General features: G+C 71.2%; 47 protein-coding genes and 1 pseudogene. 18 read left to right on the top strand and 30 right to left on the bottom strand.

Annotated elements, in window-relative coordinates; all coding sequences use genetic code 11:
- Position 1 precedes the first annotated feature (1 nt).
- From EXE41_RS14330 to EXE41_RS14320, 3 genes are all read right to left on the bottom strand, one after another.
- Positions 2–1,018: an FAD-dependent oxidoreductase gene (locus EXE41_RS14330; protein WP_137691360.1), complete on the bottom strand. Its 1,017-nt coding sequence runs from the start codon at positions 1,016–1,018 to the stop codon at positions 2–4.
- Positions 1,015–2,253 (bottom strand): ABC transporter substrate-binding protein, encoded by a 1,239-nt coding sequence (locus EXE41_RS14325; RefSeq protein ID WP_137691359.1) that lies wholly within the window; start codon positions 2,251–2,253, stop codon positions 1,015–1,017. The genes EXE41_RS14330 and EXE41_RS14325 overlap by 4 nt, the downstream gene beginning before the upstream one ends.
- Positions 2,254–2,417: 164 nt before the next feature.
- Positions 2,418–3,332 carry a serine/threonine-protein kinase RIO2 gene (locus tag EXE41_RS14320; protein ID WP_049932388.1) on the bottom strand — a complete coding sequence of 305 codons (915 nt, stop codon included), beginning with the start codon at positions 3,330–3,332 and terminating at the stop codon, positions 2,418–2,420.
- Positions 3,333–3,478: 146 nt separating this feature from the next.
- On the opposite strand from EXE41_RS14320, the gene EXE41_RS14315 reads away from it, so the two are divergent.
- The 4 genes from EXE41_RS14315 (at position 3,479) to EXE41_RS14300 (ending at position 6,780) form a co-directional block, all read left to right on the top strand.
- Entirely contained in the window at positions 3,479–4,327 is an 849-nt protein-coding gene (locus EXE41_RS14315) for a biotin/lipoate A/B protein ligase family protein (protein ID WP_137691358.1), read from the top strand.
- Between the two features lie 161 nt (positions 4,328–4,488).
- Entirely contained in the window at positions 4,489–5,325 is an 837-nt protein-coding gene (locus tag EXE41_RS14310; protein ID WP_137691357.1) for a deoxyribonuclease IV, read from the top strand.
- Positions 5,326–5,409: 84 nt separating this feature from the next.
- Entirely contained in the window at positions 5,410–5,904 is a 495-nt protein-coding gene (locus tag EXE41_RS14305; protein ID WP_089307959.1) for a hypothetical protein, read from the top strand.
- A gap of 69 nt (positions 5,905–5,973) precedes the next feature.
- Entirely contained in the window at positions 5,974–6,780 is an 807-nt protein-coding gene (locus tag EXE41_RS14300) for a class I SAM-dependent methyltransferase (RefSeq protein ID WP_086220344.1), read from the top strand.
- Between the two features lie 448 nt (positions 6,781–7,228).
- On the opposite strand, the gene EXE41_RS14295 is transcribed toward EXE41_RS14300, so the two are convergent.
- Genes EXE41_RS14295 through EXE41_RS14285 form a run of 3 tightly spaced genes read right to left on the bottom strand, consistent with a single transcriptional unit; the run spans position 7,229 to position 10,261 of the window.
- Entirely contained in the window at positions 7,229–7,873 is a 645-nt protein-coding gene (locus tag EXE41_RS14295) for a hypothetical protein (protein ID WP_049932397.1), read from the bottom strand.
- Positions 7,874–7,924: 51 nt separating this feature from the next.
- A complete protein-coding gene (locus EXE41_RS14290) occupies positions 7,925–8,452 on the bottom strand; it encodes a Mut7-C RNAse domain-containing protein (protein WP_049932398.1) in 528 nt (175 codons plus the stop codon).
- Positions 8,453–10,261, bottom strand: a complete 1,809-nt coding sequence (locus tag EXE41_RS14285; protein ID WP_137691356.1) for a helix-hairpin-helix domain-containing protein — start codon at positions 10,259–10,261, stop codon at positions 8,453–8,455.
- A gap of 115 nt (positions 10,262–10,376) precedes the next feature.
- On the opposite strand from EXE41_RS14285, the gene EXE41_RS14280 reads away from it, so the two are divergent.
- Positions 10,377–10,799 (top strand): DUF2237 family protein, encoded by a 423-nt coding sequence (locus EXE41_RS14280; protein WP_049932401.1) that lies wholly within the window; start codon positions 10,377–10,379, stop codon positions 10,797–10,799.
- A 73-nt stretch (positions 10,800–10,872) separates the two neighbouring features.
- The gene (locus EXE41_RS14275; protein ID WP_137691355.1) at positions 10,873–11,892 is read left to right on the top strand and encodes a hypothetical protein; all 1,020 of its coding nucleotides are present in this window, start codon (positions 10,873–10,875) and stop codon (positions 11,890–11,892) included.
- Between the two features lie 7 nt (positions 11,893–11,899).
- Here EXE41_RS14275 and EXE41_RS14270 read toward each other — a convergent pair whose 3' ends face one another.
- From EXE41_RS14270 to EXE41_RS14240, 6 genes and pseudogenes are all read right to left on the bottom strand, one after another.
- A complete protein-coding gene (locus EXE41_RS14270; protein ID WP_137691354.1) occupies positions 11,900–13,141 on the bottom strand; it encodes an MFS transporter in 1,242 nt (413 codons plus the stop codon).
- Between the two features lie 149 nt (positions 13,142–13,290).
- Complete coding sequence (locus tag EXE41_RS14265) at positions 13,291–13,563, bottom strand: hypothetical protein (RefSeq protein ID WP_049932405.1); 273 nt, start codon at positions 13,561–13,563, stop codon at positions 13,291–13,293.
- Positions 13,564–13,655: 92 nt separating this feature from the next.
- Positions 13,656–15,047 carry a signal recognition particle protein Srp54 gene (locus tag EXE41_RS14260; protein ID WP_049932406.1) on the bottom strand — a complete coding sequence of 464 codons (1,392 nt, stop codon included), beginning with the start codon at positions 15,045–15,047 and terminating at the stop codon, positions 13,656–13,658.
- 371 nt (positions 15,048–15,418) lie between these two features.
- Positions 15,419–15,895 (bottom strand): PIN domain-containing protein, encoded by a 477-nt coding sequence (locus EXE41_RS14250; protein ID WP_086216211.1) that lies wholly within the window; start codon positions 15,893–15,895, stop codon positions 15,419–15,421.
- Positions 15,892–16,092, bottom strand: a pseudogene (locus EXE41_RS20035) (AbrB/MazE/SpoVT family DNA-binding domain-containing protein); the annotation flags it as partial. The gene EXE41_RS14250 and the pseudogene EXE41_RS20035, both read right to left, overlap by 4 nt.
- A gap of 12 nt (positions 16,093–16,104) precedes the next feature.
- Positions 16,105–16,974, bottom strand: coding sequence for a pantoate kinase (locus tag EXE41_RS14240; RefSeq protein ID WP_086216210.1), 870 nt, complete (start codon positions 16,972–16,974; stop codon positions 16,105–16,107).
- A gap of 146 nt (positions 16,975–17,120) precedes the next feature.
- Between EXE41_RS14240 and EXE41_RS14235 the strand changes: the two genes are divergently transcribed.
- From EXE41_RS14235 to EXE41_RS14220, 4 genes are all read left to right on the top strand, one after another.
- Positions 17,121–17,630: a zinc ribbon domain-containing protein gene (locus tag EXE41_RS14235; protein ID WP_049932411.1), complete on the top strand. Its 510-nt coding sequence runs from the start codon at positions 17,121–17,123 to the stop codon at positions 17,628–17,630.
- 122 nt (positions 17,631–17,752) lie between these two features.
- Positions 17,753–18,589, top strand: coding sequence for a phosphatase PAP2 family protein (locus tag EXE41_RS14230; protein WP_086216209.1), 837 nt, complete (start codon positions 17,753–17,755; stop codon positions 18,587–18,589).
- A 153-nt stretch (positions 18,590–18,742) separates the two neighbouring features.
- Positions 18,743–19,228, top strand: a complete 486-nt coding sequence (locus EXE41_RS14225; protein ID WP_049932416.1) for a FlaD/FlaE family flagellar protein — start codon at positions 18,743–18,745, stop codon at positions 19,226–19,228.
- The gene (locus EXE41_RS14220; protein WP_049932418.1) at positions 19,225–20,277 is read left to right on the top strand and encodes a hypothetical protein; all 1,053 of its coding nucleotides are present in this window, start codon (positions 19,225–19,227) and stop codon (positions 20,275–20,277) included. The genes EXE41_RS14225 and EXE41_RS14220 overlap by 4 nt, the downstream gene beginning before the upstream one ends.
- Positions 20,278–20,306: 29 nt before the next feature.
- Here EXE41_RS14220 and EXE41_RS14215 read toward each other — a convergent pair whose 3' ends face one another.
- From EXE41_RS14215 to sppA, 3 genes are all read right to left on the bottom strand, one after another.
- Positions 20,307–21,131, bottom strand: a complete 825-nt coding sequence (locus tag EXE41_RS14215; RefSeq protein WP_137691353.1) for a shikimate dehydrogenase — start codon at positions 21,129–21,131, stop codon at positions 20,307–20,309.
- A 97-nt stretch (positions 21,132–21,228) separates the two neighbouring features.
- The gene (locus tag EXE41_RS14210) at positions 21,229–22,365 is read right to left on the bottom strand and encodes a DUF373 family protein (protein WP_086216206.1); all 1,137 of its coding nucleotides are present in this window, start codon (positions 22,363–22,365) and stop codon (positions 21,229–21,231) included.
- A gap of 42 nt (positions 22,366–22,407) precedes the next feature.
- A complete protein-coding gene (gene sppA / locus EXE41_RS14205) occupies positions 22,408–23,343 on the bottom strand; it encodes a signal peptide peptidase SppA (protein ID WP_137691352.1) in 936 nt (311 codons plus the stop codon).
- Between the two features lie 154 nt (positions 23,344–23,497).
- Here sppA and EXE41_RS14200 point away from each other — a divergent pair, with 154 nt between their 5' ends.
- Positions 23,498–25,027, top strand: a complete 1,530-nt coding sequence (locus EXE41_RS14200; RefSeq protein ID WP_094495244.1) for a uracil-xanthine permease family protein — start codon at positions 23,498–23,500, stop codon at positions 25,025–25,027.
- A 132-nt stretch (positions 25,028–25,159) separates the two neighbouring features.
- On the opposite strand, the gene EXE41_RS14195 is transcribed toward EXE41_RS14200, so the two are convergent.
- Both EXE41_RS14195 and EXE41_RS14190 read right to left on the bottom strand, forming a co-directional pair.
- Positions 25,160–26,083 (bottom strand): coiled-coil protein, encoded by a 924-nt coding sequence (locus tag EXE41_RS14195; protein ID WP_049932428.1) that lies wholly within the window; start codon positions 26,081–26,083, stop codon positions 25,160–25,162.
- 244 nt (positions 26,084–26,327) lie between these two features.
- On the bottom strand, positions 26,328–27,008 hold the full coding sequence (locus EXE41_RS14190; protein WP_137691351.1) for a 2,5-diamino-6-(ribosylamino)-4(3H)-pyrimidinone 5'-phosphate reductase: 681 nt from the start codon (positions 27,006–27,008) through the stop codon (positions 26,328–26,330).
- Between the two features lie 92 nt (positions 27,009–27,100).
- On the opposite strand from EXE41_RS14190, the gene EXE41_RS19920 reads away from it, so the two are divergent.
- Together EXE41_RS19920 and EXE41_RS14185 are read left to right on the top strand one after the other, a co-directional pair.
- A complete protein-coding gene (locus EXE41_RS19920) occupies positions 27,101–27,226 on the top strand; it encodes a hypothetical protein (RefSeq protein WP_254921775.1) in 126 nt (41 codons plus the stop codon).
- A gap of 39 nt (positions 27,227–27,265) precedes the next feature.
- Complete coding sequence (locus EXE41_RS14185) at positions 27,266–27,688, top strand: VOC family protein (protein ID WP_049932432.1); 423 nt, start codon at positions 27,266–27,268, stop codon at positions 27,686–27,688.
- Positions 27,689–27,716: 28 nt separating this feature from the next.
- Here EXE41_RS14185 and metG read toward each other — a convergent pair whose 3' ends face one another.
- The 8 genes from metG to EXE41_RS14145 form a co-directional block, all read right to left on the bottom strand.
- Entirely contained in the window at positions 27,717–29,867 is a 2,151-nt protein-coding gene (gene metG, locus EXE41_RS14180) for a methionine--tRNA ligase (protein ID WP_137691350.1), read from the bottom strand.
- Between the two features lie 320 nt (positions 29,868–30,187).
- Positions 30,188–31,102, bottom strand: coding sequence for a thiamine-phosphate synthase family protein (locus tag EXE41_RS14175; protein ID WP_086220217.1), 915 nt, complete (start codon positions 31,100–31,102; stop codon positions 30,188–30,190).
- Positions 31,099–31,719, bottom strand: a complete 621-nt coding sequence (dcd, locus tag EXE41_RS14170) for a dCTP deaminase (RefSeq protein WP_086220218.1) — start codon at positions 31,717–31,719, stop codon at positions 31,099–31,101. Before dcd ends, EXE41_RS14175 begins: the two co-directional genes overlap by 4 nt.
- Before the next feature lie 93 nt (positions 31,720–31,812).
- The gene (locus EXE41_RS14165; protein WP_137691349.1) at positions 31,813–32,556 is read right to left on the bottom strand and encodes a YIP1 family protein; all 744 of its coding nucleotides are present in this window, start codon (positions 32,554–32,556) and stop codon (positions 31,813–31,815) included.
- Positions 32,557–32,619: 63 nt separating this feature from the next.
- On the bottom strand, positions 32,620–33,246 hold the full coding sequence (locus EXE41_RS14160; RefSeq protein ID WP_086216198.1) for an NfeD family protein: 627 nt from the start codon (positions 33,244–33,246) through the stop codon (positions 32,620–32,622).
- A 151-nt stretch (positions 33,247–33,397) separates the two neighbouring features.
- Positions 33,398–33,688 (bottom strand): hypothetical protein, encoded by a 291-nt coding sequence (locus tag EXE41_RS14155; RefSeq protein ID WP_049932443.1) that lies wholly within the window; start codon positions 33,686–33,688, stop codon positions 33,398–33,400.
- Positions 33,689–33,779: 91 nt separating this feature from the next.
- Positions 33,780–35,537, bottom strand: coding sequence for a pyruvate kinase (pyk, locus tag EXE41_RS14150; RefSeq protein ID WP_137691348.1), 1,758 nt, complete (start codon positions 35,535–35,537; stop codon positions 33,780–33,782).
- A 212-nt stretch (positions 35,538–35,749) separates the two neighbouring features.
- The gene (locus tag EXE41_RS14145) at positions 35,750–36,685 is read right to left on the bottom strand and encodes a sulfide-dependent adenosine diphosphate thiazole synthase (protein ID WP_086216196.1); all 936 of its coding nucleotides are present in this window, start codon (positions 36,683–36,685) and stop codon (positions 35,750–35,752) included.
- 509 nt (positions 36,686–37,194) lie between these two features.
- On the opposite strand from EXE41_RS14145, the gene EXE41_RS14140 reads away from it, so the two are divergent.
- From EXE41_RS14140 to EXE41_RS14120, 5 genes are all read left to right on the top strand, one after another.
- Positions 37,195–37,461, top strand: coding sequence for a hypothetical protein (locus EXE41_RS14140; RefSeq protein ID WP_049932448.1), 267 nt, complete (start codon positions 37,195–37,197; stop codon positions 37,459–37,461).
- Between the two features lie 4 nt (positions 37,462–37,465).
- Positions 37,466–37,600 (top strand): DNA-directed RNA polymerase subunit P, encoded by a 135-nt coding sequence (locus EXE41_RS14135; RefSeq protein WP_004049526.1) that lies wholly within the window; start codon positions 37,466–37,468, stop codon positions 37,598–37,600.
- A gap of 28 nt (positions 37,601–37,628) precedes the next feature.
- Positions 37,629–37,880: a KEOPS complex subunit Pcc1 gene (locus EXE41_RS14130; protein ID WP_086216939.1), complete on the top strand. Its 252-nt coding sequence runs from the start codon at positions 37,629–37,631 to the stop codon at positions 37,878–37,880.
- 119 nt (positions 37,881–37,999) lie between these two features.
- Positions 38,000–38,386, top strand: coding sequence for a prefoldin subunit beta (locus EXE41_RS14125; RefSeq protein ID WP_008440520.1), 387 nt, complete (start codon positions 38,000–38,002; stop codon positions 38,384–38,386).
- 4 nt (positions 38,387–38,390) lie between these two features.
- Complete coding sequence (locus EXE41_RS14120) at positions 38,391–38,657, top strand: DUF3194 domain-containing protein (protein WP_049932451.1); 267 nt, start codon at positions 38,391–38,393, stop codon at positions 38,655–38,657.
- A gap of 66 nt (positions 38,658–38,723) precedes the next feature.
- On the opposite strand, the gene EXE41_RS14115 is transcribed toward EXE41_RS14120, so the two are convergent.
- The 5 genes from EXE41_RS14115 to EXE41_RS14095 all read right to left on the bottom strand — a co-directional run.
- On the bottom strand, positions 38,724–39,278 hold the full coding sequence (locus EXE41_RS14115; RefSeq protein WP_137691347.1) for a GMP synthase subunit A: 555 nt from the start codon (positions 39,276–39,278) through the stop codon (positions 38,724–38,726).
- A 105-nt stretch (positions 39,279–39,383) separates the two neighbouring features.
- A complete protein-coding gene (truD, locus tag EXE41_RS14110) occupies positions 39,384–40,895 on the bottom strand; it encodes a tRNA pseudouridine(13) synthase TruD (RefSeq protein ID WP_137691346.1) in 1,512 nt (503 codons plus the stop codon).
- Positions 40,896–41,234, bottom strand: a complete 339-nt coding sequence (gene pth2 / locus EXE41_RS14105; protein ID WP_089307943.1) for a peptidyl-tRNA hydrolase Pth2 — start codon at positions 41,232–41,234, stop codon at positions 40,896–40,898.
- Between the two features lie 105 nt (positions 41,235–41,339).
- Positions 41,340–42,140: a bacteriorhodopsin gene (locus tag EXE41_RS14100; RefSeq protein ID WP_086220664.1), complete on the bottom strand. Its 801-nt coding sequence runs from the start codon at positions 42,138–42,140 to the stop codon at positions 41,340–41,342.
- A 200-nt stretch (positions 42,141–42,340) separates the two neighbouring features.
- On the bottom strand, positions 42,341–43,830 hold a 1,490-nt coding region (locus tag EXE41_RS14095; protein WP_137691345.1), incomplete at its 5' end, for an NAD(P)/FAD-dependent oxidoreductase.

Below are 43,830 nucleotides of genomic sequence, written 5' to 3'. Positions count from 1 at the left end.
CTCACCGCTCATCGCGGGCCTCCGTCGGCTCGCGGCGCGTCGATCCGTCGCCGCCCGCGTACGCCGCGACCGCCCCGTCGTCCAGCGCGTCGAGCAGCGCGGCGGGCTCGTGTGCGTCGACGACCGCCTCGGGGTCGAGTCGCTCGGCGAGCGCGCGGTGACCGGCCGCGGCGCGCGCGGCCGCCTCGTCTGCGTCGACGTACGCCGACAGGGCGTCGTCGACCGCGGCCTCGCGGACGCGCGCGAACCGCTCGGAGTCGGGGTCGACCGGGCCGTCGGCGTGGGTCTCGTCGAACCACTCGACCCAGCGCTCCCGGTCGGCCCACTCGCCCTCGCGCTCGGCCTCGCGGCGGACCCAGTCGACGCCCTCGGCCGCCGCCGGCCACCAGCCGTCGTCGATCCGGGCGTCGGCGACCACCCGCTTGCCGACCCGCGCGCCCCGGCCCGCGGCCGTGACCGCCTGCCGGTCCGCGTCCGACGGAGACGCGACGTACAGCCCCTCGACCGGCGTCTTCCCGTCTCGGTCCGCGTACTCCCGGTCGAAGTCCTCGCGCGTCTCGCCGTCGCGATCGCGTGCCTCGAACATCGCGCCGTCCCCGTCGAGCCCGCGGAGGTACTCGCCGTCGTAGCGCGTCGCCGCGACCACCCGGCGGGCGGTGACCGGGTCGCCCTCCTGCGGGGTCACGACGAACCGAGGCGCGTCGCCCTCGGGGGGCTCTCCGGGCCCGCCGTCGGTCGCCCGCTCGACGGTCTCGACGAGGTCGTCGACGACCGCACAGCCCGCCCGCTCGGCCTGCTCGCGCATGAGGTCGGAGAGGGTTCCGACGTCGACGCCGGCCGGGAAGCCGGGGTAGTTCTCGAGGTGCGCGCACCGCGCGAGCGACGACCGGCCGCGGTCGAAGACGGTCACGTCGAGGCCGTCGCGCGCGGCGAACACCGCGGCGGCGCAGCCGGCCGGCCCGCAGCCGACCACGACGACGTCGCGGTCGGCGGCCTCGGGCTCGGCGGGACCGCTCATTCGCCCCCTCCGGCGACGATCGAGGCGACCTCGCCGCGGTCGAACAGCTGTTCGTCGGCGGGGATCTTCGGGTAGTCGTCGCCGTGTTCGTACGTCGGCCACTCACCGAACCGCTCCGGGAACAGCTGTTTCGCGGTCATCTCCAGCTGGAACAGGTTCATGATCGGGCCCTGAACCGGATCGCCGGAGGGGTAGAAGCGGTCGTTCGCTATCGCGGAGAGGTCGCCGGCGACCGGGTGGTCCGACAGCTCCTCGCGGACCGCGCCCACGTCGTAGTAAGAGGCGATCCCGTACTGGTGGAGGACGACGTCGGGGTCGACCTCCAGCAGTCGCTCGTGGTCGTATGCCGTCTCGTAGGTGACGTCGTCGCCGGCGAACGCGTCGGGCACATCGAACGGACGCACGTGCGCGTTCGCGAACCCCGGCTCGTCGGTCCGCGAGGGGTAGTATGTCCCGTCCATGTAGATGAGCGTCGCGACGGTCGGCCGCTCCTCGGCCGGGGGGAGGTCGCTCCGGATCGTCTCGATCAGGTCCTCGCGGACCGCGTCGAGCGCGGCGAAGCGTTCCGACTCTCGGAACGCCGCGGCGACCCGCTCGCCGATCTCGGGGAGGGTGTAGTACTCGTACCGGTCGCGGTACGCCTCGGGCGGCGCGGCGCGCCGGCGGCTGTAGCTGTTTCCGAACCACGGCCCGACGCGCTCGCGGACCTCGGCCACGTCCTCCTCGTCCCAGCCGTCGAAGGAGGCGAACAGCGCCGGGTCGGCCAGGTGGAGGTCGGAGTCGAGCTCGTAGAGGAGCTCGCGGTCGACCGAGATGCCCCCGCCCGAACCGGAGTTGAGCTGCGTGATCCCCTCGCGATCGAAGGAGACGCCGTCGAGGTTCGCGTAGTAGGCGTCGAGCGTGTTCCCGCCCGCGTCGGCGTCGAACCCGAGAGAGTTCACCGCCCCGCCGTGGCCGAGCGCCACGGCGAGGTCGGCGTACAGCAGGCTGTACACCGACACGCTCTCGGGGACCGCGTCGAACTCGACCTCGCCCACCGGGGCCATCGCGGCCGTGTACGTGTCCGGCGAGTCGCCGCCGGAGCCTCCGTCCGCGGAACCGGCCTCATTCTCGGACCCGCTCGGCGTCGTCTCCCTCCCGCTACACCCGGCGAGGAGCCCCGCGCTGGCAACGGCGCCGCAGTACCTGATCGCGTCGCGTCGCGTGCCGGTGAGTCGGTCCGCGTCTGGTTGTATACGATTTAGGCCACCCTAAAGGATTAAAGCGGTTTCGAATCTTAGGTATGCCTAAAACCTCGCCAGACGGTCGGCGAGACCCCGCGGACCGGTGCGGACGTGACGAACGGCAGCCGAGCGGGACGAACCGCGGCCAAGCCGGATTTCGTATCGCGCTATCCGCTTTATTCGGCGCCGAACGACCGCACGCTCTCGAACGAGCCGTCGGCGATAGCGGCGGCGATGCCCTCGATATCGGCCTCTCGCGGCACCTCGTGCGGGTACTTCCGACCGAAGTACCGGACGAGGTTCTCCACGTCGCGTTCGAGGAACTCCCGCGCGTTCTCGTGGTCGACGGGCACCGCCTGCGGCCAGTCGAAGATGGTGATCCCGCTCTCGGCGACCGCGACGTTGTGCTCGGAGGCGTCGGCGTGGATCCAGCCGAGTTCGTGGGCGGTCGCGAGTTCGCGGCAGATCAGATCGAGGACGCCGACCGCCTGCTCGGGGTCGAGCTTCGCGCGCGAAAGTTCGACGCCCGCGAACTTCTCCATCACGATGGCGTGTCGGTTGTGGTCGACCGGCCGGGGGACGGAGACGTCCGGATACAGCGACTCCATCGCCTCGTACTCCCGCTCGGCCGCCTTGCGCGCGGTGTACAGCCACGAGACGTGGTCCCGGTCGGCGGTGTACTCGCGCTCGCGGTTCACCTCGCGGAAGTTGGTGTACCCCTCGCGGTGGTACTTCAGGGCGAGCGGCCGGAACGACTGCGCCTCGTACACGTCGCCCTCCTTGCCGAGCCCGAGCGGCGACCCCACGCCGTCTATCGTCTCCCGCTCCGCGAACGTCCGGAGCGCCAGGGCGTCATACCCCTCGAAGGTGAGCTGGTACCCCTCGTACTGGATCGTCTTCCGCTCGATCAGCTCGCGGTCGAGGCAGCGGTCGATGCGGTAGTCGACCTCCTCGCGCGTCAGGTCGGCGTAGTCCGGGAGCTTGTCGCGACGGACCCACTCCGAGAAGCGCATCCCCTGCTCGACGCCCGAGAGGAGGTAGAAGTCCTCGGGGTCGAGGTCGGCCATGTCGCCGGCGACGTTTCGCACCATACGCGCCCCTACTCCGGCGATTCGTAAAAGGGGCGCGCGTTCGACGACATCCACTGGTATAGCGTATATCGCGATATCGAATTTCGTTCGGGCCGACCGCTGGGCCGAGCGCAACCGCTTTCGGAGCGGCGGCCGACGGTGTCGACATGACCGCGCCCGCCGTCGACTGGCGGCTGATCCGCGAGGAGACCCGCCCCGGCCCAATGCAGATGGCGTTAGACGAGGTTGCCGCCGAGACCGCCGCGGCCGGCGGCCCCGCCACGCTCCGCACCTACCGCTGGGAGCCGAGCTGTCTCACCCTCGGCCGCCACCAAGACCCGGAGACGGTCGACTGGAGATTCTGCGAGCGCGAGGGGATCGACGCAACGCGCCGGCAGACCGGCGGCGGCGGCATCTACCACGACGAAACGGGTGATATCGCCTACTCTATCGCGGTCCCCGCGGAGACGGTGCCGGGCGAACTGCTCGACTCCTACCACCTTCTTTGCGAGCCGGTCCTCGACGCCTTCGACCGGCTCGGCGTCGACGCGGACTACGTCGACGAGTCGATGCCGGGACTGTATCACCCCGCCTGCTACCTCCGCGAGCTCCACCCGGCACACGATGTGGTGGCCCCGGGACCGGAGGGCGACGAGCTCCGCAAGATCGCCGGAAACGCGCAGTACCGCAAGCGGGAGGCGGTGATCCAGCACGGGTCGTTGACCTTCTCGGTCGACGCGCCGCGGCACCTCGGCGTCTTCGCCGATCCGTCGGTGACTCCCGAGGCGTTCCGAGACCGGGTCGTCGGGATGGACGAACTGGTCGATGTCGACCGCGCGGCCGCGGTGGCGACCGTCGAGGCGGCGCTGGCCGACTGGGCGGACGCGACTCCGGGAGCGACGGTCGACGCGGACGGGTCGTGGACCGACGACGAACTGGAGCGGGCCGAGGAAATCGCCGCGGAGAAGTACCGGAACGAGGAATGGGCCCGGACGCGACCCGGGGGCGGCGCGTAAGATGCGGAAAGCGGGAAGCGGCGGTAAGACGTGGAAAGCGGGAAGCGGCGGCAAGACGTGGAAAGCGGGAAGCGGCGGCGGGTGACGGCGGGGACGACCGCGAACGACCGCGGACCGCCCGGTTCCGAAGGGGCTTTTTCGGCCGCCCCCGTGTAATCGGTATGAGTCTCAAGGTCGGCGCGCACGTCTCCATCGCCGGCGGCGTGGACAACGCCGTGGCGAACCAGGTCGAGGTCGGCGGCAACTGTGGACAGATCTTCACCCACTCGCCGCAGGTGTGGCAGGACCCGGACATCGGCGACGAGGAGGCCGAACGGTTCCGCGAGGGGACCGAACGCGACTTGGAGGGGCCGTGGGTGATCCACACCTCCTACCTCGTGAACCTCTGTACGCCGAAGGAGGGGCTCCGTGAAAAGTCGCTCGACTCGATGCAAAAAGAGGTCGACGCGGCCGACAAGCTGGGCATCCCGTACGTGAACGTCCACCTCGGCGCGCACACGGGGGCCGGCGTCGAGGGCGGCCTCGATAACGCCGCGTCGGTGATCGACGACCTCGACGTGCCCGACGGCGTGACGATCCTGATCGAGAGCGACGCGGGCGCGGGAACGAAACTCGGCGGCGAGTTCGAGCACCTCGCGGGGGTCATCGACCGCACCGAGACCGACATCGACGTCTGCGTCGACACCGCACACGCGTTCGCGGCGGGCTACGACCTCTCGACGCCCGAGGCGGTCGACCAGACCCTCGGCGAGTTCGACGACGTGGTCGGGTTAGAACACTTGGAGTACGTCCACCTCAACGACTCGAAACACGAGTGCGGCACCAACAAGGACGAACACGCCCACATCGGCGAGGGGCACATCGGCGAGGCGGGGATGGAGCGGTTCCTCAACCACCCCGACCTGGCGGACGTGCCGCTCGCGCTGGAGACGCCGACCGAGGACGGAAAGAGCTTCGCGTGGAACATCGACCGAGTGCGCGAACTCCGGCGCGACTGAGGCACCGCGACCGAGACGCCGCCGTCTCCGCGGACGCCGTCCGTCCGACGCAGTTTTAAGTTATCTCGCGGGCGATCCGCGGGCATGTCCACCACGAGAGCGCTGCTGGTCGGCCGTCGCCGCGGCCGCGCGGTCGGACTGGTGGTCGGATTCGCCGGGGTCGTGGCCCTCGTGCTCGTCGCCGCCTTCGTCGCCGAGTCGGTCGGCGCGACGACGGCGGCCGCGCTGACCGACCGGCTCCTCCCGCCGTTAGTGTTCTACGCGCCCGGGCCGCTGGCCGCCGCCGGGGCGTACGCGCGCTGCGGGGGGCCGGCCTGTCTGACCGTCGGCGTCGTGCCGGCGGTCGTCCTCGGCGGGTTCGTCCTCGTCGGGACGGTGGTCGGCGTCCCCGGCGTCAACGGCGGGAACCCGGCGCTCGGCGACGTGACGGTGAGCTTCGCCGCGATCGGGCTGAGCAGCGCGTTTGTCGGCTACTGCGCTGGGGTGACCGCCGTCCTCGCCGCCGACATGCTGGGATTCGGCGGCCACGGCAGCGGAGGGGAGACGGACGGCGGCGAGGGGGACGCCGACGAGGCGTGACGGCCCGACCGGGAATCGAGCGGCGGTCGATCTCCGGACGTTTATTTTCGCCCGCGCCGAAGCGGGGGCGTGCGACGCTTCTCCGCCGAGTACCTCGAACACACCCGCCGCGGGATGTGGGAGGACGGCCGCGACGCGCTCGCCGACTTGGAGCTATCGAGCCGCGAGCGCGTCCTCGATGTCGGCTGCGGTACCGGAGAGCTGACCCGCGTGCTGGCCGCGGAGACGGACGCGGACGTACTCGGCGTCGACGCGGACCGAGAGCTCCTCTCGGTCGCCCGCGAGGAGAGCGACGGCCGGACTGGATACCTCGCGGGCGACGCCACGCGGCTCCCGGTCGATGACGACGCGGTCGACCTGGCCGCCTGTCAGGCCCTGCTGATCAACCTCCCGGACCCGACCGCCGCGGTCCGAGAGCTCGCCCGCGTCTCCGGGGACCTCGTCGCCGCGGTCGAGCCGGACAACGCCGACGTGCGGGTGGCCTCGACGGTCGACGCCGAGGAGCGACTGGAGCGCGAGGCCCGCGAGGCGTACGTCGACGGGGTGGACACCGACGTGGCGCTCGGCGACCGGGTCCGCGAGGCGTTCGACGCGGCGGGACTCGTCGACGTGCGCACTCGGCGCTACGTCCACGAGAAGCGGACCGAGCCGCCGTACGCCGAGGCCGCGCTGCGGTCGGCGGCGCGGAAGGCCTCCGGCGCGGGGCTGGCCGACCACCGCGACGAGTTGGTGGCCGCGACCTCCGAGCGCGCGTACGACGACCTCCGCGGGCGCTGGCGCGAGATGGGCCGCGAGGTCGTCGACGCCATCGGCGCCGCGGAGTACGAACGCGTCGAGTACGTCCCGTTCGACGTGACGGTCGGACGAGTGAGCTGAGAGAAAGAGGAAACCAGAACCGACGCCGACGGGCGGTTGTTTATAAGTCAGAGAGGCTGATTCCGAATTTGATAGATAAATGACTTGTAGCAGATCGGCGGCCGACACCGCCAAAGCCCCAGCCGTCCGGATATAAATGACTGGTTGTAGATCGGCGGCGAACTCCTCCAAAGCCCCAGCCGCGAGGGCTCGCGCGGCTTGTTGTGCTCCTCGCTCGCGTTGCTCGCTGCGGTGCGTACTGCGCCGTGCTTCGCCCTCGCGACTGCCACTTTGAGTCCCGCCCCGCACCGCGCCTCATGCCTCCCCAGCCTCGTCGGCCGGCCTCCGCTTCGCTCCGGCCGGCCGACTCCCTCGCGCGTGCTGTCTCGCGGCCGCCGAGGGCGGCCGCTCGGAGGCGCGCGCCACCGCACCGGGTTCGATTTATAAATAGCGTCGCGGTGCGTCCGCCTTACACCATGTCGCCGCGAACCGAGGCGCCCTCCTGCTCTGTGCGCTGTCGTTTCAACACGTCCGCGGCCTCGGTCGCGGCCTCCTCGTCGGCGCCGAGCATCCCGAGCGCGGCGGGTAGCGTCGGCATCGCGAGCGAGGCCTCGCGGAGGCGGTCGAAGGCCTCGTCGTCGCGCTCGCCGTCGACCCACAGGCAGACCCCGCGGGGGTCGAGCACCTCCTCGTAGGCGTCCCGGGCGAGCGCGCCCTTCAGGCGCTGCCGGACGTTGTCCTCGAAGCCCGCGTTACACACCTCCAAGTGGATCGGCTCGTCGTCGTCAAGGAGTTCGGCCGCGAGGCACTTCTCGGGTGCGGCGTACCCGTTGTCGCTCGTCCGCACGCGGTCCGGGTGCGCCTCCGCCCACTCGGCGTCGACGGTGGTGCCGACGCCCTTCACGCCGTACTCGGCCTCGAACGCCGCGGCCGCGTCGCCGTCGCCGCCCATGATCACGTCCTTGGTGAGATAGACGTCGAGCCGGTCGACCGGGTCGAGTCCGAGCGCCACGTCGCCGAACGCCCACACCTCGCGGACGGGCACCGGCATCGGTTCGCCCGCGACGCGGTCGACGAGCGACTCCAGACGGTCGACGGCCCCTTCGCGTTCCATTGGCGACGACTACGCGTCGGGCGGGCAAACCGGTTACGCTCGGCGGGGCGGTCAGATCTCGTCGAGCCGCGCCGCCACGTCGTCCCAGTGCCCCCCTTTCCAGAACCACTGGCCGCACTCGGTGCAGCGCCACCCCGGGCGCTCCGACCCTACGTCGTCCGGGACGTACTCCGGACGGTCGGCCGACGGGTCGCCGACTTCGAGGGAGTCGACGCGCTCGACGGGCCCGTTACACGAGCCGCACCGCGTCGGCTCGTCGGCGAGTTCGACGCGGAGACCGGCGGCGGCGAGTTCCCGGAGCTGGTCGAGCACGTCGCGCTCGGCGAGGAGGACGGCGTCGACGGCGGGGTCGCCGCGGGGGGCGCGGTCTGCGAGGTCGCGGTCCCGAGTGAGGAGGACGCGGTCCTCGGCGGCCGCGACCTCGCGGAGCCGGTCGTCGGCCTCGATCCCCCGGTCGAGCGCGTAGGCGGCGTCGTACCCGCAGAGCCGGAGGTAGGTGGCGAGCTTCCCGCACATCACGTCGAGCAGGACCGGCGGGCGGTCGGCGGCCGAGGGGGCGCTCCCGTCCCGGTCCGTCATCTACAGCAGGAACGACCGGAGCCCGTCGAGCGAGCGCGCGTTGAGCACGTCGGCGGCCCGCGCCCACCCCCGCCGCGCGGTGTGGACGCCGTACCGCGCGTTGTCGAGTTCGCGCGGGGCGTGCGCGTCGGTGTTGACGGCGATCGTCGCGCCCGCCCCGACCGCGGCCCGGACGAACTCGCCGTCGGCGTCGAGCCGAGCGGGGTTCGCGTTCACCTCGATGGCGGTGTCCGACGCGGACGCCGCCTCTGCGACCGCCTCCACGTCCGGGTCGAGCCCCGGTCGCTCGTTGATCAACCGGCCGGTCGGGTGGCCGAGCACGTCGACGTGAGGGTGCTCGACCGCCCGGACCAGTCGCTCGGTGGCCGCCTCGGCGTCCTGCCCGAGCGCGGCGTGCGGCGACGCGACGACCAAGTCGAGGGCGGCGAGCGTCTCGTCGTCGGTTGAGAGGTCGCCGCCGGCGTCGATGTTCGCCTCGATCCCGTGGAGGAGCGGAATATCGACTTCGTCGGCCGCCTCGGCGACCGCCGCGGCCTGCGCCTCGATGTCGGACTCGTCGAGCCCGACGCCGCCCACCATTCCCGGTCCGGTCGCGTGGTCGGTGACGACGTGGTAGTCGTAGCCGCGTTCTTCGGCCGCCGCGGCCATCTCGGCGATCGAGAAACCGCCGTCGGACCAGTCGGTGTGGGTGTGGAGGTCGCCGCGGAGCTCGTCCGGCCCGACGAGCGGCGGCAGGCGACCCTCGGCGGCGGCCTCGACCTCGCCGCGGTCCTCCCGGAGCTCCGGCGGGACCGGGTCCATGTCGAGCGCGCGGTAGACCTCGTCCTCGCTCTCCCCCGCGATGCGCTCGCCGGCACGCGTCGCGTCGGCCTCCGCGCCGTCCGCGGCGGCTCCGTCGGGCGCCTCGCCTTCCGCGTCGTCGTCGGCCGCCTCGCCCTCCGCGTCGCTCACGTCGAAGAGCCCGTACTCGTTCAGCTTGCGCCCGCGGTCGATCGCGCGGTTGCGGACGGCGACGTTGTGCGCCCGCGACCCGGTGAAGTACTGGAGCGCGGCGCCGAACTCGCCGGGGTCGACGATCCGGAGGTCGACGCGGGTGCCGTCCGCGCGCACGCTCGCCTTCCCGGTGCCCGCCTCGATCGTCGCGTCCGCGGCCTCCCAGTCGGTGAACGCCTCGACGATTGGATCGCGCTCCTCGCTGGCGACGAGCAGGTCGATGTCCCCGATCGTCGGCTTCCACCGCCGGATCGAGCCGCACACCTCGACCGACTCGACGGCGTCGCGGTCGGCGAGGTACGCGAGCGCGTCGTCCGCGACCGGCCGGGCGTCGCCGAGGCGGGTCCGCTCGCGGGCCTCGCGCGCGAACGGGATGTTGTCGAGGATGTTCTCCTCCGTCTTGGCCCCGAAGCCGGAGACCTCCCGGATCTCCTCCGCCTCGGCGGCGGTCTCCAGCTCGTCGAGGTCGCTGATCCCGAGCGCGTCGTACAGCGAGCCGACCGTCTTCGGCCCGACGCCCTCCACCGCGGTCAGCCCGGCCATGTCGACGGGCAGCTCCTCGCGGAGCTCGGTTAATTCTCCGATCTCGCCGGTCTCGACGTACTCGACGATCTTCGCGGCGATGGCGTCGCCGACGCGGTCGATCTCGGCGACCGCGTCCTCGCCGTCGGCCGCGAGCCCCTCGATCGGCGCCGGGTGGTCGCGGACGTTCTCGGCCGCCCGTCGGTAGGCGGTCGGTTTGTACTCGACGCCCGTCGCCTCGAGGAGGTCGGCGAACTCCTCCAACCGCGTCGCGACCTCGTCGTTCCGGCTCATCACGCGACCGTTCGGCGGGACGGCACTTATACCGCCGGGCGAACGCCCGCGATCGGCGCCGTCCGCGGGCCACGTCGACCGGTCGCTTATTCCGACCGAGACCGAACCCGGTAGTATGTCGAGCGACCACGGCGGCGCCGACGGCACGGCGGACCGAAACGTCCTCGGGGGCGAACTGGCCCCCTGCGGCCGCGACCCGACGACCGGCTACCTGCGGGACGGACACTGTCGCGACGTGGACGGCGACGCCGGCGAGCACACGCTCTGTGCGGTCGTCACGGCCGAGTTCCTTCGGTACAGCCGCGACCGCGGCAACGACCTGATCACGCCCCGCCCCGAGTTCGAGTTCCCCGGGCTGGAGCCGGGCGACCGCTGGTGCCTCTGCGTCGGCCGGTGGCTGGAGGCCGCCGAGGCGGGCGTCGCCCCGCCGGTCGTCCTCGAAGCGACGGACGAGTCCGTGCTGCGCGCGGTCGATCCCGACCGACTCCGCGAGCACGAGTTCGACCCGGCGGCGTTCGATCCCGGAACGCTCGACTGAGGTGGGCGCGCGCCGGGGCGCCGTTCGGAGGCGACCCCGGAGGCTTTTTCGCCCCGGCCCGGGACTCCGAGACATGGCCGAGACGGGCGACGCGCCGGACGACAGCGTCCGCGAGCGCGCCGATCGGAGCCGCGTCGCGCTGTGGCTCCTGCTCGACGCCGACCGACGGCTCGTCACGGCCGTCATCCTCTCGCTCGTCTTCCTCGGACTGGTGGCGGCCGGGGCCATCCTGCCCGGCGCCGCCGAGACCCTCCGCCGCGGCGACTCCGTCGACACGCTGTTCCAAGGGCTCCTCACGGCCACGATCACCGGCGTCACGCTCGTGCTCACGCTGAACCAGCTCGTGCTCTCACAGGAGCTCGGCGCCGTCGGCGACCAGCGCGAGCGCATGGACGGCGCGATGGCGTTCCGGGACGACGCGGCGGCCGTCCTCGGCGAGCCGGTCAGCCCCGCCGAGCCGGCGGCGTTCCTCGGCGCGCTCGTCCGGACGGCGAGCGACCGCGCGACCGCCCTCCGCGAAGCCGTCTCCGGGACGACCGACGCGGAGTTGGCCCGGGCGACCGACGACCTGACCGACGCCGTCGCGGAGAACGCTGCCCGGACGACGGACGGGCTCGACGGGGCTCAGTTCGGCGCGTTCGAGGTGATATCGGCGGTCCTCGACTTCAACTACTCGTGGAAGCTGTTCGCGGCCCGGCGGCTCCGCGAGCGCCACGGCGAGGCGCTGAACGAGACCGCGGCGGCGGCGCTCGACGACCTGATCGAGACGCTGCGGCTGTTCGGCCCCGCCCGCGAACACTTCAAGACGCTGTACTTCCAGTGGGAGCTGATCGACCTCTCGCGGCGGATGCTCGTGTCCGCCGTCCCGGCGCTGTTGACGGCGGCGGCGATGGTCGCCTTCTTCGACGCCGAGCGCTACGCCGGGTCTATCCTCGGCGTCGAGGCCGTCGCGTTCTGGGTGGCGCTCGCAGCCGCCGTCTCGCTCGTTCCGTTCGCGCTGCTTTTAGCCTACATCCTCCGGATCGCGACGGTGACGAAGCGCACCCTCTCAGTCGGCCCGTTCATCCTGCGCGAGACCGACGGCGAGCCGTGAGCGGCCGTCACTCCCTCGACTCGGTCAGCCAGAGCCCGGCTGCGACGGCCGCCGCGACCCCCATCGACACGGCCAGCAGCGCGAACGCCGGGCGGAACCCGGCGGCGTCGGCCACGACGCCGACCGCGCTCGGCGCGAGCGCGCCGGCCCCCATGAGCAGCGTCCGGACCACGCCGAGGCCGCCGCCGGCGAGCCGCTCGGGGAGCAGCTCTATCAGGTAGGCGCCCCGGACCGGGCGGAAGCCGTGCGACCCGAGGCCGAAGGCGGCGACGACCGCGCCGGCCGCGAGCGCGCCGCCGCCGAGCGCGGGGAGCGAGACGAGGGCGACGAGCGTCGCGGCCGCCAGCCCGAGCGTGGCGACCATCACGGGGAAGCGGCCGACGCGGTCAGAGAGATCGCCGGTGACGAGCTGGACGAGCGTCATCGCGAACACGAGCGAGTACAGCAGGCTCGCCGTCGGGCTCGTGAGCTCGACCGCCTCGGAGAGGTACAGCGGCAGGAACGCGACGAGGCCGTTGTAGGCGAACGAGAAGCCGACCGTCACGAGGACGAACGCCGCGAACCGGGCGTCCCCGAACAGCCGGAGGTAGTCGCGCGCCCCCGGATCGCCGCCGTCGTCGCCCTCGTCCGCCGCCCCCGTCGCCGCCGGGGACCCGGCGAGCCGGACCGCGGCGACGGCCGCGAGCGCGACGGCGAGCGTCCCGGTGAGCAGGAAGGGGGCGCGCCAGTCGGCGCCGGACAGGCGCGCGAGGACGGCCGCGAGCGCGGGCGGCGCCGAGAGGACGGCGACGACGACCGCGGGCGCGGCGACCCCGCCCATCGCGCCGAGCGTGTCGTGCGCGCCGAGCATCCGCCCGGTGCGAGCGGGGTACACGCGGGCGATCAGCCGCACCGAGACGGTCTTGTGGACGCCCGTCCCCGCGCCGATGACGAGCATCGCGGCCACCAGCGCGGCGAAGGGGGCGTCGACCACCAACGCGAGCGACCCCGCGCCCGCGACGAGCGCGCCGGCGACGATCACCCGTACCGGACCCACCCGGTCCGCGACCGCACCGCTCGGGAACTGTAACAGCGCGTACACGATCATGAAGCCGGTGAACGCGGTCCCGACGGTCGCGTTGCTCACGCCGTAGGCGCCCCGGATCGACTCGAACAGCGGCGGGAAGAGGTACCGGACGAACTTCCCGAGGAACCAGACGAGCGAGACGAGGAGGAGGGCGTCGTACTCGCCGATTCGACGGGAGCGCATCGGGCGTCCTTGCCCGGTCGACGGCATAAAAGGTCTGAAGCGTCGGGCGGCCCGCGGTCACGCGGCGTGTGGGCTCCCGTCGCCGCGTTGCGTTCTCTGTACTCGTGCCGCGTTACCTGCCGCCGCGAGGGCGAACGCCGGCGCGGGCGCTATCCGCCACCGCCGCCGTACGACCCCTTCTGCGCCTCTAGCTCGCCCTCGCGACGGCCGTCGGCCTCGTCGGCGTCCGACGGCGGTTCGGCGTCTCCCGTCGACCGGCGGACCGCGAGCACCCACCCGAGGCCGTACGCCGCCGTCCCGCAGGCGACGCCGCCAGCCGTCCCGAGGGCGGACGCCCCGGCGAGCCCCGAGAGGACGGCCACCGCCGGACCGCCGAGGAGGGCGTATCCGAGGTTGTCGGTCACCACGTCGCGCACGGTCACGCCGGCCTCAACTCGCCCCCGTCAGAAGTGTTTTGTCGTCGCCCCGACCGGATGGAGCGGACAGCCGCACGGGAACCGCCTCGCGGCGCCGCTCAGAACGGGCCCTTGCCGCCGCCCATCATGTCGCCGAGGCCGCCGCCCTCGCCGCCCATCTTCTTCATCATGCGCTGCATATCGCCCTCGCCCATCCCTTGGAACTGGCTGATCGTCTGCTCCATCATCGAGTGCTGTTCGAGCAGCTGCCGGACCGTCTCCTCGTCGGTGCCCGAGCCGCGGGCGATGCGCTCCGTGCGCGACTGGCCGACGACGCGCGGGTTCTCGAGCTCCTCCTCCGTCATCGAGTCCATGATGCGCTCGAAGCGGCGCATCCGGTCTTGGGTGACGTCCATCGCGTCGTCCGGGAGCTCGTCCATCATCCCGCCGCCGAGCCCCGGGATCATGTCCATCACCTGGTCGAGCGGCCCCATCTTGTTCATCGCGTCCATCTGCCGTTTCATGTCCTTCAGGGTGAACTCGCCCTGAAGCATGTCCTCGGGGTCCCAGTCCTCGTCCTCTTCCTGGGTCTCCTGCATCGCGCGCTCGACGCGCTCGGAGAGCTGCTTCAGGTCGCCCATGCCGAGCAGCCGGGAGATGAACCCCGACGGCTCGAACCGCTCGATGTCCTGGACCGTCTCGCCGGTCCCGAGGAAGGCGATCGAGGAGTCGGTCTCGTTGACCGCGGTCAGCGCGCCCCCGCCCTTCGCGGTCCCGTCGAGCTTGGTGATCACGACGCCCTCGATGCCGATCGACTCCTCGAACTGTCGGGCCTGCTCCTTCGCGCCCTGCCCGATCGCGGCGTCCAAGACGAGCAGCGAGCGGTCGGGGTCGACGACGCCTTCGATCTCCTCGATCTCCGCGATGAGGTCGTCTTCGAGCGCGTGCCGCCCCGCCGTGTCGACGATGTGAACGTCCGCGTCGGCCGTCTCTTCGAGGCCGGTGCGGGCGATGTCGACCGGGTCGTCGTTGTCGGGGTTCCCGTAGAAGTCGACCTCCGCGCGCTCGCACATCTGCTTCGCCTGGTCGTACGCGCCCGGCCGGAAGGTGTCGGTCTGGACGACCGCGGGCCGGAGCCCCTTCTTCGAGAACCACCACGCCATCTTCGCCGCGGAGGTCGTCTTCCCCGACCCCTGGAGGCCGGCGAGGAGGATCGTCTGGTTTTCTAAGGGGAGCTCGGTCGAGTCGCCGACCAACTCGACCATCTCCTCGTAGACGATCTTGAGGACGTGGTCCTTCGCCGTGGTGCCGCCCGGCGGCTCCTCTTCGAGCGCGCGGGACTTGATCGAGTCCGACAGCTCCATCACGAGGGAGACGTCGACGTCGGCGGACAGCAGGGAGCGCTGGATCTCCTTGACGATCTCCTCGACGTCGCTCTCGGAGAGTCGGGACTTCCCCTGGAGCTTGTCGAGGCTGCTCCGCAGGGACGTGCCGAGGTCGTCGAGTACCATTTGCCGGAGCTAGGCGGGCGACGCGGTAAAGCTTTGTTCGTCGGCGGGCGCTGCGAGGAGGCCGCGTCGAGGGCGGCGACTGGGACCTCGACGGGAGAGAGCGGCTTCGAGAGACGGCGGTGTACCGGTCGTCGCGATCGGACGGGACGGGGAGATACAACTGTGCGAGGGGTTCCACCGGGCGGCGGTCGCGTCCGTGTTCGAACTCGACGAGATTACGGTGAACGTCCTGTGTCGCCACGAGGAGTGACAACGGATCCGGGACCGGATCGCCTCCGATCCGTCCGCGGCCCGGAGTCAAGAACCGCCGATCGAACCCCGCGAACACCCGGACTTGCGGGACCTCTTTCCGGACGAAACCCGGTAACCGATCACGCGGGAGACACGGTCAGCGACGGGAAGTACGTCGAGTAGAACTCCTCGTCGAAGCTGACCAGTCCGTCGCAGTCGACTGCGGCGTGCGCGCCGATGAGGAAATCGGCGGCGACGTGCTGGCGCGGTGAGAGCGACTTGCCGCACGCCTCGCAGTCGACGGACCGCTTCTCACCGCACGCGGGACACTGGATTCCGTCCGGACGGCGGTCCACGTATTCCCGGAACCGCTCGCCCGCGGCGAAGCGCGCCTCGCGTGAGGGTTCGGTCACGTCGACGCTGAAGTCCGCGAGAAAGCGATCGAGGTCGGCGGCCGATGCGAAGCGGCCGTCGGCCGCGAGTTCGGCGTAGACGACGGGCGCGGCAACGACCGCTCCGTCTCGATACGCGCGCCTGAGCGCCGCCCCGCTTGCGTCAGCGCGTTCGTCGTCGTACAGCAGCCCGAGGAACGCGTTCGTGTCGACCGCCGTCGTCACGGGTCGGCACCCGTCGTCCCGCCGTCGGAACCCTCGTCGGTTTCTGGTGGGCCATCGACCTCTCGCGGGTACTCGCCGCGGAGTCGACGCATCCGCTCCGGCATCGTCTGGTTGCTGTCGGCGCTTCCGCGATGCTTCTCGAAGGGGTCGTCGCCGTCTTCTGTGGTCGTCGCCCGCTTCTGGAGCCGATACTCGGATCCGAGGCGCCCTCAGTCGTCAACGAGCCGCGCGCCCGCGGCGTCGATCCGGCAGGCCTCGGGGTCGTAGCCCGCGTCGGAGAGCCCGGTGCCGAGCGCGAAGACGGTGCGGCCGAGCATCGCCATCGCGGCCTCGCCGCCGGCCGCGTCGACCGCGTCGATCGCCTCGGCCACCTCGGGAACGAGGAGATCAGCCTCGCCGGCGAATCCGCGGGCCGCGTCCATCAGCGTCGGGAGCCGCGGGTCCGCCCGAAGCCGGTCGAGCGCGTCCTCGCCGGCCGCCGAGAGGGCGTCCGTGTCGCCGCCGAGTACCTCCTCGGTCGACAGCTCGCCGAACGTGACGTACTCGACGCGCGCGCTCGCCGGCACACCGTCGAGCTCGCCGACGCCCGGCGCGCCGGGTTCGAGCCGGACCGGGACCCCGCCGCGCGCCTGCGCGACCACGTCGCCGAGGCCGGTCCCGCGGTCGACCTCCGCGGCGTGGGCGACGCGGACGAGCTCGTTCTCGGAGCGCCCCCGGTCGAACGCGTCGTTCGCCGCGAGCGCGGCCCCGAGCGCCGCGGCGCCCGAAACGCCGAAGCCCGCGCCGATCGGGAGGTCGGTCTCGACCGCCACGTCGGCGGCGGTCGCGTCCAGTTCGGCGAGCACGTCGTCGACCGCGCCGATCGAACCGACCTCGCCGTCGATGGTCGTCTCCCCAGCGGCGGCGGCGTCCGCCACCGTGTCCCCGTCGTCCGCCGCCGACACTCGGACCGTCACGCCGTCGGTGAGCGTCACGCCCGCGCCGCGCGACCCGGCGACGGTCGGGTCGTCGTCGCGGTGCGCGCTGAAGAAGGCAGTGACGTGACCCGGGACGAACGCGGTCGCCCGCTGGCTGCTCATGTCGCGGCCGACGGCCGGGCGGCGATTAACGGTTGTTATCCGCGACGGGATCCCCGGGGCGTCCGCGCGACGAGAGCGACCGCCCGGCCGCGGTCGCTCGGTGCGACACCGCAGGCCTAAGTACGGGCCGATCGAACCCGGGCCGTATGCGAAGCCAGTTGCGTCCCGTCCTCGCCGCCGTGCTCGCGCTGGTCCTCCCGGGGCTCGGCCACCTCTCGCTGCGCCGGTGGGGCCGGGCGCTGCTGTGGCACCTGACGATCATCGGCGGCGGCGTCGCGCTGTTTGCCCTGTACGACGTCGAACCGGTCGACCCTCTCGCCGACCCCGCGGCGGTGTCGGCCGCGGTCCCCCCGGACGTGGCGCTGCCGATCGCGCTCCTGTCGCTGCTGTCGGCGCTCGATGCGTACCTCGTCGGCCGGACCGTCGTCGCGGAGCGCGAGCGCGCCGCCACCGCCGAGGCGATGCGGCGTCAGGTCGAGCGCGCCGACGGCGACGACGGGGCGGGAGCCGGTCACGCCGCGCCGGTCGCGGCCGTGAGCGGCGGGGACGGCGAGGCCGTCGACGTGACCTGTCCCAACTGCGGCAAGGAGATCGACGCCGACCTCGAATTCTGTCACTGGTGTACCGAGCCGCTCCCGTGGGCAGAGTCGGACTGAGTCGACGGGGCGGTGCGGAGCGCGGCGGTCGTCGGAGACGCGGACCGACCCACCGCTACCGAGGGAGTAATACCGGTCCGGTCCTGGCCTCGTACCGACGGATGACGGGTGAGACGTAGTCGATGATCGAGCAACTCCCGGTCGAGTTCCTCCGGCTCCTCGGCGTCGTCCTCGCCGCCGTGGTCGCCGCGTTCGCCGCGCTGCTACCGGCGTGTGTCGGCCGCGATCGAGTCCGGAGCGTCCTCGCGGACCGCGAACTGCTCCGCGAGCGCGCGCGCAGAATCGCGCCGTACGTCGGCGGATTCGCGCTCGTGCTCGCCGTCAACAAGGGCCTGCTTCGACGGCTGGAAGCGTTCTCGTTCGAGTACGGCTACCGCGCGACGACCGCCATCTACGCTGTGGAGGGCGACCTCGTGGCCGCGATACAGGACGCGATCCCCCGGGCCGCGGTGTACTACTTCGGACCGATATACGTCGTCGGCTACGTCGTGTTGCTCTCGTTCCCGCTCGTGGCGTACGCGTTCGCCCGGAATCTGCGACCGCTGAAGCGACTGATCGCGGCGTACGCGGTCAACTACGCGTTCGCGATCGCCTGCTACGCCGGGGTCGTCGCGTACGGTCCGCGCAGCTACCGCGACGTGCCCGGTGCCGACCAGAGCGCCGCGAGCGTCGAGCCGCTCCTCCTCGACTGGTTCCGCGGCGTGACGCGGCTGACGGCGCGAGTGAACGTCGAGACGAACGTCTTCCCCTCGCTTCACACCGCGCTGTCGGTGACGGTGCTGCTCGCGGCCGTCTTTACCCACGAGGAGTTCCCGCGGTGGACGCCAGTGGCCGCGTTCCTCACCGCGAGCATCGTGGTGGCGACGATGTTCCTCGGGATCCACTGGGCGACCGACGTGGTCGCCGGGACCGCACTCGCCGCCGGCAGCGTCGCGCTCGCGAACCGCGTCGTCGACTGAGCGGCCGCACACGGTCCGCGCACGAGCGCGCGGCGAGCGCTCCCGGCGCCGGTCGTGCCACCACGACGTTTCTCACCGCTGATAACCGAGGCCTAACTATCATATGACCCCGCCGTGAGGATTCGGGTACGGACGCGAACGACGGACGGAAACATGAGTCTGAATCCACGACGATACGACGTACGGGAGCTGCGCCGGATCGCGGACGCGCCGCGAGACGGTGCGGACGGGGCGCCTCGGGAGCGGGCGCTCCGGCGGCCGAACCGGAACCGAGCCGAGCAGGCGGCGCGCTCGGCCGCGTTCACGGAGCTGCTCCAGCGTCAGCGTGGTGCGCGGTTCGACGGCGACGACCCCGCGGATCGGCCGTACCTGACGGCGATCCCGGCGTCGCCCGCGGCGGAACGCGAGATCGGCGAGTGGCTCGGCTACCTCGTCGACGTCGGCGGCCACGTGCGGAGCCGGGACGTGCTGTCCTACTACGGCGAGCTCGACTGGGTCGGCGACGACGCGGTCGCGGCGCTGACGCGCCGGCTGGAGGGGTTCGACGCCCCGACGCGCGACCGGCCGTTCACGCCGGCGGACCACCGGATCAGTCTCGTCTCCATCGTCCGGATCGCTTCGTGTGCGAGTGACCAATGAGCGACGACGAATCCACGGACATCAACGAATCGGACGAATCGGCAGCGGTCGGCGTAAAACTCGGCAGCACCCGAACGGTGCTCGACGTTCCCGACGGGCGGGGCGGACGGGAGCGCCACTCGGTGCTGACCTGTCTGGCGACCTACGAGGACGCCATCACCGGCGAAGAGAAGGTGCTGTTCGGCGAGGAGGCCGCGGTCGAGTACCCTGACCGCGTGCGCTTCATGCTGCGGTCGGGCCTCCCCGAGGACGACGACAGCGTCGCGGACGCAGAGCGCTTCTTCGAGGCCATCGTGGACGCCTACGACGTGCCCGAGGACAGCGCGGTCGTCTACGCGGTGCCGACCATCGACAACGAGGCGGGCGTCGAGAACCTCAAGTCGGTGATCGAGGGCTCCTCCATCGGCCAGGTCGAGACCCGGAGCTACCCCGAGTCGCTGTGCGGGGCGATCCCCGCCTACGGCGACGACCTTGACGCGATCGACGAGGTGTTCGTCTCGGTGAACCTCGGGTCGACGACGATGGAGGCGTGCGCCTACCGGCGCGGCGAGCAGCTCTCGCCGTTCTCGACCGGCTCGGTGACGGGTAATGAGGTCGACCGCCGGATCGTCGCCGCCGTCGAGGAGGAGAGCCAGGGCCGCGTCCACATCGACCGGACGACCGCCCGCGAGTATAAAGAGGAGCACGCGGACGTGTACGACTTCGAGCCGTTCACAGACGTGATCCAGCAGCCGGGCGGCGGAAGCCACGAGTTCACCGTCGACCGGGGCGTCCGCGAGCCGGTCGACCGGTACATCGACGAGGCGGTCGACGTCGTCGCCAACGAGTTCCTCCCGGAGCTCGCGAACGACCACATGAAACCATACCAGCTGGCGCTCGGGCGCCCCCTCGCCGCAACCGGCGGCATGGCGTGTATCCCCGGGCTCACCGAGGAGTTCGAGAAGCGCCTCGCCGAGGAGCTCGACCGCGACGTTGAGGTCGTCTCCCCCGACAGCCCCGCGACCGCGGCCGCGGAGGGCGCGGCGCGGATCGCGGAACGGCTGGTCTGAGCGGCGAACCTCCCGTCCCGAACCCTTTCTTACTCCAACGCAGCCCGCAGCGCCGCGTTCATCGCGTCGACCGGCGCGTCCTCGGCGGTCCAGATTTCGAACGCCTCGACGCCCTGATACAGCAGCATCCACGCGCCGTCGACGGTCGTCGCGCCCGCGGCGGCGGCCTCCCGCAGCAGCCGCGTCTCGACGGGCGCGTACACCGCGTCGAGGACCGCGAGGTCGCCGTGGAGGTGTTCCGCGGGGACGGGGGTCTCGTCGGGCGCTTCCATTCCGACGCTCGTCGCGTTGACCAGGAGGTCCGCGGCGGCGACGCGCTCACCGAGGTCGTCGAGGCCGCCGCTGGTCGCGTCCGGAACCGCGTCGGCCAGCTCGACGGCCCGCTCCGCGGTGCGGTTCGCGACGTGGACCGTCGCGCCCGCGTCGGCCAGCGCGAACGCGGCCGCCCGTCCCGCGCCGCCCGCCCCGACGACGAGCGCGTCTCGCCCGTCGACCGCCACGTCGTGGTGCGCGAGCGCCCGGGTCACCCCGGCGGCGTCCGTGTTGTGGCCGCGCGGCCGGTCGGCCTCGCCGGCCCGGACCGGCCCGTAGTCGACCGTGTTGACCGCGCCGATGCGCGCGGCGAGCGGGGCGGCGTCGACCGCGTCGAGGGCGTCGCGCTTGAACGGCACCGTGACGTTGAGCCCCGCCACTCCGAGGTCGGCCGCGCCCGTGATCGCCGCGGCCGCGGCGTCGGCGTCCGGCTCGAAGGTGACGTACCGCGCGTCGAGGCCGAGCGCCTCGTAGCCCGCCTCGTGTAGCGGCGGCGACAGCGAGTGCTCGACCGGGTTCCCGATCAGTCCGTAAACGTCCATGCCCGCCCCCGCGGCCGCGACCGACAAAAGGCGGTCGGTCGGACGACGCGTCCGCGGTCTACCCGTGCCCTCGCGGCTGAACGTCTCGTCCGGCCGTCTACTCGCGCTGCCCCTCGGCGTCCCGGTCCGCGTCGATGACGTCTTCGAGGGTCTCGGTGCCGACGTCGCTGGCGACCTTGACGCCGACGAGCGACACGACGATTCCGCCGACGATGAACGCCGCCAGCTGCTGGACCGGGGTCATCGCCATCCCGTACGCCGACAGCGGCTGCCGGATCGCCTCCTGGGCGAGGAAGTAGCCCGCGAACCCGCGGACGACGAGGGCCACCGCGGCGATGACGAACGGGAGGTTGAGGTACGGCGTCCGGATCCCCTCGTCGCGGATCAGCTCATCGAGCAGCCGCCCGACGGCCGCGGTCACGCCGGCGACCGCGAACCACGGGACCGCGACGAAGGTGAACTCCACGACCTCGACGAGCCGGGGCGATCCGGGGGCCAGCTCCGAGGCGGCGAGGAAGCCGAAGAAGCCGCCGACCAGCGCGAGCCCCCCGGCGACGACGTACGTCACGACCGACACCTGTCCGGCGTACAGCGCCTCGCGGACGCGCTCGGGCATCCCCGCCATCAGCCGGTCGATCGCGAGCCCCTTGTACAGCAGCGCGGCGCCGAGCAGCCCGGCGACGCCCGCGACCGCTTCGCCCGCGGAGAACCAGGCGAACAGCGCGGGCACGAGGAGCAGCGCGACCCCGACAGGGACCAACACCGTCGACCGCAGCTGTTCGTCGGCGAGGAACTGCTTGAGGAGGTAGTAGGTGGACTCGATGTCGCGGGCCTGCCGGACGACGACGCGGTCGACGGAGTCGACGGGGACCCGCGACTCCACGACCGGGAGGACGCGCTCGTCCTCGGCGGAGTCGACGACGACGATCGCGGCCCGCGGGTCGTACCGCTCCACGAGGTCGTCGAGCTGGGAGGCGATAGAGCGGTCGGCGCCGACCGCCGTGTCGCTCTCGGCGGAGACGACCGCCACCACCGACTCCTCGCGTTCGTCCCTGAGGTCGCGCGCGACGCGAAGCGACTCCAGCAGGCAGTTCACGCTGGCGTCCTCGGGGTCGTCCAGCCCGGCGTCCGTGACCAGCGACCGGACGGCCTCCCAGCCGGCGACCGGCATCGGGACGTTGGTGGCGCGGCCGATCGCCCCGGAGCGGTCGACGCAGATGACCAGCGTCGTCACGTGTCGACTCACACCGCGACCGGACAAAAATCCTCCCCGTCGCTAGCGGAACTCCACGTCGATGTCGCCGCCGTCGTCGACGAAGGCGTCCGCGACGCCGCTCCCGGCGGCGAACGCGACCCGCTCGGCGCCGATACCGAGCCGCTCCGCCAGTCCGCGCTCCGGCGTGAACTCGCGCACTTCCGGCTCCGCGCCGATCAGCTCCGCGAGCCGGTCCTCCACGTCGTCCTCGGTCCCGAGCTCGTCGACGAGCCCGATCTCCGCGGCGTCGTCGCCGAGGTACACGCGCGCCTCGGTCTCCCGGATCTCTTCGGGGTCCATGTCGCGTCCCTCGCTCACGGTCTCGACGAACTGCTCGTAGTAGCCGTCGATGATCCCTTGGAGGTACTCGCGTTCCTCCTCCTCGATCTCCTTCAGCGGGACGCCGGCGTCCTTGTACTCCCCGGCGGTGAACTGCTCGTAGGAGATCCCCAGCTTGTCGGCGAGCCCCTTCGCGTTCGGTCGGGAGCCGACGACGCCGATGGAGCCGACGAGGCTGGCGTCGCGTGCCCACAGCTCGTCGCAGCCGCTCGCGATCCAGTACCCCCCGGAGGCGCAGGTGTCGGTCGCGTACGCCACGGTCGGCCCGTCGAAGGCGGCGGCGGCCCGCCGGATGTCGTCGCTCGGGACGACCTCGCCGCCGGGCGTGTTGAGCTCGACGAGCAGCGCCTCGACGTCCTCGTCGTCGTCGGCCGCCTCGATCTGCTCGACCACGTCGTCGGCGGTCGCGCCGCCGGGGCCCGAAAGCGGCGAGGGTCGCCTCTGACTTCGCCTGATCGGCCCCGACACGGTCACCTTCGCGGCGTTGTACTCGTCGGCGTCACCGAACCGCCCGCCGGTGAGCCGCGAGAGCACCGCTCGGCCCGCGATCGTCGTCGCCGCGCCCACCGCGGCGGCCGCGAGCAATCCCTTCCGTCCGTTCGCCGGCGCGTCGTCCATACCGTCGGTTGGGCGCGGGACCGTTTATATATACTGTCGTCGGCCGACGCGCGTCGCGGAGCTACCGCGGCACAGCACCGTACCTCCCAACGGGCCGACCCGCGCCCGCCAAGGGCCGAATTTTTGTACCCCTGCGTCGATGAACGCCACAGGAATGGGAGGGAACGAGGACGACGACGCGTTCGTTCGGTACGGCATCGACGACAGACCACCGCTCGGGAGGTCGCTTCTGCTGGGCGCGCAACACTACCTCACGATGGTCGGGGCGAACATCGCCGTGCCCCTCATCCTCGCCGGCGCGATGGGCATGCCGGAGTCGGTCATCCCCCGCTTCGTCGGCACGTTCTTCGTCGTGTCGGGGATCGCGACGCTCGCGCAGACGACGTTCGGCAACCGCTACCCGATCGTTCAGGGCGCGCCGTTCTCGATGCTCGCGCCCGCGCTCGCGGTCATCGGCGTCGTGACGGCGAACCCGCCGGCCGGCATCGAGGCTTGGCGGGCCGCCCTGTTACAGCTTCAGGGCGCGATCATCGTCGCCGCGCTCGCCGAGGTCGCGGTCGGCTACTTCGGCCTCGTCGGTCGACTGCGGAAGGGTCTCTCGCCGGTCGTCATCGTCCCGGTCATCGTCCTCATCGGTCTCTCCCTGTTCAACGCCCCCGAGATCACCACGGCCGATCAGAACTGGTGGCTCGTCGGCCTGACGCTGGTCGCCATCGTCCTGTTCTCGCAGTACCTCGGCGCGCGGTCCAAGCTGTTCCAGCTGTTTCCGGTTCTCCTCGGCATCGTCGTCGCGTGGGTACTCGCGGCGTCCCTCTCGGTTCTCGGTGTCTTCGGACCGGAGACGCCGGGTTACGTCGACTTGGCGAGCGTCGCTGCCGCCGACCCAGTTCACCTCATCTACCCGCTTCAGTGGGGCGTGCCGAGCGTCACGCCGGCGTTCGTCATCGGGATGCTCGCCGGCGTCGCCGCCTCGATCGTCGAGTCCATCGGCGATTACCACGCCGTCGCCCGGCTCTCCGGCATGGGCGCCCCCAGCAGCGAGCGGATGACGCACGGGATCGGGATGGAGGGGCTGATGAACGTCTTCTCCGGGGTGATGGGGACCGGCGGGTCGACCTCCTACTCCGAGAACGTCGGCGCCATCGGTCTCACCGGCGTGGCCTCGCGGTACGTCGTCCAGATCGGCGCCGCGCTCATGATCCTCGTCGGGTTCGTCGGCTACTTCGGCCAGCTCGTCGCCACCGTCCCGAGCCCGATCATCGGCGGACTCTACATCGCCATGTTCGCCCAGATCGTCGGCGTCGGGCTCTCGAACCTCAAGTACGTCGACCTCGACTCCTCGCGCAACATCTTCGTCGTCGGTATCGCGATGTTCACCGGACTGGCCGTCCCGGAGTACATGCGGAGCGTCGGGGGCGCGGACGCCCTCCAGCAGGGGCTGGTCGAGGTCTTCCTGTTCGGCCCGCTCCTCGGGGCCGACGTGGTCGCGAACACGGTCTACGTCATCGGGTCGACGGGGATGGCGGTCGGCGGGGTCGTGGCGTTCCTCCTCGACAACTCGATCCCGGGAACGGCCGCGGAGCGGGGCCTCACCGCGTGGGAGGACGCGACCGAGGCGGACGCGGAGTTCACATCTGCGTACGACCGCTTCGTCGCCGAGGACGAGCCGACGCGCACCGACTGAACGGCGTCGAGCCGAGCCGTTCGGTCGGGATCGCCAATCCTCGGCGGACCCCCGACGACCTGCGCGTGGCGGGCGACGGACCCGTCGCTCGGCGCGTCGCAGAAGAACCGCAGAAAGGTCGCGTCGCCCGGCTTACAGGAGGCCGGTCTTCTGGAGCTTCATCAGGTCCTCGGTGTCGAGCGTCTCGCCCTCCTTGAACTTCTGATAGATCTCCTCGGCCTCTTCCTTCTCCTCTTCGCGCTTCTCGGCGCGCTCGTCCTCCCGCTCTTCTTCCTCCTTCTTGTCGAGCTCGCGCAGGCGCTTCTGGACGCGGACGAAGTCCTCGTGGTGGCGGTCGGCCGCCTCCTGGGCCTCGACGAACAGCTCGTGCATCTCGTCGGCCTCGTCGCGGATGTCGTCAGCCTCGCGGTAGGCCTCGATCATCTGGTTGTGGTGTTCCTGGGCCTTGTCCGCGAGCTCCGTCACCTTCTGGTGGTGCTGGGACGCCTCGGAGCGGACCTCCTCGGCCTCCTCGACGAGGTCGTCGAGCTCGCTCGTGTCGTCGACCTTCTCTTTCTTCTCGGCGAGCTTCTCGCGTTTGTCGTCGATCTTCTCGATGAGCTCGCGCTCGTCTTCGGCGTCGAGCACTTCGGTCTGCTGGCGGAACTCGAGGTCCTCGATCTCCTCTTCGAGCTCCTCGATGGACTTACCGGAGCCGAGTTCGAGGTCCTGTTTGAGCTCCTCGACCTCGTCGAACAGCTCGTTGGCCTCGGCGTTGAGCTCGTTGCGCTTGTCCTTGTGCTCCTGGACCTGCTCGTTGAGCTCGTCGCGCTGTTCGCGGTGTTCCTGGGCCTCGTCGACCTTCTCTCGCGTCTTCGCGTTGAGGTCGTCGCGCTTGGAGGCGCGCTCGGACGCCATCTGGTTCAGCTCGTTGCGTCGGTCTCGCAGCTGCCCGGCGCGTTTGATAAGCTGCCCCTTGGAGCCGTTGTCCAAGTCGTCCTCAGAAAGGTCCACGTTGTCCGCCTCGTCCATCGGTTCCACGTCGTACTGCTCGATGACTTCTTCTTTCGTTACCATTTGTTATCTCTCCATCACCGCTCCGGCGATAGCGGACGCTCGCTGTGGTGCGTCGGGCCGTCTGCAGGAACTCCCGTTCATTTCAGCGTGCGATTCCACCAGCGCCAGAGGCGTTCTGGTACCCGCAACTACCTGCGGACGGCATATAAATACTTCGGTGATTTTCGTGTACACCGGTGGCACGGCGCGTGTACTCCGCGATTTCGTGGTTACCGTTCACACGCCCCGGGCCGCGTCCCCCTGCTCACGACTCGCCGCCGCCACCGCCGACCTCGTACGAGAGGACGATCCCGTCGTCGAACCGCTCCGTCTCCGCGAGCGTCAGGCCGGGGAACTCCTCGGTGAACCCGGCCCCGTCCGCCAACGTCGGCGCGTCGCGGCCGCCGATCACGAACGAGCCGACGTAGACGTGGAGTTCGTCGACGAGGCCGGCCTCGAAACACGAGAAGATCACCTCGCCGCCCCCCTCGACCATCAGCCGGTCGACACCGCGGTCCGCGAGCTTCTCGAACCCCTCGGCGACGTCGACGCGCTCCTCGCCGGCCACGATCACCTCCGCGCCGGCGTCGGCGAGCGCCGCTCGACGGTCGCGGTCGGTCGCGGCAGAGACGAGGAGATACGTCGTCGCCGCGTCGTCGAGGACCCGAGCGTCCGTCGGCGTCCGTCCGGTCGAGTCCACCACGACGCGCGCGGGGTCGCCCGGTCGCCCGTTCTGGAGCCGGCCCACGCGACGGTCCTCCTCGTCGAGGGTGAGGTGCGGATCGTCCGCGAGGACGGTGCCGACGCCCACGAGCACCGCGTCCGCGGCCGCCCTGACCCGGTCGACCCGGTCGAAGTCTTCCGGGCCGGAGATCCGGAGCTGTTCCCGGCGGCGGGTGGCGAGCTTCCCGTCGACGCTCTGGGCCGCGTTGACGACCACGTACATACCGGAGGGTCGGCCGGCGGCGGAATGGTCGTTTCGGTCCCGGGGGGTCGCTCGTCCGAAGGTATATCGGTCGCGACGCCGAAACGACGGTGATGCGGACCTCGACGCTCTTAATACTGGTCGGCGCGCTCCTGTTCGTTCTCCCGCTCCCGGGGACGTTCGTTCTCGGCGCGCTGGTCGTCCTCGCCGGCCTCGTCGCTCGCCTGTTCGGGCTCTGAGACGACACGGTTTCCCCGGCGCCGGCCGAGCGCCTACCCGTGTCCGACCCAACCGCCCACCACGTCGGGATCACCGTCGCCAACTTGGACCGCGCCGTCGACTTCTACGCCGAGACGTTCGGCCTCGACCTCGTCGCCGAGTTCGCGGTCGGCGGCGACGCCTTCGCCGAGGCGGTCGCCGTCGAGGACGCGTCGGCCGAGTTCGCCCACCTCGACGCCGGCGGCTCGATAGTCGAGCTCGTCGAATACGAGCCGGTCGGCGAGGAGAGCCCCGACCCGCCGGAGCTGAACCGTCCCGGGGCGACGCACCTCGGCCTCTCCGTCGACGACGTGGAGGCGTTCTACGACGGCCTCGCGGACGACGTGGAGACGCTGAGCCCGCCTCGGCCCACCGAGAGCGGGACCACCGTCCTGTTCGTCAGGGACCCCGAGGGGAACCTGATAGAAGTGCTCGACGCCTGAGCGGCGCTGCGCCGGCCGGTCCGTCGCCTCACTTCACCTTCGTGCCCGGTCCGGCACCCTCGTAGGTGGTGAGGAGGTCGGCCTCCTCGCCGGCCGCGAGGACCATCCCGTTGGACTCGACGCCGAACAGCTCCGCCTTCTCCATGTTCGCGAGCACGATCACCTTCGTGTCGGGCAGGTCGCCGACGTCGTGGAGCTGCTTGAGCCCCGCAACGATCGTCCGGGTCTCCGCGCCGAGGTCGACGGTGAGCTTCAGCAGCTCGTCGGCGCCGTCGATCCCGACCGCGTCCTCGATCCGCCCGACGCGGATGTCCAGTTCCTGGAAGTCGTCGAAGCTGATGCGGTCGTCGCTGAGGGGTTCGATGTCGGTCATGTCGGTGTCGTCGGCGTCGGCTTCGTCGGCGTTCGCGTCGGTTCCGTCGTCGTCGGTCGCGTCCGCGCCGTCGTCGCGCTCCTCGTCGCCGTCGTCCGCTTTCGCCTCGGCGACGCGCGCTTCGAGCTTCTCGTTGAGCGCCTCGACGCGCTCGTCTTCGATCTGTTCGAACAGCTCGGTCGGCTCGCTCAGGTCGCCCGCCGGGCCCTCCCGTGCCGCCTCGACGGTGGTCTCGTGGACGGAGCCGGGCTCGCCGAGCTGCTCCCAGAGTCGTTCGCTCTTCTCGGGGCCCAGCGGCTCGAAGAGGACCCCGATCGCCTTCGCGAGCGCGACGCAGTCGTAGATGACCTGCTCCGCCTCGTCGGGGGCCTCGTCGACGAGCTTCCACGGCTCGTTGCGCTGGATGTACTCGTTACCGTACCGCGCGAGGTCGGTGACCGCGTCGCCCAGCGCCCGCACGGAGTAGTCGTTGACCGCGGCGGCCACGTCGTCGACCGCCTCGTCGATCCGCGCCGCCACGTCGTCGCTCGGGGCGTCGGCGTCGGGGCCGCCCTCGAAGTTGCGGTGGGCGAACAGCAGCGAGCGGTAGAGGAAGTTGCCGACGGTCCCCACGAGCTCGGTGTTGACGCGCTCGGCGAACTTCTCCCACGAGAAGTCCACGTCCTGCTGGAACCCGCCGTTGGTGGCGAGGTAGTAGCGCAGCGGGTCCGGGTGGAACCCCTCTTCGAGGTACTCGTCGGCCCAGACCGCGCGGTCGCGGCTGGTCGAGAACCCCTTCCCGTCGAGGGTGACGAACCCGCTCGCCATCACCGCGCGCGGCTCCGCGTGGTCGGTCGCCTCCAGCATCGCGGGCCAGAATATCGTGTGGTGCTGGATGATGTCGCGGCCGATCACGTGGACGATCTCGCCGCCCTCGGGGTGGTCGTCGCTGGCGCCCTCCTTCCAGGCCGCCTCCCAGTCGAACGCGTCCGCGCCGACGCGCTCGGAGTACTGCTTCGTCGAGGAAATGTACTCGATCGGGGCGTCGACCCAGACGTAGAGGACGAGGTCCTGCGGGTTCCCGCCGGGCAGGTCGATCCCCCAGTCCATGTCGCGGGTAATACACCAGTCCTGGAGCCCCTGCTCGATCCACTCGCGAGGCTGGTTGCGGGCGTTCGAGGTGCCCTCCAGCCGGTCGAGAAAGTCGGAGAGGTAGTCGGCGAACTCGGAGACCGCGAAGAACTGGTGGGTGCGCTCGCGGTACTCCGCCGGGTTGCCGGTGATCGTCGACTCGGGGTCCTCGACCTCGCCGGGTTCGAGGTGGCGCTGGCACCCCTCGTCGCACTCGTCGCCGCGGGCGTGCGCGCCGCAGTAGGGGCAGGTCCCCTCGACGTAGCGGTCCGGGAGGTACTGGTCGTCGACGGGGTCGTACGCGACCATGATCTCCTTCTCGTAGAGGTGGCCCGCCTCGTCGAGGTCGCGGACGAGCTCCTGAGTCACCGCCGTGTTCGTCTCGTCGTGGGTGTGGCCGTAGTTGTCGAACTCGACGTTGAACTTCGGGAACGTCTCCGCGTAGCGCTCGTGCCAGTCGAGCGCGAACGCCTCCGGGGAGACGCCCTCCTGCTCGGCGTTGACCGCGACCGGCGTGCCGTGCATGTCGGAGCCGGAGACGAACGCGGTCTCCTGCCCGAGTCGTTCGAGCGCGCGGCTGTACACGTCGCCGCCGACGTAGGTGCGGAGGTGACCGATGTGGAGGTCGCCGTTGGCGTACGGCAGCCCACAGGTCACCACCGCCGGGTCGGCCGTGGGGAAGTCGTCGTGGCTCATGTGGTGTGTGTATGTCGTATGTCGGTCGATCGGGTCTAAAGCCCGCTGGTTCTGGCCCGTCGCGGCCGGCTCGGGAACTGGTCACACCGCGGCCGGGTCGACGGTCCGGGCGCTGCGGAAGGGCGGCGGGATTCGCCGCCACGCCGGCATCGGCCGCGCTACCGGCCGTCGCCGCCGCGACGGGTCCGCCCGCCGCTAGAAGGAGCGCGTCCGCATCCCGGACCGCCGTGTCCGTGTCACGCCCGTGAATTTGGACGGTCCGGTCTAAAACCCGTCGCCCGTGACGGGGTCACGGTCGGTCGCGGACGACCTGCCCCGCGTCACAGCAGGCCGCGGACGATCCGCGCCGCCTCGGCAGCGGTCGGCGCGAGGACGTACACGATCGGCTCGACGCCGACCGCGCCGGTCTGGTACGCCACGAGCGTCTCCGCTTCGTCGCCCGCCGGACGGTCGGCCTCCCGGACCGCGTCGGCGACCGCCTCGCGGGTCTCGCGCTCGGCGTCGAACTCGACGGTCGGGTGCGACTCGCCGAGCGCCGCGACCGTCTCCGGGTCGTACCGGAGGTTCACCGCGCCCCGGACGCCGGACCCGGCCTCGCGCGCCGCGAGCAGCACCGTCGCGACGTGTTCGCTCACGCCGAACTCCGGCTCGCCGGGCACCATCGCGCGGCCCTTCACGTCGACGAGCCGGCCCGGGACCGCGGCCACGTCGTCGACCGTGGCGGCGTCGTCGGTACACTCGGCGACGTTCGCGCCGACGTTCGGGATGAGCCCGGCGAAGCCGGAGGCGTTCGTCAGGGTGCGGAGCCCGCGCCGGACCGAGGTGAGGACGCGCTCGCGCTCGCGGAGCCCGCTGTCCGGGTCGTGGACCGAGAACTCCACGTCGGCGTCGGCGAGCCCCGGCATCGCCGCCTCGTGGAGGTCGGCGAGCAGGTCGCCCTCCTCCAGCTGGCGGATCAGCACCTCGATTTCGACGAGCGCGGCCACGGGCGTGAGGTCGCCGCTCGCGAGCCCCTCGCCGACGCGCTCGACGAGGTCGCGCACGCGCTCGTCCGCGACGATGTCTTCGTGCCTGGCCACGTCGCCGGCGGCGTACTTCGAGACCGCCGACTGCGAGATGCCGAGGGCGTCGGCGACCTCGCTCTGGGTGAACCCGCGGTCGCGGAGGTCCTCCGCGAGCATCGAGCGGACGGTCGGCAGGAACTCGTCGACGACGACCTCCTCGATGAACCTCATCGCCCGTCACCTCCGGCCGCTTCATCGGTGCGGCTATCGTTGACGAACTCCGGATCGTCGCCGATCCGCGACGCCTGCGGGCCGTCCTGTCCTTGGTACTTCGAGCCCCGCTCGGCGCCGTACGGCCGGTCCGCGGGCCGCTTCAGCTCGGTGAAGGTGAGCTGCGAGACGCGCATCCCGGGCGAGAGCGCGACCGGGGCTGTCCCGAGGTTCGAGAGTTCGAGGGTAATCTGCCCCTCGTAGCCGGGGTCGCACAGCCCAGCGGTTGCGTGGACGACGATGGCGAGTCGCCCGAGCGAAGAGCGCCCCTCGACGTGCGCGACGAGGTCGTCCGGAATCCTGACCCGCTCGGCGGTCGTCCCGAGGACGAAGTCGCCGGGGTGGAGGATGAACTCGTCGCCCTCGGCGACGGTCGTCTCGGTGACGTACTCGCTCACCTCGCCGGCGTCTGTCGGGTGGATACAGGGGATGTTGGTGCGCTGGAACTCCAGGAACCGCTCGCCGAGCCGCAGGTCCACGCTGGCGGGCTGGACCTGCTGGTCGACGTCGTCGAGCGGCTCGATCGCGAGGTCGCCCTCGGCGAGCCGGTCGAGGATGTCTGCGTCGGACAGGATCATACCGAGAGGGGGAGCGCCGGCGGCTTAAAAACTCCCGAATCGGCGGCTCCGAGCGCTCGAACCGACGCCCGGGGCCGACCGCTCTGGGAGCGCTCAGACCGCCGCGATCAGGAGGGCGATCGCGGCGAAGAACGTCGCCACCCCCGCCGCGGGGCCGCGGTCGAGGTCGTGTACGGCCGCCAGCCCGCCGACGACCACGACCCACTGGATCGCGATCGCTACCGCGGACGCGACCAGCAGCGGCCCCGTCGCGCTCGTGATCGCGGCGACGAGGTCCGTCGTGAGCGCCTCGAACGACGACCCCGCGGGCGCCGCGTTCGAGAGCGTGTACCAGATCGCGACGATCCCGGCGCCGAGCCGGAGCAGTTCAGCCCCGATCGCCCACCCGGCGATCACGAAGGAGTCGCCGACGGAGCCGGAGCCGCCCGCGACGAGCGCCCCGACGTGGAGCGCGAGCGCGAACGCGACCCACCAGATCGGGACGCCGAGCAGCCCGTAGTGGATGTAGCCGTTCGCGGCGTCGCTCAGTTCCTCGCCCGCGTCGACCTCGATTTGCTTCGGCTCGTCACACTCCTCTGCGAACGCGGAGTCGGGGTCGTCGCCGAAGGTCTCGCAGGTCGACTCCGAGGGGCGATCCGGGTTGTCGACCGTGATCTGCTGGTCGACCGTCGCGTCGAAGACCGCCCCGAGCGCGATGATCCCGACGCTGGTGCCGATCGTGACGACGACCAGCATCGCGACCGCGACGGTCCCGGCGCGGGGAGAGTCGACCGCGTCGCGGACGCGGTCGAGGACGCTACCGATCGGACTCGTGAGGACGGCGAGCGGGGAGGGCACGCCCAAGCGATCCGGGGCGACACACAAGTGCTTTTTCGGTCGAACGCGCCGCCGCCGACCGCGTCACTCCCGTTCGAGTTCGGCCTCCGGGTCGGCGCCCTCTTCGGCCGCGTCCGCCTCCCGCTCGGCCTCGCTCGCCGCGGCCTTCCGCGCGCGGTCGGCCGCCAGCTCGCGGTCGATGTCGTCCTCGACGTACCCCATCGACTCCACGGTGACGACGTTCCCCCCGCCGGGGTCGACCACCATCACCTCCTCGCCCTCGTCTATCGTCCCCTCCATCGACCGGGCGGAGTAGTGTGGGTTGAACCCGCCGCCGGCGAGTTTCACCTCGCCGCCCGTGGGCGTCACGCGCTCCGTGACGGTTCCGGTCTTCCCCTTCAGGGAGTCGCTGTCGCTGGTCTGCTGTTGCCCCTTCCCGCCGTAGAAGTCGAACTCGTGGTAGGCGTAGAAGGCGGCCGCACCGAACACGAGCGTCAGCAGCGCCATGAACAGGGTGAGGAGGGCGCCGGCGACGCCGAGCGAGGTCAGCGCCAGCCCGCCGAGCCCGGCACCGATGAGCGCGATGCCGACGACGATGAAGTTCGCCCCCGGCGCGAGCGCCTCCGCCATCGAGAGCAGCAGCCCCGCGGTCAACAGCAGGAGGGGGAGGGTGTCCGGCGAGAGGAGTCCGGACTGTGCCAGCGCGTTCATGTTCGGTCCTACGGCCGCGGCCTGATAAGTGGTGGTGCGCGCGGTCGCGCGGCGTCCGACGAGCCGTTGACGCTCTCCCCTCGGGCCGTCTCGCCGCTCGTCGCTCGGACGCTCTCGACGCTCCTTGTCCGGTCTCCCCGCGGCGTCCGACTCAGAGTCCGACCACTAAGGTGCCGACGGTGAGGGCGACGCCGAGGACGACGAACGCCGCGTGTTCGAGGGTGATGTCGCCCGGCTCGATCGGTTCGTCCGCCGGGGTGGCGGTGTCCTCGGTGACCCCGTCCGGCCCCACGTCGTCGACCGAGAAGCGCCACTCGGTCCCGCCGTCCGGGCCCTTCTCGCCCGCGTCGTTGGCTCGGCTCCGATCGCCGGTGACGGCGTCGTCGCCGGCCTCGACGGCCGAGTCTCCGTCGCGGGCACCGTCGCCGGATTCGTCGCTCATACGACCTCGTACGCGACTCCGTAATAAATGGCTGGCGGGCGCGTCGGTCCCGGACCGAGCGCGGCGGTCGCGTCGCGGGCGTCGCCGGTACTTACCGCTCGCGGGCCGCGCGGAGCACGTCGCCGTCGTAGACGACGCCGCGCTCGCCGTCGACGGTCACCGTGGTCCCGTCGGCGACCGACTCGGGGAGGGCGGCGCCGGAGACCATCGGGACGCCCAGCTCGCGGGCGACGACGGCGGGGTAGCCGGTCATCCCCTCGCGGGCGTCGACGATGCCGGCGATCCGGTCGAGGTCGCCGCCGAACTCCCCGTTGAACTCGGGCCCCAGCGCGACCACGGAGTCCTCGGGGAGCGCGTCGAGGTCGCCGTCCTCGGTCCGGTGGACCGGGGCGGCCACGCGGCCGGCCACGGCCCCTTTCCCGGTCACGAGCGTCTCCGCGGCGACGTGGACCTTCAGGGTGTTCGTCGTGTTCGTCCCCTCCAGCTCGGTGAGCATCCCGGAGAGGACCACGAGGGTGTCGCCGGACGCCGCGCCGCCGCGGTCGAGCGCGGCGTCGACCGCGTTGTCGAGGATCGACTCCATGTCGTTGGCGTACTCGGTCAACACCGGTCGGACTCCCCACGAGGGGGCGAGCTGTCGGCGGACCCGGTCGTTCGGCGTCGTCGCGACGACCGGGACGCCCGGGCGGAACATCGCGGTCTTTCGCGCCGTGAAGCCCGACTCGGAGACCGCGACCACCGTGGAGGCGCCGATGTCGCGCGCGAGGTAGCGCGCCGACCGCGCCAGCGCCTCCGTCCGGGAGCCCTCCTCGGCGGTCGGGACGCGCTGCTCGCGCGTCTCGGCGTACTCGTCGCTAGACTCGACCTGCCGGACGATCCGGTCCATCGTGTCGACGACGTTGATCGGGTCCTCGCCGACCGCGGTCTCGCCGGAGAGCATCACGGCGTCGGTGCCGTCGAGGACGGCGTTCGCCACGTCGGAGGCCTCCGCGCGGGTCGGCCGCCGCGAGGAGACCATCGAGTCGAGCATCTCCGTCGCGGTGATGACGGGGACGCCCTCGTTGACGCAGGTCCGGATGATCCGCTTCTGGATCACGGGCACGTCCTCAAGCGGGCACTCGACGCCGAGGTCGCCGCGGGCGACCATCACGCCGTCGGCGGCGTCGACGATCCCCTCCAGGTTCTCGACCGCCCCGGCGCGTTCGATCTTCGCGACGATCGGGATGTCGTCGCCGCCGCGCGCCTCCAGCTCGTCGGCGATCCGGTACACGTCGTCCGCGTCGCGCACGAACGAGGCCGCCACGAAGTCGGCGTTCGTCCGGGCCGCGAGGTCGAGTTCGGCCTCGTCTTCCGGGGTGATCAGGTCCACGTCGATGGCGACGCCCGGCAGGTTCACGCCCTTCCGGGAGCCGAGCTTGCCGCCCGAGACGACCGTCGCGACCACGGACTCGCCGTCGACGCGCTCGACGCGGCACTCGATCCGGCCGTCGTCGAGGAGGATCGTGTCGCCCGGCTCGGCGGCCCCGATCGAGTGGGTGAGCCCGACGCGCTCGGGCGTCGCGTCGTCGCCTTCGAGGAAGCTCACTTCCGAGCCCTCGGCGAGCGCGATCGGGTCGTCGATCTCGGCGGTGCGGACCTCCGGCCCCTTCAGGTCGACCATCACCGCGAGCGGGTCGTCGATCTCGTCGTCGACGGCGCGGGCGCGCTCGATCACCGTCTCCCGGTGGTCGGTCGTCCCGTGGCTGGCGTTGAGTCGGACGACGGACATCCCCGCGTCGGCGAGGCCGCGGATCGTGTCCCGGTCGTCCGAGGCGGGACCGATCGTACAGACAATCTTGGCGTTTCGCATACCGCCGGGTTCGGCGTAGCGGCTGAAAAAGGCACCCGGTTGAGTCGCTCCCGAGTGAACGTTCGTGAAGAACGGTCCCTCGCGGGTCCCGGACACGGAGCCCGCGACCGGGGCTCTGCCGGCGCTCGCGGTCGCTCCGCAGTCGAGTACGTATCGCCGAGCGATCGGAACGGTGGAGGGTCGGTCGCCGCAGCGTCAGCGGTGACGGATTTTCAGTCGTCGGCGGGCGCGGGCGCGCTACCGGTCGACAGCGACACCTCGGGCGCGTCGACGCCGAGCTCGTCGAGCGCGGACTGCGCGGCGCGCTTGCCGGAGACGAGCATCGCGCCGAACGTCGGGCCCATCCGCGGGAGGCCGTGGGCGGTCGCGACCGCCATCCCGGAGGCGATCAGGCCGTCGTGGACGACGCCGGTGTGCTCGACGACCGCGTCCTCGCTCTCGCCGACCCACATCGAGTCGTGGCCGGGCGAGTCGTGGCCGGGCGCGCCGTACTCGCCGTCGCCCGTCTGGTCCATGCCGGTGTTGTGCTGCTTCGCGTGCTCGATCCCGGGCGCCGAGAGGACGCCGCGCTCGTCGAGCTTGCTGATCGCGACCGCGTCGTGGCCGGTCGCGTCGATGACGAGGTCGGACTCGACCGCGATCGGATCGACGCAGGTGATCTCGCGCGGGAGCGCGTGGACCGGCGTCCAGTTCATCACGATCCCCCCGACCTCGTGGTCGTCCCGGACGACGAGGTCGGTGAACTCGGTCATGTTCTGGACGCGCGCGCCGGCGTCGCAGGCCGCCTTGATCAGCCCGGAGCAGGCCTCCGGCCCCGCGGCGGTGTAGAGCCCGTCCACGTCCTCGACCGGTTCGTACTCCACGTCGAGGTCGTCGAGGATCTCCTGGGCGGGGTCCCGGACCGTCACGGTGTTCATCAGGAACCCGCCGAGCCAGAAGCCGCCGCCGAGGTAGTTGTTCTTCTCGACGATCATCACCTTCACGCCGCGCTCGGCCAGCTCCTTCGCGGCCATCAGTCCGGAGGGGCCGCCGCCGAGGACGATGACCTCGGAGTCGGTGAAATCGAGGAATCCGTCGGTCCACTCGTTCCCGATCGCCTTCGTCACGTCGGTCTCGCTCACGTCCGCGAAGCCGTTGAATCCGTCCATACAACTTGGTAGTATTACTTGGTTGTGAAATGTGTTGCGGTCGATACGCGGGTGTGTGTTCCATTCATATCGGTACTCCGGAGTCGAACACAGCCGAAGCTCAAGCCGCTCAACTCTGCTCGGTCAGCTACAGATCGCCGGTTCCCACCGCCAAAGCCCCAGCCGTGAGGGCGCCGTACGCTCGCTGTGCTCCTCACTCGGTCGCTCACTTCGTTCGCTCCCTCGTTCCGGTGCTTACATCGCCTACGGCGCCCTCACGGCTGCCCCTTCGAGTCCCACCCCGCACAGCGCCGCCCCGTGCCTCACACCTCCCCAGCCTCGTCACTCGCCCTCGCTTCGCTTCGGGCGACTGACTCCCTCGCGCGTGCCCCTCGCGGCCGCCGCTTCGCTCCGGCCGCTCGCAGGCACGCGCCGCCGTCACATCCGGTTGCCTTCTCTCGTCGCGCGTGACTTTCCAACCGCCGCGACTCGCAGCCTTTTTACCTGCGCTGGCGGTAGGAGTGGCTACTATGGCTGAGGACAAGGCTCGAAGCACCGGCAGCGCGGGCCGATTCGGCGCTCGCTACGGCCGGGTCGCCCGCAAGCGGGTCCAGGACATCGAAGAGGAGATGCGCAACGCGACCGTCGACGGCGACGACGTCAAGCGCGTGGGTACCGGCATCTGGGTCAACGAGGAGACCGGCGAGACGTTCACGGGCGGCGCGTACCGCCCCGAGACGCCCGGCGGTCGCACCGTCCGCCGCTCCATCCGCGCCGCGCTCGCCGACGAGGAATAGGACGATGAGCTACAAGTGCTCCCGCTGTAAGCGCGACGTCACCCTCGACGAGTACGGCGGCGTGCGCTGCCCGTACTGCGGCCACCGCGTCCTCCTGAAGGAGCGCGGCGGCGACGTGAAGGAAGTGAACGTCGAGTAATCCGACGCTTTCGTCTCCCTCTCGGACCGTGACGCGCGCACATGAGACGGTCCTCTCGTTCACCTACCCCTCCGAGCGGCGCGCACGGGTCGTGGCCGACGCGCTCGGCCCCGAGATCGGCGAGATCGACGACGCCCGCTCGGCCGCGACGGTCGACCGCGAGGGCGACGCGGTCCGGGTCCGCGTGCTCGCCGACGACCTCGTGGCGCTGCGCGCCGGCGTCAACAGCTGGTCGCGACTGATCGCCGTCGCCGAACGCGTCGGTACCGGCCGCGATTGAGGATCACCGGAGATGCCGATACGGCGGCCTTTCAGTCCGCTGCGCTGCGAATTGTCCCTCGTCGGAGAAGTAAGGGGTTTTTCTGTCCGGGCCGCCTCGGTCCGCCCATGCAAGGGAACATGCCGCCCGAGGCACAGGAGAAGATCGAGGAGCTGCAGGAGCTTCAGGAGACCGCACAGCAGGTCGCCGAGCAGAAGGAGCAGGCGCAGTCCGCGCTCAACGAGTCGAAGACCGCCCTCGACGCCCTCGAAGACGTCGACGAGGACGCGGGCATGTACCGCGAGATCGGCGAGGTCCTCGTCGAGACGGACTACGAGTCCGCCTACGACGACCTCGAGGACAAGGTCGACTCGCTCGAGGTCCGCGTCGAGCAGCTCACGAAGCAGGAGGAGCGCGTCGAGGAGCAGTTCGACGACCTCCAGAGCGAGCTCCAGCAGATGCTCCAGGGCGGCGCCGGCGGCGGCGGCCCGATGGGACCGGGCGGCCCGGGCGCCGGCGGCGCGTAAGGCCGTGGCCGACGACGCCGACGCCGCCTCGGACCCGAGCGACGATGAGGTCGTTCGCACCGCCGCCGAGGCGGCCGAGGGGATCGTTTTCAAACACTACGACCAGTCGGCTGTCACGGATCTCGACGTCACCGTCACCTTCGAGGACGGGGTCCTCGACGTCGACGTCTACCTCAACGCGCCCGCGGACGCCGAGCCAGACAGAGAGGCGGTCGCGCAGGAGGCGGTCGAGACCGCGGGCGAGGCTGTCGACGAGCTGTTCGACGAGTAGGCGCTCGCCGTCTCCTTCCGTTCTTTCACCGCCGCTACCGGCGGGCCTCGGGTCCGCGCGACGCCGTCAGGCCGACTCGCAGATCGCGACGAAGTTCTCGAAGACCTCCTCGCCGCCCTCCGTGTGCGCGACCTCCGGGTGCCACTGGACGCCGTACAGCCCCGCGTCCGGGTCGGCCATGGCCTCGATGCCGCAGACGTCGGAGGTGGCGGTGCGACCGAACCCGTCGGGCAGCTCGGTCACCTCGTCGGCGTGGGAGGCCCAGACGCGCGTCTCCGGCGCGAGCGAGCCGACGAGCGGGTCCTCGTCGTCGACGATCTCCACGTCCACGTCGGCGTAGCCGCCGTAGTCGCCCTCGCCGACCGCGCCGTCGAGTTCGCTGGCGATCAGCTGCATTCCGAGGCAGATCCCGAGGACGGGGAGGTCGCGGTCGAGGTAGTCCGGCGCGTTCCCGACGCGGTCCATGTCGGGCCCGCCCGAGAGGACGACCCCGTCAGCGTCGACCTCGTCGGCCGGCGCGTCGGCCGAGACGATCTCGGTGTCGACGCCGAGGTCGCGGAGCGCCCGCCGTTCGAGGTGCGTGAACTGGCCGTGGAGGTCGATGACGACGATTCGGGTCATGGCCTCGATTGACGACAGCCGCACAAAAACGGCTCGGAACGTGTCGCAGTATCGTGGTGGTTTCCGCCGCCGCGAGGTTTACGAAAATACACAAATGCGGATCGATCAGAGGGCTAGCGGGCCGCGCTTCGTGAACTCGCGGAGCAGCACGGTCGCGTACGACCCGCTCGGCAGCGCGAACGCGAACCGGGGGTCGCCGTCCGCGAACGACGCGTCGAGGTCGGTCCGAAGGAGGATCGCCCGCCGGGTGCCCGCGGAGTCGAACTCGCCGGGGAGGTCGAAGTCCCCCGGCTCGATGCCGGCGTCCGCGAGCACCTCGCGTTCGATCTCGCCGGGCTCGCCGTCGCCGAGCTCCGTCTCGGTGCCCACCAGCGGCGCGGTGACGAACGCCCGCCCGCGCTCGCAGTGCCTGGCGACCACGTCGACGCGGTCGGCGTCGACCCGCTGGAGCCGGTCCGCGTCGGGCGCGTACAGCTCCCCGGGCGCGTCGCCGTCGGCGAAACAGACCACGTCGCCGGCGACGGGGTGGTCGAAGGGGAGGCCGCGGCGCAGCCGCTCGCTGACGATCCGGTTGAAGAGGAACGACTGCGCGGCGTTGACGAACAGCCGCTGGAGGTTCGAGGGAACGGCCTCCAGCGCGTGCCACCAGTCCTCGTCGTCGGGCGGCGCGGCGGGGTCGACGCCGCGGTCGGCGAGCCGGTGGACCATCGACCGCTCGAACCGGAGCTTTCCGGGGATCGCGTCGAGGCACGCGGCCCAGTCGCCGTCGCCCGTGCCGTCGGCGGCGCGACCGTCGTCGCCGGGACTGCCGTCGGCCCCGAAGCCGTCGTCGGCTCCGGAACCGTCGCTCACGCCGAAGGCCGCGTTCACACGGTCGCGCGCGGCGCGGGTGTCGTCCGGCTCCGTCTCGGCCGGGTTACCCGCGTACAGCCGGACCGCCTCACGGGGGTCCTCGCGGGCGATCGCGAGCCCGACGACGTGGGTGATCGGTCGCCGGCTGCCGAAACGCTGCTGGCCGAAGTAGTTCGGGACGCCGACGGTCGCCTCGATCGGAAACGCCCGCTCACCGGTCGAGGAGTCGTTCGGCCCGTCCGCGCTGCCCGCGAACGCCCGGAGGTCTTGTACCGCGTCCGCGACACGCTCGGGTGCCTCCCCGACCGCGTCCGCGACGCGGATCTCGAAGGCGTTGCCGGCGAGGTCGCCGAACGAGAGGCTCCGCCCCGCCCGGCCGAGCGCCTCGACATCGGCGCCGCGGATCTCGGGGAGCGCGTCCGCGTCGACCCCGCGGACCGTGAACAGCTGCGTGGTGACGGCGCGCTTGTCCTTCGTCCCCGCCCACGAGACGCGCTCGCGGCTGATCCCGAGGGCGTCCGAGAGCCGGCGCGCGAAGTCGTTCGTGTCCCAGTCGCGGAGCGTCGCCCGGACGACGAGTTCGGGGTAGCTCCCCGCTTCGGCGCCGAGCGGCTCCGCGTCGAACGCCTCCAGCTCTCGGACCCGAAAGTCCTCCGGCGACTCGCGGAGCCGGCCGCCGATCCCGTCGGCGTCGCTGACGTAGTACGCGATCCCGACGGCGCGCTCGGTCGGGTGCGCCTCGCGGAGGGTGCGTTCGGGGGCCATTCAGTACAGCGAGAGGTCGCCGGTCACGCGGTCGACGCTGTCGTCGCGGGCCGGCCCGACCGCGAGCGCGGTGACGGTGCCGGGCTCTAACTGCGTGTGCCCGGCGTCGCGGACGATCGCGTACGGGAGCCCCTCCCTGTCCGCCTTGTCGGCCAGCTCGAACAGCCGGCTCTCGGAGTCGCCCTTGAGGACGACCTTCTTCTGTCCCTCGCCCTGCCACTTCTTCCGCGCCCGCTCGCTCGCGTCCTGATACGCCGACAGCGACGCGTGCGCGACCTGCGCGGCGAGCTTCCCCTCGCCCATCCCGATGTCCGTCCGCGCGACGATCGCCTGTTTCATGTCCCGATTCACCGCCGCCGCGGGTTTAGCGCTTTGCTCTCGGTCGTCACGCCGACCGCTGGCGGGCGAGCGACCGAAAAAAGATCCGCGAGAACGCGACCGGCTTCAGTCGTCGGCGGGCGCCGCACCGCCGCGCGAGCCCGAGCCGAGGCCGGACGCCACGTCGGCGACCGTCCGCTCGTTGTTGACGACCCACCGGAGCAGGAGGAACGCGAAGAGGTACTTCGCGACGATGTCCATCCCGCTGTACGCCCACGAGGTGATCGCGACGTCAAGCACCGCCAACCCCTCGGCGCCGAGCGCCCAGAAGATCGGGTAGCCGAGCCAGAGGACCACGGTGAGCACCTTCAGCGTGTTGAAGATGTCCGCCGTCCCGGCGATCTCGGCGTCCTCGGCCCACTCGGCGAGCAGGATGTAGAGGACGACGACGAAGAACGCGCAGCTGATCGCGTACCACACCCAGCGGAGCAGGTACGAAGACGTCGTCAGCGCGGCCGCGAGGCCGGTGACGCACATCCCGATGTCGGCCACGACGGCCGTGAACAGCTTCGTGGTGTTCGACCCGGCCAGCAGGCCGAGCGCGATGAGGATCATCGGCGTCGACAGCGCCCACGTGAGGTACCGGCCCCACGGGGTGAGAACCTCCTGCCCGGCCAATGCGTGGCCGGCCGGCATTTCGAGGAAGCTCACCGTGAGCCCGGAGACGAGGCCGGTGTAACTGGAGATAGAGACCAGCGGGACCATCAGCGTGGCCACGAAGATCAGTTGCGCGCGCGGGTCCTCCACGTTCCGGCCCATGTACACGAAGAGGAGGATCGAGAGGCCCGCGAGGGCGATGTTGATCCAGAGCGACGAAGCGAGGAGCGTGTCGCTCTGAACGGCCTCGAAGATCTGCGTTTGGGTCATTTCGAGCGGGACCATTCCGCCTGCGAGTATGTCGGCCGCTGCTGTTTCGATCATGCGACGGTGTGTATCACGTGGCGTATTTATTAAATGTACCAACCTGACTGGTAAGGTTTTTCTAACAGATTCCGGAACCGACTCGTATTATTCGAAATATTCTTATTTATCGGTTAAATACCAGACGATCGTTTCGTCCCTCGCGGTCATCGACCGACCAGCGGGAGTCGGTCCAGCGGGCCAGCGCCGACGTCCGCCTCGACGGCGGCCGCGCAGTGTTCGCCGCCGAGCAGGCACATCGGCACCCCGATCCCCGGGTTGCTGCTCCCGCCGACGTAGTAGAGCCGGTCGGTCCCGCGGACGCGCGGCCCGGGGCGGAGCGGGCCGGTCTGTCGCATCGTGTGCGCGAGTCCGAGCGCGCTCCCGCCGGGCTGGTCGAACCGCTCGGCGAACTCGGAGACGCACGCGGACTCCTCGGCGACGATCCGGCCGCGGAGGTCGGCGCCGGCCCGCGACGCCACGGCGTCGAGGACGCGCTCCCTGAGCGCCGTCCGTCGCTCGGGGGTGTCGTCGAGCCCGGGCGCGAGCGGCACGAGCGTCACGACCGCCTCGTGGCCGTCGGGCGCGACCGACGGGTCGGTGCGCGAGGGCACGTTCACGTACACGACCGGGTCCGTCTCCCCAGTCGGCCACGCGGGGTCGTCGAATATCGCCGCGAAGTGCGGGTCCCAGTCCGTCGGCAGCGCGAGCGTGTGGTGTTCCAGCTCCGGCAGCTCCCCCTCGACGCCGAGGTACAGCAGGTGCGCCGCGGGCCCGTACGTCCGCCGGTCCCAGTAGTCGCCGACCCGCGAGACGGCGCCGTCGGGGAGCAGCTCGCGCTCGACGTGCGCCGGCGGCGCATTACAGACGACCCGATCGTGGACGTAGCGGTCGCCGCCGAGCTCGACTTCGACGCCGCCGTCTATCGGCTCCAGCGCCGTCACCTCGACGCCCGTGTGAACGTCCGCGCCGGCGTCGCGCGCCACCGTCTCGACCGCCTCGATCACCTCGTACATCCCGCCCATGGGGTAGTAGACGCCGAGCCCGTAGTCGACGTGGCTCATCAGCTGGTACAGCGCCGGCGTGTTGTGCGGCGACCCGCCGAGGAAGACGAGCGTGTACTCCAACAGCTGCCTGAGCTTCGGGTGATCAACGTACGACCGCACCGTCTCGTCGAGCGTGGAGAGGAGGTCGAGCTCCCGTCCCCCGGCGAGGACGTCCAGCGAGAGGTAGTCCCGGAACCGCGATCGTCCGGGGAGCACGAACCGGTCCATCCCCGCGTCGTACGCTCGCTCGGCGTCGGCGAGGTACTCGCGGAACGCCTCGCCAGCGCCCGCCTCGTACGACTCGAACAGCTCGGCGGCCGCGTCGGGATCGGCGGGCACGTCGGCGCTGTCGCCGTCGTCCCAGAAGACGCGGTAGTGGGGGTCGAGCCGCGTCAAGTCGTAGAACTCCTCGGTCGACCGACCGAAGTCGTCGAAGAACCGGTCGAACAGGTCCGGAAGGAGGTACCACGACGGCCCGGTGTCGAACCGGAACCCGTCGAGTTCGATCCGACCGGCGACCCCGCCGACGCGCTCGGCGCGCTCGTACACCGTCACTTCCGCGCCGGCGGCCGCGAGGTACGCCGCCGCGGAGAGCCCCCCAACGCCCGCCC

This window comes from Halorubrum sp. SD690R (assembly GCF_005435035.1).
Taxonomy (GTDB): domain Archaea; phylum Halobacteriota; class Halobacteria; order Halobacteriales; family Haloferacaceae; genus Halorubrum; species Halorubrum ezzemoulense.
The sequence above is the reverse complement of the archived record's forward strand: the minus strand, read 5'-3'. Positions and strand labels throughout refer to the sequence as shown.

Bases quoted from the DNA above. Each gene is read 5' to 3' on its own strand.
- EXE41_RS14330 (WP_137691360.1), bottom strand. From the start codon at position 1,018: ATGAGCGGTCCCGCCGAGCCCGAGGCCGCCGACCGCGACGTCGTCGTG.
- EXE41_RS14320 (WP_049932388.1), bottom strand. From the start codon at position 3,332: ATGGTGCGAAACGTCGCCGGCGACATGGCCGACCTCGACCCCGAGGAC.
- EXE41_RS14315 (WP_137691358.1), top strand. From the start codon at position 3,479: ATGACCGCGCCCGCCGTCGACTGGCGGCTGATCCGCGAGGAGACCCGC.
- EXE41_RS14310 (WP_137691357.1), top strand. From the start codon at position 4,489: ATGAGTCTCAAGGTCGGCGCGCACGTCTCCATCGCCGGCGGCGTGGAC.
- EXE41_RS14305 (WP_089307959.1), top strand. From the start codon at position 5,410: ATGTCCACCACGAGAGCGCTGCTGGTCGGCCGTCGCCGCGGCCGCGCG.
- EXE41_RS14295 (WP_049932397.1), bottom strand. From the start codon at position 7,873: ATGGAACGCGAAGGGGCCGTCGACCGTCTGGAGTCGCTCGTCGACCGC.
- EXE41_RS14290 (WP_049932398.1), bottom strand. From the start codon at position 8,452: ATGACGGACCGGGACGGGAGCGCCCCCTCGGCCGCCGACCGCCCGCCG.
- EXE41_RS14285 (WP_137691356.1), bottom strand. From the start codon at position 10,261: ATGAGCCGGAACGACGAGGTCGCGACGCGGTTGGAGGAGTTCGCCGAC.
- EXE41_RS14280 (WP_049932401.1), top strand. From the start codon at position 10,377: ATGTCGAGCGACCACGGCGGCGCCGACGGCACGGCGGACCGAAACGTC.
- EXE41_RS14275 (WP_137691355.1), top strand. From the start codon at position 10,873: ATGGCCGAGACGGGCGACGCGCCGGACGACAGCGTCCGCGAGCGCGCC.
- EXE41_RS14270 (WP_137691354.1), bottom strand. From the start codon at position 13,141: ATGCGCTCCCGTCGAATCGGCGAGTACGACGCCCTCCTCCTCGTCTCG.
- EXE41_RS14260 (WP_049932406.1), bottom strand. From the start codon at position 15,047: ATGGTACTCGACGACCTCGGCACGTCCCTGCGGAGCAGCCTCGACAAG.
- EXE41_RS14240 (WP_086216210.1), bottom strand. From the start codon at position 16,974: ATGAGCAGCCAGCGGGCGACCGCGTTCGTCCCGGGTCACGTCACTGCC.
- EXE41_RS14235 (WP_049932411.1), top strand. From the start codon at position 17,121: ATGCGAAGCCAGTTGCGTCCCGTCCTCGCCGCCGTGCTCGCGCTGGTC.
- EXE41_RS14230 (WP_086216209.1), top strand. From the start codon at position 17,753: ATGATCGAGCAACTCCCGGTCGAGTTCCTCCGGCTCCTCGGCGTCGTC.
- EXE41_RS14225 (WP_049932416.1), top strand. From the start codon at position 18,743: ATGAGTCTGAATCCACGACGATACGACGTACGGGAGCTGCGCCGGATC.
- EXE41_RS14220 (WP_049932418.1), top strand. From the start codon at position 19,225: ATGAGCGACGACGAATCCACGGACATCAACGAATCGGACGAATCGGCA.
- EXE41_RS14215 (WP_137691353.1), bottom strand. From the start codon at position 21,131: ATGGACGTTTACGGACTGATCGGGAACCCGGTCGAGCACTCGCTGTCG.
- sppA (WP_137691352.1), bottom strand. From the start codon at position 23,343: ATGGACGACGCGCCGGCGAACGGACGGAAGGGATTGCTCGCGGCCGCC.
- EXE41_RS14200 (WP_094495244.1), top strand. From the start codon at position 23,498: ATGGGAGGGAACGAGGACGACGACGCGTTCGTTCGGTACGGCATCGAC.
- EXE41_RS14195 (WP_049932428.1), bottom strand. From the start codon at position 26,083: ATGGTAACGAAAGAAGAAGTCATCGAGCAGTACGACGTGGAACCGATG.
- EXE41_RS14190 (WP_137691351.1), bottom strand. From the start codon at position 27,008: ATGTACGTGGTCGTCAACGCGGCCCAGAGCGTCGACGGGAAGCTCGCC.
- EXE41_RS19920 (WP_254921775.1), top strand. From the start codon at position 27,101: ATGCGGACCTCGACGCTCTTAATACTGGTCGGCGCGCTCCTGTTCGTT.
- metG (WP_137691350.1), bottom strand. From the start codon at position 29,867: ATGAGCCACGACGACTTCCCCACGGCCGACCCGGCGGTGGTGACCTGT.
- EXE41_RS14175 (WP_086220217.1), bottom strand. From the start codon at position 31,102: ATGAGGTTCATCGAGGAGGTCGTCGTCGACGAGTTCCTGCCGACCGTC.
- dcd (WP_086220218.1), bottom strand. From the start codon at position 31,719: ATGATCCTGTCCGACGCAGACATCCTCGACCGGCTCGCCGAGGGCGAC.
- EXE41_RS14160 (WP_086216198.1), bottom strand. From the start codon at position 33,246: ATGAACGCGCTGGCACAGTCCGGACTCCTCTCGCCGGACACCCTCCCC.
- EXE41_RS14155 (WP_049932443.1), bottom strand. From the start codon at position 33,688: ATGAGCGACGAATCCGGCGACGGTGCCCGCGACGGAGACTCGGCCGTC.
- pyk (WP_137691348.1), bottom strand. From the start codon at position 35,537: ATGCGAAACGCCAAGATTGTCTGTACGATCGGTCCCGCCTCGGACGAC.
- EXE41_RS14145 (WP_086216196.1), bottom strand. From the start codon at position 36,685: ATGGACGGATTCAACGGCTTCGCGGACGTGAGCGAGACCGACGTGACG.
- EXE41_RS14140 (WP_049932448.1), top strand. From the start codon at position 37,195: ATGGCTGAGGACAAGGCTCGAAGCACCGGCAGCGCGGGCCGATTCGGC.
- EXE41_RS14135 (WP_004049526.1), top strand. From the start codon at position 37,466: ATGAGCTACAAGTGCTCCCGCTGTAAGCGCGACGTCACCCTCGACGAG.
- EXE41_RS14125 (WP_008440520.1), top strand. From the start codon at position 38,000: ATGCCGCCCGAGGCACAGGAGAAGATCGAGGAGCTGCAGGAGCTTCAG.
- EXE41_RS14115 (WP_137691347.1), bottom strand. From the start codon at position 39,278: ATGACCCGAATCGTCGTCATCGACCTCCACGGCCAGTTCACGCACCTC.
- truD (WP_137691346.1), bottom strand. From the start codon at position 40,895: ATGGCCCCCGAACGCACCCTCCGCGAGGCGCACCCGACCGAGCGCGCC.
- pth2 (WP_089307943.1), bottom strand. From the start codon at position 41,234: ATGAAACAGGCGATCGTCGCGCGGACGGACATCGGGATGGGCGAGGGG.
- EXE41_RS14100 (WP_086220664.1), bottom strand. From the start codon at position 42,140: ATGACCCAAACGCAGATCTTCGAGGCCGTTCAGAGCGACACGCTCCTC.